A 57671-nucleotide genomic window follows, 5' to 3' on the forward strand; every position below is an offset into this window, starting at 1 on the left:
TCTCTTTTTTTGCTTTAACGATTCAACACTTAGTCTTTATAAACCAGTTATGCCAGGCTGCTGTGGCGAATAGCAAAATGTTCCATGTGCCCTAATCATTTAAAAGGATCATCTCAATGTCCAATCAAGACCAACAATCGCTAGTGCTCTGGTATAACCAGCTTGGCATGCATGATGTTGATCGGGTGGGAGGCAAAAATGCCTCTCTTGGAGAAATGATTACCAATTTGTCGTCGCTGGGCGTATCCGTCCCGAACGGCTTTGCCACGACGTCTGACGCGTTTAATCAGTTTCTCGACCAAAGCGGACTGAACCAGCGCATTTATGCACTACTGGATATCACGGATATTGATGACGTGGCGGCGCTGGCCCAGGCGGGCAAGCAGATCCGCCAGTGGGTCGTGGACACGCCGTTTCAGCCGGCGCTGGAAGCGGCTATTCGTACTGCTTATGAGCAGCTTTCTGCTGATGATGCCGACGCCTCTTTTGCCGTCCGCTCATCCGCGACTGCCGAGGATATGCCTGACGCCTCATTCGCCGGGCAGCAGGAGACCTTCCTCAACGTACAGGGGTTTGATGCCGTGCTGGTGGCGGTTAAGCACGTATACGCCTCGCTGTTTAACGATCGGGCTATCTCATACCGCGTGCATCAGGGCTACGATCATCGCGGCGTGGCGCTCTCGGCCGGGGTGCAGCGTATGGTTCGCTCCGATCTTGCCGCCTCTGGCGTGATGTTTACCATTGATACTGAGTCAGGTTTTGATCAGGTCGTCTTTATCACTTCAGCCTGGGGGCTGGGTGAGATGGTGGTACAGGGTGCGGTCAACCCGGATGAGTTTTACGTGCATAAACCGACGCTGGCGGCAAACCGCCCGGCTATTGTCAGGCGGACGATGGGGTCTAAAAAAATCCGCATGGTGTATGCCGATTCTCAGACGCATGGCGAGCAGGTGCGCATTGAGGATGTAGAGCAGGCAACGCGCGATCGTTTCAGCCTGACCGACGACGAAGTACAGGCGCTGGCACGCCAGGCGGTGCTGATTGAACAGCACTACAAGCGCCCGATGGACATCGAGTGGGCAAAAGACGGGCATACCGGCAAGCTCTATATCGTACAGGCGCGACCGGAAACCGTACGCTCGAATGGTCAGGTGATGGAGCGCTACAGCCTGCAGGGCACGGGCCAGGTGCTGGTTGAAGGACGCGCCATCGGTCACCGTATCGGTGCGGGTGAAGTCAAGGTGATCCACGATATCAGCGAAATGCACCGCATTGAGAAGGGCGACGTGCTGGTCACCGATATGACGGACCCGGACTGGGAACCTATCATGAAAAAAGCGTCGGCTATCGTGACCAACCGCGGCGGACGCACCTGCCATGCGGCGATCATTGCACGTGAGCTGGGGATCCCGGCGGTGGTGGGATGTGGTGATGCCACCGATCACCTGCGTGACGGGCATAAAGTGACGGTTTCCTGCGCCGAAGGCGATACCGGCTACGTCTACAATGACCTGCTCGATTTTGAGATCGCCAGCTCTCAGGTCGACTCGATGCCCGATCTGCCGCTTAAGATCATGATGAACGTCGGTAATCCCGATCGCGCGTTTGACTTCGCCTGTCTGCCCAATGAGGGTGTCGGCCTGGCGCGGCTGGAGTTTATTATCAACCGCATGATCGGCGTGCATCCTAAAGCGCTGCTGGAGTTTGATCAGCAGACGCCGGAGCTACAGCAGCAGATCCGCCAGATGATGAAAGGCTTTGACGATCCGGTTGAGTTCTATATCGCGCGCCTGACGGAGGGGATTGCTACCCTGGGCGCCGCCTTTGCGCCGAAGCGCGTGATTGTGCGCCTGTCCGATTTTAAATCGAACGAGTACGCCAATCTGGTCGGCGGAGAGCGCTACGAGCCGGAAGAGGAGAACCCGATGCTTGGTTTCCGGGGGGCCGGGCGCTACGTTGCTGACAGCTTCCGCGACTGTTTTGCGCTGGAGTGCGAAGCCGTGAAGCGGGTGCGCAATGAGATGGGGCTGAGTAACGTTGAAATCATGGTGCCTTTTGTGCGCACCGTTGACCAGGCGGAAGCGGTCGTGGCTGAACTGGCGAAGCACGGGCTGAAGCGCGGTGAAGCGGGTCTGAAGGTGATTATGATGTGTGAAATCCCGTCAAACGCGCTGCTGGCAGAACAGTTTTTGCAGCACTTCGACGGTTTCTCCATCGGTTCCAACGATATGACGCAGCTGGCACTGGGGCTGGATCGCGATTCTGGCGTGGTGTCTGCTCTGTTTGATGAGCGCAATGAAGCGGTGAAAGCGCTGCTTTCGATGGCGATTCAGGCCGCAAAAAAACAGGGCAAATATGTCGGTATCTGCGGACAGGGTCCTTCAGATCATCAGGATTTTGCCGCGTGGCTGATGGAGCAGGGCATTGACAGCCTGTCGCTTAATCCGGATACGGTGGTGGAAACCTGGCTGAGCCTGGCTGAGATTGACTCTGCTCAGCGCGCTTAACCTCTGAACATGACGCGTAAGGTTATACCGTACGCGTCATGATTCATGCAGGCTTAAGCTGCGGATGAGCCACTGTTTCAGCATAATAACCCTGAGTTTTAGCTGCTAAGCATCCCGCCTGTTCAGATAGCACGCAGTGCTACAGCGGGCGCTGAATGCAGGCCAAAAAAAGCCCATCACAGGTGATGGGCAAAGACTACACACAGCAATTCTTTTACGTTACTCAGGGGAAAAAGGTTGTTTAAAAATCAGTAGGTTGATTTCCAACATGAGAAACATATTATTTATTGCGCCTGCTATAGTCTTTAAGAATCCTCTTATTAGTTTAAAGCTGATAATCTTTTATCGCCTTTTTTGCCCGCTGCATCGGGCGATTCAGTATGAAAAATAATCATTCCAGCCAGCGAAACGTCGTTAAGCGCTAAAAATCGCGTTTTTTCTTAAAAACCGTTTATGAAAAACAGCGTGCCTGAAAAATGCCCGGGCATGAATGTTCAGGCCGCTGCGACCATCAGAGGTATCAGGGCAGCTCTTCATGCTCTGTCAGCGCTTCAATTGCCGTTTCCACATCATCATCCGGCGCCGGAGCCTCGTGCATCCAGACTGAAACCAGGCGATAAGAGACCGCCAGCACGACCGGGCCGATAAACAGGCCAATCATGCCAAAGGCGATCAGGCCGCCGATAACACCTGAGAGGATCAGAATCATGGGTAAATCGGCACCCATGCGAATCAGCACCGGACGTAACACGTTGTCGAGCGTGCCGACAATACAGCTCCAGACCAGCAGCACCGTGCCCCACGTCGTATCACCGCTCCAGTAGAGCCAGATAATCGCGGGTACCAGAACAATCAGCGGACCCAGCTGGACCAGGCAGGTCAGGATCATCAGCACCGTCAGCAGCGTGGCATAAGGTATGCCCGAGATCGCCAGTCCGATCCCGCCTAATACCCCCTGCACCAGCGCCGTGACGACAACACCCAGCGCAACGGCCCGTATTGCCTGTCCGGCCAGCAGCACCGCAGCATCGCCACGGGGCCCCCCCATACGGTAGGCGAAGTGGCGGATACCCTGTCCCACCTGCTCACCGCGCCAGTAAAGCAGCACGCTGAATAACAGCATCAGCGCCAGATGCAGCATAAAGCGGCCAAAATGTCCCGCCTGTGCGACAAAGAAGCCCGTGGTGCGACCAATATAGGGCTGCACCTGACGCATGATCGCTGAACCGCCGCCATCCACCAGCTTATGGTAACTGACATAGAGCTTGTTGCCGGCATACGGGATCTCCCGCAGCCAGGCGAATTCCGGCATCAGCAGATGGCGCTGAGTAGCCCAGGCGATAACCGGGGCGCTGTTGTCAATCAGGCTGCTGACCAGCAGCGCAATCGGAATGATAAACAGCAGCAGCAGCAGAATCGTCATGGCGATAACGGCCAGGGAGCGGCGTCCCCACAGCAGATGCTGCAGGCGAATCATGAGTGGCCAGGTTGCGATAACAACCATGCTTGCCCAGGCAAAGCCCAGAATAAAAGGCTGTACCACCCAGAGACAGGCGATAATCATCAGCAAAATAAACATCAGTGAGAACAGCAGTTGCGGCAGATCCACACCGCGTTGCAGGCTTTTCATAACAGCGATTTAACCTCAGTTAATCCTTCAGGAAGGGCCCCTGGCCCGGGATCATCATGCGCTATTTCCTGAAAATTAAACAGGAAAAGCAGGGCCACAGAAGCGGGGAAGGGAAATGCCAGCAGACAGGAAAAAAATGTGATACAACCAGACGTTAAAAAATTACTACGCAAACGTTTACAACATCCCGGTCACGACACCATGATCCCACAAATTCCGCAGGCTCCTGGCCTGGTTCAGCAAGTTCTCGCCTTTTTGCAGGCGCTCAAAGAGCAGGGTTTTACCGGCGATACCGCTACCAGCTATGCCGACCGTCTCTCACTCTCTACGGATAACAGCATCTATCAGCTTCTGCCGGATGCGGCACTGTTTCCGCGTTCGACCGCAGATATCGCTCTGATTGCGCGGCTCGCCGGTGAGGACGCTTTTGCCAGCCTGACGTTTACGCCACGCGGCGGCGGCACCGGCACTAACGGACAGTCGCTGAATCAGGGCATTGTGGTTGATATGTCGCGCTACATGAACCGCATTCTGGAGATCAACACCGAACAGGGCTGGGTGCGGGTTGAGGCGGGAGTAGTGAAAGATCAGCTCAACGCCTGGCTCCGGCCATACGGTTTCTTCTTTTCCCCGGAGCTCTCTACCAGTAACCGCGCCACGCTGGGCGGCATGATCAACACCGATGCCTCAGGTCAGGGATCGCTGGTATATGGTAAAACTTCCGATCATGTCGAGGGGTTACGCGCGGTGCTGCTGGGCGGCGATATCCTTGATACGCGCGCCATACCGGTGGCGCTGGCGGAGCAGCTCGCCGCAACGCCGACGCCTGAGGGCCGCATCTACCAGACGGTGCTGCAAAGCTGTCGTGAGCAGCGCGCGCTGATCCTTGAAAAATTTCCAAAGCTTAACCGCTTCCTGACCGGTTACGATTTACGCCACGTCTTCAGTGATGACATGCAGCAGGTCGATCTCACGCGGCTGTTGTGCGGTGCCGAGGGCACGCTGGCGTTTATTACGGAAGCGCGTCTTGATATCACGCCAATCCCCAAAGTCCGTCGTCTGGTTAACGTTAAATATGATTCTTTCGACTCCGCGCTGCGCAACGCTTCATTTATGGTAAAAGCGCAGGCGCTGTCAGTGGAGACGGTGGATTCAAAAGTACTGAATCTGGCGCGGGAAGATATTGTCTGGCACTCCGTTAAAGAACTGATCACCGATATCCCGGATAAAACGATGCTGGGACTGAATATCGTGGAGTTTGCCGGCGATGATGGCGCACTTATCGAACAGCAAATCGCCCGTCTCTGCGACCGGCTGGATACGCTGATGACTGAGCGGCAGGGTGGCGTCATAGGTTATCAGATCTGTAATGAACTGGCTGAGGTCGAGCGTATTTACGCGATGCGTAAGAAGGCGGTTGGCCTGCTGGGCAATGCAAAGGGGCGCGCCAAGCCGATTCCGTTTGTGGAAGATACGGCGGTGCCGCCGGAGCAGCTGGCCGATTATATTGGTGAGTTTCGCGCGCTGCTGGATAGCCACGGCCTGAGCTACGGTATGTTTGGCCATGTTGATGCGGGCGTGCTGCACGTGCGTCCGGCACTGGATATGTGCGATCCGCAGCAGGTGCTGCTGATGAAGCAGATTTCAGATGAAGTGGTCGCGCTGACGGCCCGTTACGGCGGGTTACTGTGGGGGGAGCATGGCAAAGGTTTCCGCGCGCAGTATAGTCCGGCCTTTTTCGGTGAAACGCTGTTTACCGAGCTGCGTCGTATCAAACGCGCGTTCGATCCCGATAACCGGCTAAATCCGGGTAAAATCTGCACGCCGCTGGAGAGCGATGCGCCGATGATGCAGGTGAATGGCGCGATGCGCGGCGATCTGGATCGTCAGATCCCGCTGACGGTACGCACCAGCTGGCGCGGCGCGATGGAGTGCAACGGCAACGGCCTCTGCTTCAATTTTGATGTGCGCAGCCCGATGTGCCCGTCGATGAAAATCACCCGCAATCGTATTCACTCGCCGAAAGGACGCGCGACGCTGACGCGTGAATGGCTGCGCCTGCTGTCGGAGCAGGGCGTTGATCCTGACCAGCTTGAGCAGGCGCTGCCGCAGCAGGGAGCCAGCCTGCGTATGCTGATCCAGCGTACACGTAACAGCTGGCACGCTAACCGCGGAGAGTACGATTTTTCCCATGAGGTAAAAGAGGCGATGTCGGGCTGTCTGGCCTGTAAAGCCTGTTCGACCCAGTGCCCGATTAAAATCGATGTGCCCGATTTCCGCGCGCGCTTTTTACAACTTTACCATACGCGCTATCTGCGACCGGTCAGCGATCACCTGGTGGCCAGCGTAGAGAGCTATGCGCCGCTGATGGCGAAAGCGCCAAAGGTGTTCAATTTCTTCCTGCAGCAGCCGTGGATGCGCGAATTCAGCAAAACGCATATCGGTATGGTGGATTTGCCTCAGCTCTCCGCACCTAACCTTAAACAGCGTCTGAGCGGGCATCCGGCAATGAACCTGACGCTGGAGCAGCTGGAAGCGATGGATAGCGCAGCGCGGCAGCAGTGCGTGCTGGTGGTGCAGGACCCGTTTACCAGCTACTACGAAGCGCAGCTGGTGACCGACTTTATTTCACTGATTGAAAAGCTGGGTTACCGTCCGGTGCTGCTGCCTTTCTCTCCCAACGGCAAAGCGCAGCATGTTAAGGGGTTTCTGCAGCGTTTCGCCCGTACCGCAGCGAAAACTGCTGAACTGCTCAATCGGGTGGCAAAACTGGGGATCCCGATGGTCGGGGTCGACCCGGCCACTGTGCTCTGCTATCGCGATGAGTATCAGCAGGTACTGAAAAGCAAGCGCGGTGATTTCAGCGTGCTGCTGGTGCATGAGTGGCTGCAGCAGGCGCTGGCTGATGGCGTAAATCAGCCGGTCAGCGGCGAGCCCTGGTATCTGTTTGCGCACTGTACGGAAGTGACCGCGCTGCCCGCTACGCCGGATCAATGGCAGAAGATATTTGCCCGCTTCGGTGCCCGGCTGGAAAATATCAATACCGGCTGCTGCGGCATGGCGGGGACGTATGGCCACGAGGCGCAGCATCTGGAGAACTCGCTCGGCATCTATGCGCTCTCCTGGCATCCGCAGCTGCAGCGGCTGCCGCGCCAGCGCTGTCTGGCGACCGGCTTTTCCTGTCGCAGCCAGGTAAAACGTGCCGAAGGCAACGGCATGCGTCATCCTTTACAGGCGCTGCTGGAATTGATGTAAACAAAATGTAGGAGCCGTCACAAAGCTGGATTAGAATATCCAGCCAGCGTGGCGGACAAAATCACGCTGCAGGCCCGTTATCTGGTCCCAGTCGCCGCTTTGTGCAAGCTTTTGGCATAAATGCGTCAGCGACTGGCGGGCGAACTGATACGCCTGCAGGCGAAACAGCCGGTCACGGTCATCGTTGCCCATCTCCTGAATCAGGCGATGGTGCAGCTTGCCTAAGGCGTGCAGATAGCTGCGATCGTCGCCGTTGATATCGCAGATTTCCGCCATATCCAGGCAGGTATCGTTAAACCGGCGCAGCTGCTCCAGTGAGCACTCTGGCCGGTTGAGTCTGGCTTCGGCCAGATAAAAATCTACGGTGATGTCGCGCACGGCAAATCGGTAGTCGCTGATTTTGTGTTGTAACCAGGCTGAAACGGTACGTGTCATAGCGCCGCCTAAATAGTTAATGATAATCATTATCATATTAAACTGCGTCAGGAATGCAATTCCCGCTAAAGAAATATATTGATGTCTGTAACCTGTTACTAAAATCGGCAATAACAATCTCTTTACATTCGGTAAAGGCGTAACCTGTATACAGGTTAATTGCTTTAGGGCCGGTTTTTATAAAATGTTACGATATCAATAGGTTGTAATATTTGTCCCGAATAAAAACTGTCTGTTACAGGCCGTACTAAAGGGACTATGCTTAATAATTAAGCAGAAAAAACAGCACGAGATGATTATCCCTGCAAAACAAGAGGTTGAAGTGATAGGCGATATCACTACCATAGGGGGATAGCCTGAGAAGGTCCAGACTTGCGAGGTACAACGATGTCATCAGTAAACGCCGCGTCCTTTTCGCCTGACGATTTTGTCTGGAAAGGACTTACGCTGACCGAGTCGGCAGCGAAACAGATCCTGACTCTGGTTGAACAGGACCCGGAAGTAAAGGGTCTGAAACTGAGCGTGAAACAATCTGGCTGTGCCGGTTTTGGTTATGTCATGGATCTGGTAAAAAAGCCAGCCGATGACGATCTGCAGTTTGAGCAGTTTGGCGCAAAACTCTTTGTGCCGCTTCAGGCAATGCCGTTTGTCGACGGCACCGAGCTGGACTACGTCCGTGAAGGCCTGAACCAGATCTTTAAATTCAATAACCCTAAAGCTCAGCACGCCTGCGGGTGCGGTGAAAGCTTTGGCGTCGAGTAAGTGAAATATGTCACGACATAGCGAAGCATCTGATGATGTACAGACCTGGGAAGGCAAGCTCAACTACAAAGAGGGCTTCTTTACCCGGTTACAAACCGACGAACTGGCACACGGCATTAATGAAGATGTCGTGCGTGCGATCTCGGCTAAACGTAACGAACCCGAATGGATGCTTGAGTTCCGGCTCAAGGCTTTCCGTGCCTGGCTTGAAATGGAAGAGCCGCACTGGTTAAAAGCGCACTATGACAAGCTCGACTATCAGGATTACAGCTACTTTTCTGCGCCATCATGCGGGAACTGTGACGACAGCTGCGCATCTGAGCCGGGTGCAACCCAGGCGTCGGGCAGCGTGGCCTCCAGTGACTACCTGACTCAGGAAGTGGAAGACGCGTTTAATCAGCTGGGTGTTCCGGTACGTGAAGGTAAAGAGGTCGCTGTCGATGCGATTTTCGATTCCGTGTCGGTCTCAACCACCTACCGTGACAAGCTGGCCAAACAGGGCATTATCTTCTGCTCATTTGGTGAAGCGATCCATGACCATCCGGAACTGGTACAGAAGTATCTGGGTACCGTCGTGCCACACAACGATAACTTCTTTGCTGCGCTTAACTCAGCGGTAGCCTCCGATGGCACCTTTGTTTATATCCCGAAAGGGGTACGCTGCCCGATGGAGCTGTCGACCTATTTCCGCATCAACGCGGCGAAAACAGGTCAGTTTGAGCGCACCATTCTGATTGCAGATGAAGACAGCTATGTCAGCTATATCGAGGGCTGCTCGGCGCCGGTACGTGACACTTATCAGCTGCACGCAGCGGTCGTTGAAGTCATCATCCATAAAAATGCTGAAGTGAAATATTCCACGGTACAGAACTGGTTCCCTGGCGGTGAAGGTGAGGGCGGTATCCTCAACTTCGTTACCAAGCGCGCCCTGTGCGAAGGCGATCACAGCAAGATGTCCTGGACGCAGTCTGAGACCGGCTCTGCGATTACCTGGAAATATCCAAGCTGTATCCTGCGCGGTGACTACTCCGTAGGTGAGTTCTACTCGGTTGCCCTGACCAGCGGTCGCCAGCAGGCGGATACCGGTACTAAGATGATCCATATCGGTAAAAACACCAAATCGACCATTATCTCTAAAGGGATATCGGCGGGTAAAAGCCAGAATACCTACCGCGGTCTGGTGAAAATCATGCCGACGGCAACCAATGCGCGTAACTTTACGCAGTGTGACTCGATGCTGATTGGTCCCGATTGCGGTGCGCATACTTTCCCGTATGTAGAAACGCGCAACAACACAGCGCAGCTTGAGCATGAAGCCACTACGTCACGTATTGGCGAAGATCAGATGTTCTACTGCCTGCAGCGCGGCATCAGCGAAGAAGATGCGATCTCTATGATCGTCAACGGCTTCTGTAAAGATGTTTTCTCCGAGCTGCCACTGGAATTTGCCGTGGAAGCACAAAAACTGTTAGCGATCAGCCTTGAGCACAGTGTCGGCTGATGCCACACGCGTTGCCGGAAGCAATGTGAAGGAATAAGTATGTTAAGTATTAAAGATTTACAGGTTAGCGTTGAAGATAAAGAGATTTTGCGCGGTCTGAACCTGGAAGTTAAACCAGGTGAAGTCCACGCCATTATGGGCCCGAATGGCTCAGGTAAAAGTACGCTTTCAGCAACGCTGGCGGGTCGCGAAGATTACGAGATCACCGGTGGCACCGTCACCTTTAAAGAGAAAGATCTGCTGGCGCTGGAACCTGAAGAGCGTGCCGGAGAAGGCATCTTTATGGCGTTCCAGTACCCGGTAGAGATCCCGGGTGTCAGCAACCAGTTTTTCCTGCAGACCTCTGTTAATGCAGTACGCAAATATCGCGAGCAGGAAGAGCTGGATCGCTTCGACTTCCAGGATTTTATCGAAGATAAGATCAAGCTGCTGAAAATGCCGGAAGATTTGCTGACGCGTTCAGTTAACGTCGGCTTCTCCGGTGGTGAGAAGAAGCGCAATGATATTCTGCAGATGGCGGCGCTGGAGCCGGAACTCTGCATTCTCGATGAGACCGATTCGGGTCTGGATATTGATGCCCTGAAAATCGTGTCTGAGGGCGTTAACAGCCTGCGCGACGGTAAGCGCTCTTTCATCATCGTAACGCACTATCAGCGTATCCTGGATTACATTAAGCCGGATCACGTGCACGTTCTTTATCAGGGTAAAATCGTTAAGTCTGGCGACTTTTCACTGGTGAAACAGCTGGAGGAGCAAGGCTATGGCTGGCTTACCGACGAAGAGTGATAATGCCCTGCAGCAGTGGCACCATCTGTTTGAGTCTCGCGGCGAGCAGCGCTCGCTGCAGGCGCAGCAGCACTGGCAGCAGCTGATGCGTGAAGGCTTGCCCACCCGCAAGCATGAAAACTGGAAATATACGTCGCTGGAGAGCCTGCTGGGACAGCACTTTGTGCTGCCTTCCGCGCAGAGTCTCAGCCGTGAGCAGGCGGATGCGCTGGCGCTGCCGCTGGACGCGGTACGACTGGTATTTGTTGATGGCCGCTTCCAGCCTGCGCTGAGCAGCACGGAAACCGATTTGTTTGAGATCCAGCACGTTCAGGCAGCTGAGCGTCGCGATTTACCGGCGCCGGTACAGCCGGAGATCTTCCTGCATCTGACAGAGAGCCTGGCAGAAGAGGTGACGACGATTCGTCTGGCGCGCGGCAAAGCGGCTACCCGCCCACTCTACCTGCTGCATATCACCAGCGGTCAGGCAGATGCGCTCAATACCGTGCACCATCGTCATCATGTAGAGCTGGAGCAGAGTGCGGTAGCGGAAATCGTTGAGCACTATGTCACGCTGAATGACGCGGCGCACTTTACCGGCGCGCGGATCACCTTTGCCGTAGCAGATAATGCGCAGCTGAAACATACCAAGCTCGCCTTTGAAACCAGCAGCAGCTATCACTTTGCGCATAATGACATTGTGATGGGTCAGGATGCGCGCGTCAGCAGCACCAGCTTCCTGCTGGGCGCCGGCCTGTCACGTCATAACACCAGCACGCAGCTGAATGGCGAAAACAGCGAGCTGGCAATGAACAGCCTGGTCCTGCCGGTGGGCAGCGAAATCGCAGATACCCGCAGCTATCTGGAGCACAACAAAGGCCACTGCCTGAGTCGTCAGCTGCATAAAACCATTTCGCGCGAAAAAGGCCGTGCCGTCTTCAATGGTCACATCAAAGTGGCACAGCACGCGCTGAAAACCGATGGCCAGATGACCAACAATAATCTGCTGCTGGGCCGGCTGGCGGAAGTCGATACCAAGCCACAGCTGGAGATCTACGCCGATGACGTAAAATGCAGCCATGGTGCCACCATCGGCCGCATTGATGATGAGCAGATGTTTTATCTGCGCTCGCGCGGTATCGCTGAAGAAGCGGCGCAGCAGATGATCATCCACGCTTTTGCCGCCGAACTGACCGAAACGCTGGATGATGACATTCTGCGTCAGGCGGTGCTGGCACGCATCTCACAGCGTTTCCCTGGAGTACATTCATGAGTTTCGATTCCGAACGAGTCAGAGCGGAGTTTCCGATCCTGAGTCGTGAGGTCAACGGACACCCGCTGGCCTACCTTGACAGCGCGGCCAGCGCGCAGCGTCCGCTCGCGGTAATCAACGCGGAAAGTCATTTTTACCAGCACGGCTACGCCGCCGTGCATCGCGGCATCCATTCGCTTAGCGCGCAGGCCACCAGCGATATGGAAGCGGTACGCGCGCAGGCTGCGGCCTTTCTGAATGCGGCTTCGCATGAAGAGATTATCTTTGTTAAAGGCACAACCGAAGGCATTAATCTGGTAGCCAATAGTTGGGGCGGCAGTCAGCTGCAGCCCGGTGACAATCTCATCATTACCGAGATGGAGCATCACGCTAACATTGTGCCGTGGCAGATGGTGGCACAGCGCACCGGTGCTGAGATCCGCGTCCTGCCGCTCAGCGATAGCGGTGAACTGGCTACAGAGCAGCTTGCTTCGCTTATCGACAGCCGTACCCGGCTGCTGGCGGTCACGCACGTCTCTAACGTGCTGGGCACCGTTAACCCGGTTAAGGCGCTGGTCGCTCAGGCGAAAGCAGCCGGCCTGGTCACACTGATTGATGGCGCGCAGGCGGTGATGCATCACGCCGTTGACGTGCAGGATATCGACTGTGATTTCTACGTTTTCTCCGGACATAAGATTTACGGTCCGACCGGTATCGGCGTACTCTATGCGCGTAAAGCGCTGCAGGAGCAGATGCCGCCGTGGGAAGGCGGGGGGGCCATGATTGACCAGGTCATGCTGCCGGTGGGAACCACCTGGAACAGCGCGCCGTGGCGCTTTGAAGCGGGTACGCCTAATACCGGCGGTATCATCGGTCTGGGTGCTGCACTGAATTGGGTAAGTGAACTGGGTCTTGACGCTATTCATGCACGCGAAAGCGCGCTGATGCGTTACGCGCTGGACAAACTCGCTTCAGTACCGGACATCGTGCTTTATGGTCCAGCGCAGCGCAGCGGGGTAATCGCCTTTAACCTGGGTAAACATCACGCCTTTGACGTTGGCAGCTTCCTCGATCAGTATGGTATTGCCATTCGCACCGGTCACCACTGTGCGATGCCGCTGATGCGCCACTATGCCGTACCGGCGATGTGTCGCGCCTCCTTCGCGCTCTATAATACCGAATATGAGGCAGATCGGCTGGCCGCTGGCCTGACGCGTATCCATCGCCTGCTGGGCTAAGCAGATTTCAGGAGTAACAGATGGCGAACCTGCCGGAAAAAGAGAAGCTGGTGCGCAACTTTAATCGTTGCGCTAACTGGGAAGAGAAGTACCTTTACATCATTGAGCTGGGTGCAAAATTACCAGAATCCTCTGAAAGCCTGCATCAGCCTGAGTATGTCATTTCAGGCTGTCAGAGCCAGGTCTGGATCCGCATGACGCCGCAGGCGGACGGATCGATGGCGTTTGAAGGGGATAGCGACGCAGCTATTGTTAAGGGATTGATTGCAGTAGTATTTAGCCTCTATCAGGGGCTGAAGCCGCAGGAGATCCTCGAGCTGGATGTGCGCCACTGGTTTGCGGAACTGGCGCTGACTCAGCACCTGACGCCAACGCGTTCTCAGGGGCTGGAAGCGATGATCCGCGCTATCCGGCATAACGCTCAGCAGCTCTGCTAAGGTACACTCTTCAGACCCCGGTTTAGCCGGGGTCTTTTCCATCCAGAAAGAGAAACCTGCATGAAACCTGCGTTACGTTTAGCTGGTGCACTGCTGCTGTCCTGCTTTGGACTCTCTGCACCTTCAATGGCTACTGAATATCCTCTCCCTGCCGACGACAGCCGCCTGATCGGCGAAAACGTTCTGACCACTATCTCTGATAACAAACAGCCGCTGGAGAGCGTGGCAGCGCGCTACAGCACAGGACTGCTCGGCCTGCTGGAAGCAAACCCCGGCGTTGATCCCTGGCTGCCGGCGGCAGGTACGCAGATCACCGTGCCGCTGCAGATGCTGTTGCCGGATGCGCCGCGCAAAGGGATTGTGGTTAATCTGGCTGAGCTGCGCCTCTACTACTATCCGCCGGGAGAAAACCGCGTGGTGGTCTATCCGATCGGCATTGGCCAGTTAGGCGCTGCAACGCCCGACATGGTAACGCGTATCAGCCAGAAAATTCCCAACCCGACCTGGACACCGACGCCAAATATTCGCAAGCGCTATGCGAAAGAGGGCGTGACGCTGCCGGTGACGGTTCCGGCCGGCCCTGACAATCCGATGGGGCTATTCGCCCTGCGTCTGGCGTATGGCAAGGGACACTACCTGATTCACGGCACTAACGCTGACTTTGGCATCGGCATGCGCGTCAGCTCCGGCTGTATTCGCCTGCGTCCCGCTGATATTGAAGCGCTGTTCAACAGCGTCCCGGCAGGCACGCGCGTTCAGATTGTTAATCAGCCGGTGAAGTACGCCATCGAACCAGACGGTAAACGCTATATTGAGGTTCATCAGCCGCTGTCGCGCAGTGAAAAAGATGATCCGCAGACGCAGCCGCTGGTGCGCAGCACCGCTCTGAAAGCCTTTAGCCGCAGTGCGAAAAGCGACAGTGCGCTGATTGAGGAAGCGATGACGCGCCGTTCAGGTATGCCGGTGCTGGTCAGCAGCGGCGAGCCGGTTGCCGCAGAGACGGCAGAGCAGGTTGCAGCAGAGCCGCAGGGCTGAAGTCAGCCGGTCAGACAGCGCCACCGGGCGCTGGAATCAGCACAAAAAAAATGGTGCCACCAGGGCACCATTTTTCAAACCAGAACTCTTACTTACGGTAAGAGTGAGCCTGGTTGTCCAGACGCTGGTTAGCGCGAGCTGCGTCATCTTTAGCAGCCTGAACGTCAGAACGCACTGCGTTCACGTCGTTGCTCAGCTGGTCAACTTTAGCGTTCAGAGTCTGAACGTCTGAAGACAGCTGGTCGATTTTAGCGTTGCTTGAGCAACCAGCCAGCAGAGTTGAACCCAGGATTACCGCGCCCAGTACCAGTTTAGTACGTTTCATTTTATACCCTCTAGATTAAGTTAATCTCCATGTAGCGTTACAAGTATTGCACAAAGCTTTTTAAGTTGAGAATAAATTTTTGATGAGAACATGCTTAAATTTGATCGTTCGCTCAAAGAAGCAGCATCTGGCAGAATATGATGAAAATATTTAGCGAAAACAGAGGGATTTAATCGGATTAACCTTAATTCCACAACATATTGAATAGTTATTTTCGATTTGAATTTTTCTGATTATAGATTAGCGATGGAATAAAAAAAGCGCCGGTTAAGGCGCTTGTTTAAATAAAGTGTGACGTTAAATCAAATCACGTGCACGGAAGCGGTGTTAGTAGTTCCGCTTGGCACCAGGGCACCTGAAACCATCACGACCACATCACCTTTCTGCGCGTAGCCGCTTTCCAGCGCCAGCTCTTTACCAATGCGATAGAAATCATCGGTTGATTCAATGCGGGCAACCAGGCGAGTCTCGATACCTTTGCTCAGGATCAGCTGACGGGCAGTGGTCTGGTTGGTCGTCAGGGCGAGAATGGTTGCATCCGGGAAGTACTTACGTACTGATTTTGCTGATTTACCGCCCTCGGTGGCTACAACAATCAGTGGTGCTTCCAGTTTCTCTGCGGTCTCAACGGCACCACGGCAGACAGCTTCCGTAATACGCAGCTTGCGGGAATCTTTCAGCTCGTCGATGCGTGACTTCATCACGCGATCGGTACGCTCACAGATGGTGGCCATGATCGTGACCGACTCCAGCGGATAGCGGCCTTTGGCGCTCTCACCAGACAGCATCACGGCGTCAGTACCGTCAAGAATGGCGTTAGCCACGTCGCCCGCTTCAGCACGAGTAGGGCGCGGGTTTTTGATCATGGAGTCGAGCATCTGCGTAGCAGTGATGACCACTTTGCGGGCTTTGTTGCACTTTTTGATCATCATCTTCTGCGCGAAGATAACCTCTTCAACCGGGATCTCTACGCCCAGATCGCCACGCGCAACCATGATGCCGTCAGACGCTTCGAGAATTTCATCGAAGTTGTTAAGGCCTTCCTGGTTTTCGATTTTAGAGATGATCTGAATATTTTCGCCGCCATGCGCTTTCAGATGCTCGCGGATCTCCAGCACGTCAGAGCGTTTACGAATAAACGACGCGGCGACAAAGTCCACTCCCTGCTCGCAGCCAAAAATCAGATCGCGCTTATCTTTTTCTGCCAGTGCAGGCAGCTGGATAGAGACGCCAGGCAGGTTAACGCCTTTGTTTTCGCCGAGGTCGCCGTTATTCAGCACTTCACACACTACGCTGTTTTCCGTGACTTCAGTAACGGTCATGCCAATCAGGCCATCGTCGACCAGAACCGTGTTGCCAATTTTCAGATCTTCAGTAAAACCGGCATAGGTAACAGCGACGCGTTCATGATTACCAATCACAGACTGATCGGTGGTAAAGGTAAAGGTCTGGCCCGCCTTGAGTGAAACGTCGTTGCCACCCTCCAGCTTCATGGTGCGGATTTCCGGTCCTTTGGTGTCCAGCAGAATCGCGGCCTGATGCCCCGTTTTTTCCATGACGGCACGCATATTTGCGATGCGCTGACCATGTTCGGCGTAATCACCGTGCGAGAAGTTGAGACGCATAACGTTCATGCCTGCTTCCAGCAGCTGGGTCAGCATCTCTTCTGATTCGGTTTTCGGCCCGATAGTACAAACAATCTTGGTCTTTTTCATGTCAGATATCTGTATGTTGTGATGGATGATAAAGGTCGGTATCCGATGCGCGGAGCACCGAAGTGAAAATGTGACGATTGTGGCTACGGATAATACAGAAGTAAGAATAGGTGACAGGAACTGAGCGTGCAGGGAAGTTATGCGTTGCAGAAGCAGGCCGGCAGGGCGGCGTTGCGCAAATCAGAGACATTGATGGCATAGGCACGTCAGCGCTGAAACCTTTCAGGTGAAACAACGAGCCATAGTATAATCGCTAAGTATCCGAAAACCAATATAAAAGCAGCAGGGGATATCGACCTGAATCAAGGAAAGCGACGTTGCCCAAGAAGAGGATACAGCGAAGTGGTGCGCTCTAATGGACTCGAACCATCGACCCCCACCATGTCAAGGTGGTGCTCTAACCAACTGAGCTAAGAGCGCGCAATACAGCAAACTGGTGCGTCCGAGTGGACTCGAACCACCGACCCCCACCATGTCAAGGTGGTGCTCTAACCAACTGAGCTACGGACGCACTTGGTGCGCTCTAATGGACTCGAACCATCGACCCCCACCATGTCAAGGTGGTGCTCTAACCAACTGAGCTAAGAGCGCAACACGCTGTCAGGGCGACAGCGGGGACGAATATTAACGGTACGCCGGAAACCTGGCAAGGGAAAAAAACAGAAAATCGGGACGACTGACCAGCATCTGTGCGAAGCGTCGCTTTTTTCAGCATTGCGGGCCAGATAAACGCCCGCTCAGCCACTTAGCGCGCCGCCCGCGCCAGGATAACCTCTGCAGGCAGACGCTGCATACGGCGAATACGCCAGATCATCATCGCGGCGGCAGAGGTCAGGCCCACAATAAACCCGCACCAGAATCCGGCCGGACCCAGCGCCGGAACAATCCAGTCAGTCAGCGCCAGGATATAGCCTGCCGGCAGTCCCAATACCCAGTAAGCGATCAGCGTAATGAAAAAGATCGAGCGGGTATCTTTATAACCGCGCAGGATCCCGCTGCCGATAACCTGAATCGAATCGGAGAACTGATAGATCGCAGCCAGCAGCATCAGCTGGGCAGCCAGCGTAATGACCGCAGGGTTCGCCGTATAGAGCGCGGCGATATCGTGACGGAACGTGACGGTAAACAGGGCAGTGCAGGCCGCCATGGCGATGCCCACGCCCTGACCGGTCCAGGCGGCGGTGCGTGCACCTTCCGCCGAGCCTTCACCCAGCCGGTAACCCACGCGAATCGTGGTGGCTACCCCCAGCGACAGTGGCAGGACAAACATCAGTGAGCTGAAGTTGAGCGCGATCTGGTGTCCTGCGACATTCACAATGCCCAGTGGTGAAACCAGCAGCGCCACTACGGCAAACAGCGTAACTTCAAAGAACAGCGCCAGCGCTACCGGTAACCCCAGCGAAAAGAGCCGCGTGAGAATAGCGCGCGAGGGCGCTGACCAGCGTGAGGCCATGCGAATATCGCGCATCGCCGGCATACGCCGGAGCCAGAAGCGCATAACCAGAAACATCACCCAGTAGACGGAGGCGGTTGCCACGCCGCACCCCACGCCGCCGAGACGCGGCATACCAAAGTGGCCATAAATGAAGATGTAGTTCAGCGGAATGTTGGTCAGCAGTCCGAGAAAGCCCAGCAGCATGGCGGGTTTGGTTTTAGACAGACCGTCGCACTGGTTACGCGCCACCTGGAAAAAAAGATAGCCCGGTGCGCCCCAGAGCAGCGCATGCAGGTAACCTTCCGCTTTAATGGCCAGATCGGCGTCAATGTCATGCATTGCGCGGATAAGATAGCCCGCGTTCCATAACACAACCATAATGACAAGCGAAACGACCAGTGCCAGCCAGTACCCCTGGCGCACCTGCTCGGCAATGCGTTCACGTCGTCCGGACCCGTTGAGTTGCGCAACGGCTGGCGTCAGTGCCAGTAGCAGACCGTGACCAAAAAGAATGGCGGGAAGCCAGATAGAGGTGCCAACAGCAACGGCGGCCATATCCGTGGCGCTTACCGCACCGGCCATAACGGTATCTACAAATCCCATCGCAGTCTGGGCTACCTGAGCGAGGATCACCGGGATTGCGAGGGCCAGCAGCTGACGCGCTTCTGTTAAATACTTCTGCACGTATCACCTGTTTGATTAAGAGAAAGAGAGACTATTCCCGGCGAATGCGCGCTCAATGCAGCCAGAGCCCGCACGCGGAACAAATAATGATAACAAATTTATTTGCCTTTTATGCAACCATTGCGCATGCGCAAATTAAGTTGTGCTGGCAGGCTGTGATAAGCTAAGACAAACGCGTTGAGAGGATAGTTATGTTTACGGGTATTGTGCAGGGCGTGGCGGAAATTGTCGCCATTGAAGAGAAAGAGCTGTTTCGCACTCATACTGTACGTCTTGATGCAGCCCTGCTGCCAGGGCTGGAGCTGGGGGCGTCTGTAGCGCACAACGGCTGCTGCCTGACCGTAACGGCCATCGAAGAGGATCGGGTCAGCTTTGACCTGATTAAAGAGACGCTGCGCATTACCAATCTGGGTGCGCTGCAGGTGGGTGACAGAGTCAATATTGAGCGTGCGGCTAAATTCAGCGATGAAATTGGCGGACACCTGATGTCGGGTCATATTATGACCACCGCTGAAATCTGCAAAATTATTCAGTCGGAAAATAACCGCGAAGTCTGGTTCAGACTGCAGGATGCAGAACAGATAAAATATATTCTGCGCAAAGGCTATATCGGTATTGATGGCATCAGCCTGACGGTCGGCGATGTGACCAAAACCAAATTCTGCGTCCACCTGATCCCGGAAACGCTGGAGCGCACCACGCTGGGAAGCAAAAAGCTGGGGCATAAGGTCAATATCGAAATCGATCCGCAAACGCAGGCGATTGTGGATACCGTTGAGCGCGTTATGGCGCAGCGTGAAGCCGCCCTGATTGCCGCAGCAACAGCGCCGGCCGGACCGGCAGAATAAACTTCAGTAAAGGCGCGCAGCGCGCCTTTTTAACCTAGCGCGCAACGCGCAGCCCGCCTTCATAGCCGCGACTGAACATCACCTGCCACAGCTGAATATCCCGGGCGCGAAAGGCACCTGCACACGCATTGAGATAGTAGCTGAACATACGCTTAAAACGCTCATCATAGCGGGCAGAGAGCTGCGGCCACGCCGCCAGGAAACGCGTATGCCACGCCATAAGCGTGGTGTCATAATCGGTCCCGAAGTTGTGCCAGTCTTCCATAATAAAATAAGGCTCGCTGGCGTCCGCTATCTGTCGCACAGAGGGCAGGCAGCCGTTCGGGAAAATATATTTATCGATCCACGGATCTACCCGCATATCGGTTCTTACCGCCCCGATGGTGTGCAGCAGAAAGAGGCCGCCGGGTTTCAGGTTGCGGTTAACCACCCTGAAGTAGGTCGCATAATTTTTCGGGCCAACGTGCTCAAACATCCCGACGGAAACGATGCGGTCAAACTGCTGCTCAAGGTCGCGATAATCCTGCAGCAGTATCGTGACGTCCAGTCCGGCGCAGCGCTGCTGTGCCATCTTTTGCTGCTCCTGGGAGATAGTGACGCCATATACGCTGACACCGTAGCGGCGGGCAGCAAACTCCGCCAGCCCGCCCCAGCCGCAGCCGATATCCAGCAGAGACATGCCGGGTTCAAGCTGCAGTTTGCGGCAGATCAGATCCAGCTTGGCTTCCTGCGCCGCTTCCAGCGTTTGCGCATGAGGCCAGTAGCCGCAGGAGTACTGCATAAACGGGTCCAGCATCAGGCTGAACAGGTCATTACCCAAATCGTAGTGCGCTCTGCCGACCTGCCAGGCGCGCTTTTTTGATTGCAGATTGGTCAGCCGGGCAGCGGCGATACGCAGCGTATCCTTAAAGTGGTGCGGCAGCTGATGATCGAGATGATGTCTGAGCGCGCGATGAAAAAACATATCCAGTCGTTCACACGTCCACCACCCATCCATGTAACTTTCGCCCAGACCCAGTGAGCCTTCCTGCATCACGCGCTTAAAAAAGTCAGCATGATGAACCTGAATATCCCACGGTCGTGAACCATTAACGCGAATATCTGCCTGTTCAAGTAACTCCCGGGCAATACGAAACCACGGATTCTCTTCGGGAGTGACTGCTTCTGCACATGATGAACTCATAGCTTCTCCATCACCTTGTAAATATGACCTGGGAAACAGAAGGATCTGCATCAGGTCTGTGAAAGAACGCAGGGTGGTGCCGTGCGCAGCTAAACCACATTAACAGAGGTATGAATAGTCCGGACTCACGCAATGCGCAGCGGCCTGGCCGCACGCAGATGCTGTCCCGGAAAGACCGGGAGCGCTGTTATTGTTATGAATGTCAGAAGAGATAGCGACCCGCGGCGCGAATGCGGGCGGATCGCTCTCTGGCAAAATAGCACCAGACCGGCTTATGCGTTGTCTTCGCAGGGATGGGCGATATCGGCTGATTTAGCCGTTGCGCGCTGCCAGACGAAGCCCATCCAGGCGAGCACCACCGTACTTACCATTACCAGCGTAGTGTGATAAAGCGCCTGCTGCAAACCAGCCGAGACAATCAGGCTGGCAAGGAAGCATAAGCCAAGCTGCAGCAGATTCTGTAAACCTGCAGCTTTACCGCTGGCGTGCGGGAACGGCGCCAGCGCGCTGGCAACCACAATCGGATAGATAGCGCCGTTTGCCAGCGCCATACCGCAGAAAGGCAGCAGCAGGCCAAAAAGCGACGGCGCGGGAAGCAGCGCAACGGCAAAGAGGCTCATAATGCTCAGACTGTAAATCAGCAGCAGCCAGGGCAGCAGCTGCGCGCCCTGAAAGCGATTAAGCAGCGCACGACAGCCAAAACCGCCAATAAGGAAGGCAATCGTCTGCGGCACATAGCTGAGCCCGATATCGGCCGGGGTTAAGCCCGCGGCCGCCAGAATAAAGGGTGAACCCGTCAGCCAGGCAAAGAAGCTGGCAGAGCAGGCGGAGTAAATCAGCACGTTGCCGCTGTAGGCGCGGGTAGCGAGCAGCGTCAGCCAGCCAGGCTGATCGCCGCGCGCCGCCTGAGAGATACGCGGCGAGCGAAGTCTGAGGGTACCTGCCAGCAGCACCAGGGTAATCAGCGTCAGCACCAGGAAAATAGTGCGCCAGTGAAAATGACTCATCAGCCAGGCACCCAGCAGCGGAGCCAGAGCAGGAGAGAGCGCCACCAGCGGCATGATAGTGGCAAACACTTTATTGGCCTGCGCTTTAGGGTAGCGATCGATAACCAGCGCCTGCCAGCTCACGGCGGCGGCACAGACGCCCACAGCCTGAATAAAGCGCAGCGCCAGCATCAGCCAGACGTTGTCGGCCCATAGCATGGCCAGACAGCTCAGGGCAAAGATTGAGAGGCCCGCCAGTAAAACCGGTTTGCGGCCAATGCGGTCAGAGAGAAGTCCCCAGCCCACCTGCGCACAGGCAAAGCCCGCCAGAAACAGGCTCAGGCTGGCGCTGATAACACCCGGAGCGGTGGCAAAATCACGCTGCATGTCGCTGAATGCGGGCAGATACATATCCGTGGCGAGAAAGCCGAGCATGCTCAGCAGCGCCAGATAGGGCAGAAATCCTTTAGATGACATCACTATTTTTCTCATTCGGCAGGGAAACGCGAAGGAGTGTAAAAGGGTGCAGTCAGCTTTGTGAAACGCTAATATTTGCAGAGTGCTGTTAAATTTTTTGAAGGCAAAAATATGTGGTCTGAATATGCACTTGAGGTGGCGGATGCCGTCGCCCGCACCGGCAGTTTCAGCGCGGCAGCGCAGGAGCTGCACCGCGTGCCTTCTGCTATCAGCTATACCATCAGGCAGCTGGAGAGCTGGCTTGCCGTGGAGCTGTTTGAACGCCAGCATCGGGAGGTGGTCCTGACGCCGGCCGGCGAGCATTTTGTGCGAGAAGGCCGCTCTGTTATCAAAAAAATGCTGGCAACGCGACGCCAGTGTCAGCAGCTGGCCAACGGCTGGCGCGGCCAGCTCACTATTGCCGTTGATTGTATCGTCAAGCCGCAGCGCACGCGCCAGCTGGTGAAAGATTTCTATCGCCACTTTCCCGATATGGAGCTGATCATCAGCTATGAAGTGTTTAACGGCGTATGGGATGCGCTGGCCGATGGCCGGGTTGACGTAGCCATCGGCGCCACGCAGGCGATCCCGGTTGGCGGACGCTTTGCTTTTCAGGATATGGGCGCCCTTAACTGGCGCTGCGTGGTCAGTCCGGATCATCCACTGGCGCAGAGCGCGCATCCTGACGAAGAGGCGCTGCGCGCCTGGCCGTCGCTGGTGCTGGAAGATACGTCGCGCGCGCTGCCGCGCCGTATGACCTGGACGCTGGATAATCAGCGCCGGCTGGTGGTGCCGGAGTGGGAAACCGGAATCGACTGCCTGCAGGCTGGCCTGTGCGTGGGGATGATCCCGGGACATCTGGCGCGGCCGCTACTGGATAGCGGCGCGCTAGTGGAGCTGATATTACCGCAGCCCTTTCCGGAGAGTCCCTGCTGCGTCAGCTGGGCCGAGCAGCGGGCGTCGCCAGCGCTGACCTGGCTGCTGGAATACCTGGGGGATGCTGAGACGCTAAACCATGAGTGGCTCAGCGAGCGCCGCGCTTAGCGGCGATAGTCGCGAAACGGACCATCCCCGACGGAGCGACGCTCAATCAGACTGGGCTGAACTTCAATTGTTTGCGGCTCTTCACGTTTACTGGTAATGCGGTCCAGCAGCATCTCCAGCGCTTTCTCACCCAGCTGAGCTTTGGGCTGATGCACCGTCGTCAGCGCCGGCGTAAAGTAGCGGGCGTTGCGCACATTATCATAGCCGATCACCGAAATATCCTGCGGTACGCGCAGGCCCATCTCATCAGCAGCGCAGATGGCGCCCATTGCCATAATATCGCCGCCGCAGAACACAGCGGTAGGCCGCTGCTTCTGGCTCAGGATCTGCTGCATCGCCTGATAACCCGACTCCGGCTCAAAATCGCCCTGTACGATCCACTCCGCACGCACCGCGATCCCCGCTTCCTGCATCGCCTGCAGGAAGCCGGCGTGCCGTCCGCCGCCGGTATTGCGCTCCAGCTGGCCCGGAATAGCGCCAATATCGCGATGACCCCGCTCGATCAGGTAACGGCCGGCCAGATAGCCGCCCTGAAAGGCGTTATCCTGCACGGTATCGGTAAAATCACCGCGGGAAGCGCCCCAGTCCATGACCACCATCGGAATATTGCGATTCTCTTCCAGCATCTGAAGCAGATCGTCCGGATACTCAGAGCACATCACCAGCAGGCCATCTACCCGCTTTTGCGCCATCATCGACAGATAGGCGCGCTGTTTTTGCAGGTCATTGTGCGCATTGCCCAGAATCAGCGTATAGCCCTGAGCGAAGCAGTGGTTTTCAATCGCTTCAATGATTTCAGCAAAGTAGGGGGCTTCGCTGGATGTCGCCAGCAGACCCAATGTTTTCGTGTGATTAACTTTCAGGCTGCGCGCCACGGCGCTGGGAGAGTAGTGCAGCGCTTTAATCGCCTCCCACACGGCATTACGCGTCTCTTCAGCGACAAAGCGCGTTTTATTGATGACGTGCGAAACCGTGGTCGTTGATACGCCAGCGCGTTTTGCCACATCTTTAATTGTTGCCATGAAAATGGACCTCTTAAACCTATCGCAACTTTATGATAAGTATAGTGTTAAACGTTTGCGTCTGCGCAGGGTTTTCTGCCCGGTTTCAGCATAAAAATGGCTGATTTAAGGCGAGTAATTAACCGTAACAGATAATGACAGCAGCGTGCGCAAAAGGTGTTGCGCAACGAAAGGCGGCGATTCTAGCAAGGTGAGGGGCATAAAACGAGATTTTTACCTGAGGTCAGGCGAAAATATTTAGATTACGGCAGCCGGTATGTGTTCAGGCCAAAACGCGCGCGGCGTGTTGCGCAACTGCTAACGAATGGTTTTAGGTGTCATCATGCGGCGTGCGCCAACATAGTGCTTCTGCCAGTAATCTTCACCCAGCGCGCTGATCTGAATATCCTTGCCGGTACGTGGTGACTGAATAAATTTGCCGTTACCCAGATAAACGCCAACATGATCGGCTGTACCGCGATTATTGATGCGGAAAAACACCAGATCCCCTTTCTCCAGCATTTCGCGCTTGATAGGAGCGGCATCGCGCAGATGATACATTTCGTTGGCCGTGCGCGGCAGTTTGAAACGGACCAGATCTTTGTAGGCGTACCAGACCAGGCCACTGCAATCGAATCCGGTAAGCGGAGAGGTGCCACCCCACTGATAAGGTTTGCCCAGCTGGCCCATAAGTTTAGTCATGGCGGTTTCACGCGCCTTCTGGTAGCGCAGACGGTGGGATTTGCTGAGCCTGATACCGGTCAGCGCATCGGTACTCTCTTCCGCGGCCGCTATTTTCCGGCTGGTACGCTGATGACCATATTTTTTGCTGGCGGAGAGGGCGGGCGCTTTTTTACGGGCGGTACGGGAAGTCGCAGGCGGTTCTGCGTGCAGGCTTTTTTTCGATTTAACTTTTTGTACGGGCGTGACGCGTGTTTTTTTAGCCGAGGTTTTAACCGGACGTCGTTTGCGGCGCTCATCGTCGCGCGCACTCTTTTTCTCCGCTTTCTGCAGGCTGGCGTTAACCGGCTTGTGCGGTGAAGCAGCGGCCACGTTAAAAAACAGCTGAGCAAAAGCCAGTATGAAAAGCGTAATCAGTAAACGCATAGTCCGGTTACAGGTTCGGCAGGCTGCAGAAGCAGACCGCGGCAATATTAGAAAATTCTGATCAGCGATCAGCGCCGGATTGATTCTAATCCACTTTTTTTACAAAAGGTAAGGTCTTTTTTATTAAATCCATCAACACAAGGGCTGTGCAGCAAAAATGAGCGGTTTCAGGCGGTTAACGCAGCATATTTATTGCTAATCGTGTATTAATACACACTTCGTCATACGCCCGTGGCGGCAAACTTAACAAACATGGCGATTCATGCCGCAGCGAGGCAAATTCCCGATTTCAGTCGCGGGATGAAGTCGCTACAATAAACAAACACGAAGTGAAGAATTAAGGAAGGCAAAAATGAGTACTGTTGAAAAAATTCAGCGCCAGATCGCAGAAAACCCGATCCTGCTGTATATGAAAGGATCGCCAAAACTGCCAAGCTGCGGCTTCTCAGCTCAGGCTGTTCAGGCGCTCTCTGCCTGTGGCGAACGCTTCGCGTATGTTGATATCCTGCAGAATCCTGATATCCGTGCTGAACTGCCAAAATACGCTAACTGGCCAACCTTCCCGCAGCTGTGGGTGGATGGGGAGCTGGTCGGCGGCTGCGACATCATCGTTGAGATGTTCCAGCGCGGTGAACTTCAGCCGCTGATTAAAGAAACCGCTGAGAAACACAAAGAAGCGGAATAAATTAAAAGGCCGGCGCTGTGCCGGCCTTTTTCATTCTCTTACTCTGCCGCGATTTCGCCTGACGCTTCGCTCTCTGCCTCAGCGTCATTTAGCGCCAGCGGCCAGCCACCTAAACGTTTCCAGCGGTTTACCAGCTCGCAAAACAGCATTGCCGTCTGTTCTGTATCATAAAGCGCCGAGTGCGCCTGCGTGCTGTCAAAATCGATACCTGCCGCCTTGCACGCTTTTGCCAGCACCGTCTGTCCCAGCACCAGCCCGCTCAGCGCCGCCGTATCAAAGGTGGCAAACGGATGAAAGGGGTTGCGTTTCAGGCTGGCGCGCTCAGCCGCCGCCGTAACGAAGCTGTGATCAAAGTTGGCATTATGCGCCACAATAATCGCCCGGTTGCAGCCGCTCTCTTTAAGCCCTTTGCGCACCTGTTTAAAGATGGCGTGCAGCGCTTCATATTCGCTCACTGCGCCGCGCAGCGGGTTCGCAGGATCGATACCGGTAAACGCCAGCGCTTCAGGATGAAGAAGGGCACCTGCAAAGGGTTCAATGTGAAAATGCTGGGTTTCGTCACGCTGCAGCCAGCCATCCTCATCCATTTTCAGGGTCGTGGCGGCAATCTCCAGCAGCGCATCAGTCTGCGCATTAAAACCGGCGGTTTCGACATCGATAACTACCGGATAAAAGCCGCGAAAGCGTTGGTTAAGGGCGTTCTGGGCGTTCGATTCAGACATCAGGATCTCATAGCAGTGAAAAGGGCAGCGCGCATTATGGCAAAAAAGGCGGGAGGGTGCAGCAGATGAGAAAAACCAGCCCGCAAATTTGCGGGCTGGCGTCAGGCATCAGTTACCAAGGCCATTACCGGCATGCTTGTTTTCAATCAGCTCAATTTTATAGCCATCGGGATCTTCAACAAACGCAATAATCGTGCTGCCACCTTTAACCGGGCCCGCCTCACGGGTTACGTTGCCGCCCGCGCTACGGATGCGCTCGCAGGTTGCGGCGACATCGTCTACGCCCAGCGCGATGTGACCATAGGCGTTCCCAAGGTCATATTTTTCCGTACCCCAGTTATAGGTCAGCTCAATGACCGCACCTTCGCTCTCTTCGGTGTAGCCAACAAATGCCAGAGTATATTTATATTCTGCATTTTCACTCTGACGCAGCACGCGCATACCCAGCACGCGGGTATAGAAGTCAATTGAGCGTTGCAGATCGCCAACGCGTAACATGGTGTGAAGTAAACGCATAACATCCTCTTTTTTAACATGGTCAGATTTTGACGCAGAAACAGTACAAGTATAGCGGGTGACGGGGCTGCCGCATCGTTATGCGGCAGCTACCGGTTATAGCGTCGGGTAGTCGATGTAACCTTCCGCACCGCCGCCGTAGAAACTCTCCGGGCGCTGCGGGTTAAGCGGAGCATCCTGCTGCAGGCGGGCAACCAGGTCCGGGTTGGCAATAAAGTCGCGGCCAAACGCCACGGCATCAATCAGGCCGCGCGCGATCAAATCATCCGCTTTTTCCACGCTGTAGGCGCCGGCACCGATGATCACACCGGGGAAAGCCGCGCGGACTTTTTCGCGGAACGCATCAGTGTAAGGTTGGCCACCCGCCCAGTCTGGCTCAGAAAGGTGCAGATAGGCCAGGCCGCGTTTGCCCAGTTCACTGATATACCAGAGCGCAGCTTCCTCTTCGTCCGGGCCATTTTCCAGGTTCTGGAACGCCCCGACAGGTGAAACGCGGATCCCGACGCGATCGGCAGACCAGTTGGCGATCGCTGCATCCACAACTTCCAGCGCAAAGCGGCCGCGCTTTTCAATCGAGCCGCCATACTCGTCGTCGCGCTTGTTTGAGTCAGGCGACAGGAACTGGTGCATCAGATAGCCGTGCGCTGAGTGCAGCTCAAGCAGGTCAAAGCCAGCCTCGCGGGCATTGGCTGCAGCCTGGCCGAAATCCTGCACAATCTGCTTAATTTCATCGACGGTCAGTTCGCGCGGCACGGAGGTCTCTTCGCGATACACGCTGCCGTCAGCGGCGCGCAGCGAGGTACGGGTACCGGCTGGCAGGGCAGAAGGCGCAACCGGTGCATTGCCTTCTGGCTGCACGCTGTAATGTGAAATGCGGCCGGTATGCCACAGCTGGACCGCAACGTGGCCCTGAGCAGCGTGAATGCCTTCGTTGATCATCTTCCATGCATCAATCTGCTGCTGCGTATGCAGGCCTGGTGCGCCCGCATAGCCTTTAGCCTGAAAAGAGACCTGCGTCGCTTCAGTAATAATCAGGCCCGCTCCGGCACGCTGCTGGTAGTACTCAGCCATCATCGGCGTGGGAACATCACCCGGCTCAATGCTGCGCAGCCGCGTCAGCGGTGCCATGAATACGCGGTTAGGAACGGTAACTGCACCCACTTTCAGCGGGGAAAATAGCTGTTTGCTCGCCATAGTAATTCCTCTATTAGACCGGTCGTCTATAAACATCTGTTTTAAAAATGCGGGCCGTTAAGCCACTGTTCGATAGTGCTGAGTGCCAGATTAATCGGATCTGGTTCGCGGGAAATTTTGCTCTGCAGACTGGCGCCCAGCCAGAGCAGATAGCAACGCTGCGCAAGCTGCACCGGAGTCTGATTAAATAGCAGCGGCTGTTCAGCCGCAGCCTCGGTCAGGCAGTGTGCGTAAGCGGCAATAATGGCGCTGGCGCCGCGCTGCAGCGCATCGCGCATCGGCTCTGAGAGATCGCATACCTCAGCCGACAGCTTGACGCCCAGGCAGCCCATAATAAGCCCCTGCTCAGCAAACAGCTGCCGGCCTGAACGAAAATGCGCCAGCAGCCGCTGACGCGCAGGCAGGGATGGCAGCGTCAGCTGCTGATTGATCTGCTGCAGATAATTGACGAAATAGCGCTCCAGCAGCGCAACGCCAAACGCCTCTTTAGAGCGGAAATAGTAATAGAAGGACCCTTTCGGCACGGCCGCCAGCGTGAGTACTTCGTTGAGTCCCATTCCGGTAAAGCCGCGCTGCAGACAAACCTGCTCGCCGGTAGCGAGCAGGTGTTCACGGGTTTCATTACGTTGCACACTTTTATTCATGAGCAAAAGCCTAGTAGACCAGTCGGTCTAATGCAAGCGTCAGCTTTTCTGCTGGCACGATTTGATCATATCCAGCTGCGGCTGATAAACCTGCGTCCGGATGTCAAACAGGCCCAGCAGCGTATGAAACAGGTTATCCTGGGAGACCGGCTGCGTTGCGGCCTGCCGCCGCAGACAGCTTTCATCCAGATGAAACGCGCTGGCATAGCCGGGTGAGAACCACATCAGCAGCGGAATGTGCGTCTGCTGTGACGGGGCAAGCATCCAGGGCGCGCCGTGCAGGTACATACCGTGTTCGCCCAGCGACTCACCATGATCCGAAAGATAAACCAGCGCCACGTTAAAGCGGTCGCTCAGCGCTTTTAGCTTGTCGATAGTCTGGCTAAGCATGCTGTCGGTATAAAGCAGGGTATTGTCATAGGTGTTGACCAGCGCCTGCGGATCGCAATCCTGAATCTGATTACTGTCGCAGGTGGGTGTAAAACGACGAAATGCAGCCGGATAGCGCAGATAGTAGGCCGGGCCGTGGCTTCCCATCTGATGCAGCACGATCACGCTGTCGTTATGTAAACTGTCAACGTAGTTATCGAAGCGGTGCAGCAGCACGTCATCGAGGCAGAATCCGCTATGGCAGTATTGCGGTAACGACCACTGCGTCATGTCAGTGTGCGGCACGCGGTCGCAGGCGCCTTTACAGCCACCATCATTCTCGCGCCACAATACGCTGACTCCGGCGTGCGCCAGCACATCCAGTACGCCCTCCTGGTGATGTGCCAGGTCAGCATCGTAATGCTCGCGCGGCATCACCGAGAACATGCAGGGTACAGAAACCGCCGTCTCGGTACCGCAGGAGGTCGCATGCGGATAGTAAATCACCTGCTGCTTCTGCAGCTCCGGATTGGTCTGGCGCGCATAGCCGCCCAGCGAAAAGTTCTCCGCGCGTGCCGTTTCTCCCACAACCAGCACCACCAGGGTTTTTTTAGCTGCCTGCGCGATCAGCGGGCCTTTGCGGGCATCCTGCCCGATTTTAATCAGCGTCTGGCTGCCCTGCAGATAGCGCTTATCGACATAATGGCCAGCACCGCTAATCACATTGGCTGGCGTGATCATTTTTACCAGCCCTTTGTTGTTACGGATCAGCGACGCATAATCTTTGTAGAACAGGGCAGCCATCAGCAGGATCACCAGCAGCGCCCCCAGCGCTCCCGCCAGCCGCTGCAGGATGCTCCACCACCAGCGCTGACTGCGCCTGACGCGCACGAAGGCGATAAGCAGCACCGGCAGCAACCCCATCAGCAGCATCCAGACCAGCCAGCGCGGGCTTACCAGCGCACCCGCCTCTTGCACGCTGGATTCAAAGACGTTGGCCACCATATTGGTGTCGATTACCGTCCCAAAGCTGAACATAAAGTAGCTGGCTGCTGCACTGATCAGTACCAGTACGATCAGCAGTGGCTTGCGAACCCATGGCCAGGCAAACAGGCAAAACAGAAGATAAAATGCGGCCGTCAGCACGACCGGCATGCTGGCAGCAAAAAGGTAGTCGTGCAGACGGGTATAGGTGATGATTTTCCACGCCTGTTGCAGAAACAGCGCGTTCAGAATCAGCGCGAACAGCAGGGCAGCCAGCAGATTAAACCGGTTTTCGTGACACTGTAACTTAATGGCAGGTTTCATTGAGGTTCATTATCAAGTCAGAATGGACGCACAGTAGAGAAGAAATCTGAGGATAACCTTAAACGCACTTCAGATGACGTTATTGTTAAAGTTAAATAACACTTATTGATTAGATCAGAGAGCCGGGCAGGTACGCTTTCTTTTAGCACCGCAGCTTGCAGTTCACGCGGAAACTGTTATCACTATGTTATCCAGTAGCGAATCAGAGGCAGATGTGGCTGAACAACTCGAGTTTTTCCCGGTACCCAGCCCCTGTCGCGGCATCTGTCAGACCGATGCGCGCGGCTATTGTCGCGGCTGCCTGCGAAGTCGTGAAGAGCGTTTTAACTGGATGCGCTTCAGCGATGCGCAGAAGCGTGAAGTGCTAAGGCTGTGCCGGCAGCGCTATCTGCGCCTGCAGCGTCAGCAAAAACCGGATGCGGATCAGGATCCGCAGCAGCCCTCGCTGTTTTAAACGCCGCTTCTGTCCTGATTTCGTTATACTCCCTTTTTTAACATTCAATGCAGGGAGTTTTGTTATGTTACAACCACAGGCTATCTCCCCTCAGGGGCCGGCTTTCTCTCCTCTGGTGGTCGGCTACTGGCGGTTAATGGAGTGGGGGATGACACCACAGCAGCTGGTCTCATTCATTGAGTATCATCTCTCCCTCGGGCTGACCACGGTCGATCATGCGGATATCTACGGTGACTATCAGTGCGAGGCGGCGTTTGGCGCTGCGCTGCGCCTGGCGCCACAGCTGCGCGAACAGCTGCAGATTGTGACTAAGTGCGGCATCGCAACGCGGGCCAAACCTGAGCATCAGATCGGACACTACATCACCGATGCCAGCCACATTCTTCGCAGTGCGGAAAACTCGCTCACGCATTTTGCGACTGACTACCTCGACCTGCTGCTGATCCATCGTCCCGATCCGCTAATGGATGCCGATGAAGTGGCCGAAGCGTTTATGCAGCTGCACCAGAGCGGTAAAGTGCGTCATTTTGGCGTCTCAAATTTTACCCCGGCGCAGTTTTCGCTGCTGCAGTCGCGCCTGCCGTTTACGCTGGTGACCAACCAGCTGGAGATCTCGCCGCTGGAGCAGACCGCGCTGCTGGATGGCACGCTCGATCAGTGTCAGCAGGCGCGGATGCGTCCTATGGCGTGGTCCTGCCTCGGCGGCGGCCGTCTGTTCAGCGATCCACACTACCAGCCGCTGCGCGACGAGCTGAGCCAGGTTCAGCAGGAGATCGGTGCGGCCACGATTGAGCAGGTGGTCTATGCCTGGATTATGATGCTGCCATCCCGGCCACTGCCGATCATCGGCTCCGGTAAAACCGGCCGCATCGGTCAGGCGGCAGAGGCGGCTGCGCTGACGCTTAATCGCCAGCAGTGGTTCCGTATCCGTAAAGCCGCGCTCGGCTACGATGTGCCCTGAAGCGTAAAGCTTCGTCAAACTGCAGCAGCGCGGGCAAAAAGCGTCCAGACTTATCGGGTCTATCAACCGTAAGGAGACGTTATGAAAAGAACGCTTATTGCTCTTATTACGCTGGCCTGTTCGGCCGGTGCCAGCGCTGCTTCTCAGGAGGTCACGCTGCATCAGGTTTCCGCCCAGGGCGTCGGCGAGGCCGTGGGTAAAGTGACCATTACGGAAACGGACTACGGTTTGCAATTTACCCCGGCGTTATCCGGTATGAAACCGGGCATCCATGGTTTCCATGTGCATGCTAAAGGCAGCTGTGAACCTGGCGAGTCGCAGGGGAAAACCGTGGCAGCCGGCGCTGCGGGTGGCCATCTTGATCCGCAGAACAGCGGCAAACATCTCGGTCCTTATGCCGACGGGCACCTCGGCGATCTGCCGGCCCTCTATGTTACAGATGACGGCAAAGCCAGCTATCCGGTGGTTGCGCCGCGTCTGAAATCGCTCAGTGATATTAAAGGTAAGGCGCTGATGGTTCACGTGGGCGGTGATAACCATGCCGATCATCCTGAACCGCTGGGAGGCGGGGGAGCGCGTCTTGCCTGTGGCGTAATCTGATCAACCGCGGGTAGTGCAGCAAGGGCTGCCCGCTGCAATAAAATTCTGACACCGTTTAATGCTACTCAGGACGATTATTCCGCTCTATCATAGCGATACAGTCAGGGAACCACTCAGGGGCAGGAATGAAAAGCTTAGGGATAGTGCTGCTGGCACTGTTACTTGCAGGGTGCGATCGGCCCAGGGATACGCAGCTGCGTCTCGACGCCAGCCGTCAGCTGCAGCGCAATATAGATACCAGTCCGCTGCGCGCCAGCTGCGAGCATATCGCCCGCGGCCGGGAGTGGCTGACGCCGCACAGCGTGCAGCAGCTGGAAAAGCACCATTGCCAGAACGTGCTGCGTAGCGCCAGCGAAACCAATTTCCTCAATACGGCGATCTATACGCAGACTATCCCGGTGGTCTGCGGCTCAATTCAGGGGCGCAGCTTTACCGGAACCACGCTGACCCGCCGCTTTATCTACTCTTATGATGAAAAAGCGCTGGTGATCAGGCCGGAGAGCGAACAGGATAAAAGCCGGTTTGAAGATCGTAAAACGCTGGCGCAGCTGCAAACCGATTTTCAGAATCAGTGGGCAAAATATTGCCGGTAATTACTCCGGCAGCGCCTGCTGCAGCTGAGCCAGCGCACAGCGAAGCTGCCATAACATGCCTGCCAGCGTATTCGCTTCACCGCTGACCTCTGAACCGGGCCGGAATATCTGTTTATCAAGCGCCTGCAGCGTCTGCTCCAGGGCGCGATGCTGCACGCCGCGCCGGCTCATGATCGGGTGCAGATCCTGAATACTCTGGTCGCGCAGCTGCGCCAGCGCGCTATCCGCAGGCTGCCACTGGCGCAGCTGCCAGACAATATGCGAGCAGTTCAGCAGAACAACGCCCCAGCGCAGCAGCCAGAGACGGGCCTGCGCATCGCGGCTCTGCGTCAGCTGGCCGATATGGTGATAGATATGTGATTCAAAACGATATTCGCTCAGGCGTGGTCGTCTGCGCAGCTGGTCGAGAAAAGCGTAACGAATAGCGTGGATATAACGGCGGCTGCGGCGCATATCAGAACCCGGCCGCAGCAGCTGAAAGGCCATCCACGCCAGCAACACGCCGCACACCTTTGCCAGGTTGTCATTAATGAAACGCTGAAAATCCCACTCAGGCGGATTGGTGACGGCGATAAACGATCCCATGAACACAATGAACTGCCCCCACAGCGCCGCCCGTTTTTTCTGCTGTAACCTGAAGAGCTGCAGCGTCAGCAGTAGCGGAAAAAGCACGGCTAAAAACCCGCCCAGCGCATTGATCTGCACCATCAATCCATACTGAAACAGAAAACTGAACAGCGACAGCCAGAGCAGAGTACGCAGCAGCAGCAGAACGCTGCCGCCGGGCGAAGGGGCTGAGGCGTAAAGTACGCTGGCGATAGCCGTCAGCGTCAGCGCTGCGGCACCCGATTCCCAGCGGGTAACAATCCAGAAAGCACAGCCCAGCATAATAACGGTAAACGTGCGCAGGGCGCTCCAGGCCGCCTCAACGCTGTCAGCTTCACGCGACAGTGCCGGAACGCGCGGTGGCTGAAAACGGACGCCGGTTTCGGGGTGCTGCAGCAGACGGATCCAGCGCTGCACGTCCAGCCAGAGGCGGCAGAAGGTATGCAGACGCGTGACAAAAGCGCGCTGACGAAAATCACCGCTGTCAGGCGGCGTCACGCGGCTCAGGATGCGCGCGATGCAATATTTATCGCACTGCGGCCGGGTAAGCTGCTCCAGCACCTGCGCTAACGCCTCCTGCACGTCGTCCGGTGCATCGGGCCAGTTGAGCAGCATACGGCGCAGGCCTGAGAGCATGCTGGTCAGCCGCAGCTGCTGGTGGAGCACATAGTTCAGCACGCTATTCTGCCGGCGGTAGCGGTAATGGCTCCAGAATGCCTGAATGCGCAGCAGATTCATGGTCAGAATTTCACTGATAACCTGCTCATGAGCAAGATGGGCTGTTTCGCCGCGCTCCTGCAGCAGCAAACGTGCGTGCTGCAGCAGACGCTGATGCATCTGCTGCAGCGAGCGCATCAGATGGCTGCCATCTGAGGTAGCGGGCAGCAGCATCAGCATTATGCCCGCACAGAGAATACCGGTGATGACTTCACAGACGCGCGCCTGGGTAATCGTCCAGAGCTCAGCCGTGTCGCTGACGTTAACGCTGCTGAACGCGATGATAGCGGCGGTGTAGCCAGCGAGGGAAAAAGCGTAAGCGACATTGTTTTGATAATGGCTGGCGATCCAGGTGCAGAGCGCCAGCCAGCTGGCCATAAAAAAAGCAAACAGCCATGGCTCATTTAGCGTGTGACCGGCAATCAGCAGCGCGGCGAGCGCGCCGGTAAGGCTGCCGGCAATCCGCCCCAGGCTTTTACTGATTGCACCCCCCAGTCCGGGAAAGCTCACGACCGCCGCCGACGTCATCGCCCAGTAGGGCTCATCCAGCTGCAGCAGATACGCCATAGTCAGGGCCAGGCACATCGCCAGGCTAATGCGCAGGGCGCTCCGCCACTCACCGCGTGTGGCTCTGATCCAGGGCAGGTTATGCCACGCCAGCCAGTGCAGTTTCATGCTCGCCTCAGTGCGCAACAGAGATGGTACAGGTGGTGCCCGCAACCAGCCGGACATTAGCGGGCAGCTGCGTCAGCCGGATACGTACCGGTACCCGCTGCGCCAGCCGCACCCAGGGAACATTGGGTTTGATATCCGGCACCAGGCCGCTGTCGGTCGCTACGCTCTGGTCGTAGATAGCGCTGCCGATGCTTTCTACTTCTCCCTGCAGCCGGGTGCCATCGCTATAGAGCGCAATTCGCGCTGCGGCACCAGGCTGGATATGGCGCAGTTTAGTCTCTTCAAAATAGCCACGACATACCATGAATGACTGTCAACCAGTGCAAACAGCGGTGTTCCCGCCGTCGCATAGTTGCCAGGACGCAGCGTCAGATTGGTTATCCAGCCATCGGTGGGAGCCGTCAGTGTGGTCTGCTGCAGATTCCAGCGCGCCTGATCCAGCGTCGCCTGCGCCGCTTTCTCCGTAGCGGCAGCCGCTTCAGCGGTTAGCTGAGCGATATCCCGATCTTCTGCTGAAATAACATTACGCGGCAGTTCTGCCCGCCGCCGCGCTTCATGCTGCGCTTTTGCCAGATCGCTCTGTGCTTTCGCCAGCTGTGCTTCAGCGCTCGCTACCGCGATTTGCCACGGTTTTGCATCAAGCTCAAGCAGCACGTCGCCTTTGTGTACGCGCTGATTGTCCCGCACCCGCAGCTGAGTAATGCGGCCGGAGATCTCAGGCGTCACATCAACCAGTTCAGCGCGCACTTTGCCGTCGCGTGTCCAGGGCGCCTGCATGTAGGTATTCCACATCCACCAGGCGGCCAGCAGCGCCAGCGCAAAAACAATCAGGGTCGAGAAATATTTCAGGGGATTAAAGGTCATGGTCGGTTATCCATATTGCACCAGCCACAGCGCGGCTGACACGCAAAGCACAAACAGTGAGAGATCCAGCAGAGTGGGGTGCCAGATATCACCGGCATAGAGCCGGTCGCGCAGCAGAGGATGGATCAGCAGCCAGAAAAAAAAGCCGAGCAGCACGGCCTTAAACAGCGGCGGAAACAGCAGTGAGGCACCAAAGACCAGATCGGTCAGGGGCGCTGCTGCAGGAAAATCAGGGGTGGGCATGTGTCATCATCCTTTGTTGACTCAGGCAATGTCATGATAAGCGTAGCGATATCCACTACGTCTGGCCTGCTATTTGTATTTTGTCCTGTAAACTCGCAAAATAGTGTAAAATCTGGCTTGATAGCTAGCAAGCTAATTATAAGGAGATGAAATGGATACGCCACTTGGAACCGACCTGTCGCGCCTGGTGCGCATCTGGCGCGCGTTAATCGATCAGCGCCTGAAGCCGCTGGAGCTGACACAAACGCACTGGGTGACTTTGCATAATATTCATCAACTTCCGCCAGAACAGTCGCAGATCCAGCTGGCTAAAGCGATCGGTATTGAGCAGCCTTCGCTGGTGCGCACGCTGGATCAGCTGGAAGAGAAGGGACTGATCACCCGCTCCACCTGCGCAAACGATCGGCGGGCGAAACGCATCAGGCTGACCAAAGAAGCCGCACCGATTATCGGGCAGGTAGAGCACGTTATTGATGCAACCCGCGACGATATCCTGGCTGGCATCAGCGCCGAAGAGATCAATCAGATGGTCACGCTGATTGCGCGGCTTGAGAAAAATATTCTCGAATTACAGCATCGCGAAAAATAAAAAACCGACGCCAGGCGTCGGTTTTTTTGCGCGTCAGAGTTAGCGCGGAGAGACTGTGACCTGGCTGCCGTTAGAGGCCAGTACCACGCGCTGGCCTGGTGAGTAGCGGCTCGCATCCTGCTTCTGCACGACCATGATGGTATTACCATCATCTTTGCGGATTTCCAGCTCAACGCCGTTAGATTTGTTAACGGCACCCTGTACGCCCTGGCCCGCAACGCCGCCCAGTACCGCACCGCCCGCCGTCGCCAGGCTGCGACCTGCACCACCACCGATGGTGTTACCCAGGAAACCACCCAGCACCGCACCGCCAATTGCACCAATGACATTGCTGTCATCGCCACCCTGAATCTTAACCGGGCGCACTGACACCAGCGTGCCGTATGACACATTTTGGACCTGCTTGGCTTCACTGGCGCTGTAAACATCGCCTGAGAGGGTGTCATTGCTGACACAGCCTGCCAGCGTTACACCAGCGAGGGCCACGGCTATGAAACGCTTAATCATCAGAAAGCTCCTTTATAAAAAAACGCCATGTTCTCATCCTGCTCTGCACAGAGTATAAGACAGAAAGCGACGCATGGATGCCATGCCGCACAATCAGTACCAGAGTCGCAGCATAGAGTATGCCTCATCAACAAAAATTCAATCCGCCGGTAAAAATATTTCTGCTCTGCTGCACTGCGCATGGCAGAGTGAAAAGCAGAAAGTTATCATCATATTAGAAAGGCGGCATCAGCAGAGTGCCGGCGCCGGCGCCCGCCGGATAACGAGGAGCTATCGTGATAAAGTCAGGACGCTATATAGGAGTGATGTCAGGCACCAGTCTGGATGGCGTGGACGTGGTGCTGGCGGCGATCGACCGTCACATGGTGGCGCAGCAGGCGAGCTACTGTCACCCGTTTCCGCCCGCACTGCGGCAGCGGGTACTGGCTATATGCCAGGGACAGCCGCTGACGCTGTCGCAGCTCGGGCAGCTGGACACCGAGCTGGGTAAGCTGTTTGCTGAAGCGGTGGTCACCCTGATGCGTCAGCAGGCGCTGGAAGCCGATGACATTGTGGCCATCGGCTGCCACGGTCAGACCGTCTGGCATGAACCCGGCAGCTTCGCCCCTAATACGCTGCAGATTGGCGATAATAACCAGATTGCCGCCGCCACCGGCGTGACCGTAGTCGGCGATTTTCGCCGGCGCGATATGGCGCTGGGCGGGCAGGGTGCGCCGCTGGTGCCTGCGTTTCATCAGGCGCTGCTCATGGACAGCAGTGAACGCCGCATGGTGCTGAATATTGGCGGCATCGCTAACCTGTCGCTGCTGATCCCGGGGCAGCCGGTGCGGGGCTTTGATACCGGACCCGGCAATATGCTGATTGATGCCTGGATCTGGCGTCATCAGGGGGTAAGCTACGATCATAACGGGACCTGGGCCGCCAGCGGGCAGGTGGTACCCGCGCTGCTGGAGCAGATGCTGAACGATCCCTGGTTTGCGCTGCCGCCGCCGAAAAGCACCGGGCGTGAGTACTTTAATCCTGACTGGATAGAGCGTCAGCTACAGGCTTTTCCTGCGCTGGCACCGGAGGATGTGCAGGCTACGCTAAGCGAACTGACGGCGCTGACAATTGCACAGCAGATCCAGCTCAGTAACGGCTGTGACCGTCTGCTGGTGTGCGGCGGAGGTGGCCGCAATCCGCTGCTCATGGCGCGGCTCGCGGCGCATCTTCCCGGCACCGAGGTGACCACTACCGATGCCGCGGGCGTCAGCGGCGATGATATGGAAGCGCTGGCCTTTGCCTGGCTGGCGTTCCGGACCCTCTCTGGCCTGCCAGGCAATCTGCCTGCGGTCACCGGGGCGCGTGAAATGAGCGTGCTGGGTGCTATCTATCCGGCAAATAGCCGGCCGACACGATAAGGAGAAGTAATGAAGAGATATATGCTGGCAGCGGGCTGCCTGGCACTGAGCGGCTGCGGTATGCTGCAGAAGCCGGCCCCGCAGCCCGAAACGCTGCACTACCAGTGCGGCACGCTGCCGCTGACGGTTACGCTGGATAACAGCAAAGAAGAGGTCAGCTTTATTCTTGATGGCAAGCCGCTGACGCTGAAACAGACCGTCTCCGCGTCGGGCGCGCGCTACAGTGACGACCACTACGTTTTCTGGTCGAAAGGCAACAGCGCTTTTGTTGAGCGCAATGACAGAATCATTATCAACGACTGCGAACTGCAGGACGCGGCGAACACCAACCGGTCTTAATACGATTAAGAGAGACGCTATGAGCGACAGCGACAGCCTGCAACAGATTGCCCATCTGCGCCGGGAATATACCCGCGGCGGCTTGCGGCGCAAAGATTTGCCGGACGATCCTCTGGTCCTGTTTGAACAGTGGCTGCAGCAGGCGTGTGCCGCGCAGCTGCCCGATCCCACCGCCATGACGGTGGCGACGGTAGACAGCAGCGGTCAGCCTTATCAGCGCATTGTGCTGCTCAAGCACTACGATGCTGCAGGCTTTGTCTTTTATACCAACCTTGGCAGCCGTAAAGCGCTGCAGCTGGCAGAAAACCCGCGCATCTCGCTGCATCTCCCGTGGCACTTTCTGGAGCGTCAGGTGATGGTGCTGGGCGAGGCGGAGAAGCTCTCGCCGCTGGAGGTCATAAAATATTTCCATAGCCGCCCCCGCGACAGCCAGATTGGTGCCTGGGTTTCTAAACAGTCGAGCCGTATCTCTGCGCGCAGCGTACTGGAGAGCAAGTTTCTGGAACTTACGCAGAAATTTCAGCAGGGCGACGTCCCGCTGCCCTCGTTCTGGGGCGGATACCGCGTGCGGTTTTCTGCCATTGAGTTCTGGCAGGGCGGCGAACACCGGCTGCACGATCGTTTTCTCTATCAGCGCAGTGAGAATGGCTGGACGATTGACCGGTTAGCACCGTAAAACCCGCTTTTCCCCGTTTCAGCGCTGGCGCCGTGAGCGTCAGCGCTTTATGCTATAGCCCTCTTTTTTTTCGTCTCCGCATCGTAGCGGAAAGCTGTGTACCAGCCCAGGTGCAGCCCGATCAATTTGGAGTCAGTGATGACCAGCAGTAACCTGATACAACAATTGCAGGAACGTGGCCTTGTGGCCCAGGTAACGGATGAAGAAGCGTTAGCAGAGCGACTGGCGCAAGGGCCAATTGCCCTCTATTGCGGCTTTGACCCTACCGCTGACAGCTTGCATTTGGGCCATCTGGTGCCGCTGCTCTGCCTGAAGCGTTTTCAGGATGCCGGCCACAAGCCGGTTGCGCTGGTGGGTGGAGCCACCGGTCTGATTGGCGATCCCAGCTTTAAAGCCGCGGAACGTAAACTCAATACCAGTGAAACCGTAGGCGAGTGGGTAGAGAAGATCCGCAACCAGGTTGCCCCGTTCCTTAGCTTTGACTGCGGCGATAACAGCGCTATCGCAGCTAACAACTACGACTGGTTTGGTGGCATGAACGTGCTGACTTTCCTGCGCGATATCGGCAAGCACTTCTCTGTTAATCAGATGATCAACCGGGAAGCGGTTAAACAGCGTCTGAATCGTGAGGATCAGGGGATCTCCTACACGGAGTTCTCTTACAACCTGCTGCAGGGCTACGATTTTGCCGAGCTTTACAAGCGTTATGGCGTGGTGCTGCAGATTGGCGGCTCCGATCAGTGGGGAAATATCACCTCCGGTATCGACCTGACCCGTCGTCTGCATCAGCAGCAGGCCTTTGGCCTGACCGTGCCGCTTATTACAAAATCAGATGGCACCAAGTTCGGTAAAACAGAAGGCGGCGCGGTCTGGCTGGATGCGAAAAAAACCAGTCCTTACAAGTTTTACCAGTTCTGGATCAACACCGCTGACGCAGATGTCTACCGCTTCCTGAAGTTCTTTACCTTTATGAGCCTGGATGAGATTAACGCGCTCGAAGAAGAGGACAAAAACAGCGGCAAAGCGCCACGCGCCCAGTACGTGCTGGCCGAGCAGGTTACGCGCCTGGTGCACGGTGATGCAGGACTGGCTGCGGCCAGAAGGATCACCGAGAGCCTGTTCTCAGGCAGCCTGAGCGACATGACCGAAGCAGACTTTGAGCAGCTGGCACAGGACGCATGCCGGTTATCACGCTCAGCGCGGAAGACGATCTGCAGCAGGCGCTGGTTGCCGCAGAGCTGGTGCCGTCGCGCGGCCAGGCCCGGACGATGATCGGCTCTAATGCGGTCTCTGTGAACGGAGAAAAACAGGCGGATGCCGAGTATCGTTTCAGCGACAGCGACAAGCTGTTTGGCCGCTTTACGCTGCTGCGTCGCGGCAAAAAACACTACTGCCTGATAAACTGGCAGTAAGGTGTCAGGGCCGGTTTCCGGCCCTTTTTCATGGCAAGGCAGTACAGGGTTATAATGAAAAATATTCTCGCAATTCAGTCTCACGTGGTGTTTGGCCACGCCGGTAATAGCGCGGCAGAGTTCCCGATGCGCCGCATGGGCGCAAACGTTTGGCCGCTCAATACTGTTCAGTTTTCTAATCACACGCAGTATGGTCACTGGACCGGTACGGTGATGCCGGCCAGCCATCTGACCGATATCGTCAAAGGTATCGCCGCCATCGATCGCCTTAAAACCTGTGATGCCGTACTCAGCGGTTACCTGGGTTCAGCCGAACAGGGCGAGCAGATTCTGGCGATTGTGCGTGAAGTCAAAGCCGCCAACCCGGACGCCTGGTTTTTCTGCGATCCGGTGATGGGGCATCCTGAGAAAGGCTGTATTGTGGCACCGGGCGTAGCGGAGTTTCACTGCAAACAGGCGCTGCCCGCCAGCGATCTGATTGCACCTAACCTGCTTGAACTGGAGATGCTGAGCGGACAGACGGTGGCTGACGTTGAGCAGGCGGTGGATGCGGCGCGTCTGCTGATTGCGCAGGGACCGAAAGTGGTGCTGGTTAAACATCTGGCCCGTGCCGGCCGGCGCAGCGACCGCTTTGAGATGCTGCTGGTTACCGCTGATGAGTGCTGGCATATCAGCCGTCCGCTGGTGGACTTTGGCGTGCGTCAGCCGGTAGGCGTAGGCGATCTGACCAGCGGTCTGCTGCTGGTGGATCTGCTGCACGGCAAATCGCTGCAGCAGGCGCTGGAGCATGTTACTGCAGCGGTATATGAAGTGATGCTGAAAACCCATGAAATGGGAGAGTATGAGCTGCAGCTGGTCGCGGCACAGGACGCTATCGCGCAGCCGCAGCAGCATTTCGCGGCAGAAAAACTCTGACTGCACGGCAGGCCGGTTTCAGCGCCGGCCTGTCGCACTGTTTACGCCAGCCCCTCTGCCTGCAGCGCCGCCTGAACCGCCGGACGCTCACCCACGCGGGCAAACCACGCGTCCAGCGCCGGCATCTCATCCAGCTGCAGCTTCACCGCTTTCGCCCAGCGCGTCACCACATACAGATAGATATCGGCGACGGTATAGCGCGTGCCCAGCAGCCACTGCTTGTCTTCCAGCGCCGCATTGACCAGCTGAAACTTCTTCTCCAGCTGGGCACGCAGCTGCGGTTTGTACGCGTCTGGCGTATCGGGGCGGAACAGCGGCGAAAACCCTTTATGCAGCTCGCTGCTGATAAAGCTCAGCCACTCCAGCGTATGGTAGCGCGTCAGGCTGCCGGTCGGAGCCAGCAGATGGTAATCAGGTTTGAGATCCGCCAGATACTGCACAATCGCCACGCCTTCAGTCAGTATCGTCCCGTCATCAAACTGCAGCGCCGGAACCTGACCTTTAGGGTTAATCTGCCAGTAATCCTCACCCTGTTCCGTCAGTTTCTTCTGCAGATCAACATTAACCTGCGTAAAGTCGAGGCCGCATTCGCGGGCGACGATATGGGGGGAGAGGGAACAGCGCCGGGCTTGCAATAGAGTTTCATTGTTGCATCTCCTCAACAAATGATATGAGTGACGTGACAAACATGGCACGCCGGATAGCGGACTCTGAGTAAACTACAAGGGAAAAAGAGAGATGGGAAGGGACTTATCAGCTGAAAAACGGCTCCGGTGCGCAGTAACAGGCGTGCGCAGCGCGGAGCCGGATGCGGTTATTCGCTGGCGCCGGCGCGCTTCAGCGCACCCTCAGCGGTATCCTGCGTCATGCGGTTGAGCAGCGGGGCGGTAACCAGCATCAGCAGGGCAATCACACCGGTGGCAATACCAATCTGCTGGAATACCTGGCTGTAGACCGCCAGGGAAGTGTGCGGATCGGTGACATCCTGCGGCACCGCCATCAGGTTGGCCACCTTACCGGCGATCATCGCTGCGCCTGCGGTAGTCAGGAACCATGAGCCCATGATAAAGCCCATCAGACGCTGTGGCACCAGCTGCGCGACCATGGCCAGACCCAGGCCGGAGATCATCAGCTCACCGATACTCTGCAGGGCATAGCTCAGGATCAGCCAGTTAACGGAGACAATACCTGCCTGATTTGCAAAGCCGGCGCCGAGCGGCAGCACCAGAAACGCGCCGGAGCAGAGCACCATGCCAATGGCAAATTTGTGCGGCATCGGCAGCTTATCGCCCAGCTTGTTATAGACTGCGGCCAGCAGCGGGCTGGCGACCATGATCCAGAACGGATTCAGCGCCTGGAACTGCTCCGGCTCAAACGCGATGCCGAAAATGGCGTGTTCAACGTTGCGGATCGCAAAGAAGTTGAGCGAAGTCGGCATCTGCATATAGAGCACAAAGAAGACAATCGCTTCCACCATCAGCAGAAACGCCACAATCATTTTACGGCGCGCGGCACCCTGCAGCGTGAACGCTTCTTTGGCAAAGATCAGAACAATGCCCAGTGCGACAACGCCGAGCGTTATGCGCGCAATGCTTTGATGATGCAGCAGCCAGGTGGCGAGTGCGATCAGCACCGCAACGCCCACGATGGTCAGCAGCAGTTTACCCACCTGCAGCGGAGCAAAATCGGGCTTTGACCCATACTCTTTCACCAGCCGCTTGAAGAACAGGAAGTTAAGCAGCGTGATCACCAGCCCCACGACGGAGAGAGAGAAAGCGGCACCCCAACCATATTTTGCTGCCAGCCACGGCGTCAGCATCATTGAGAACAGCGAGCCAATGTTGATCGACATATAGAACATGGTAAATGCGCCGTCGATGCGCGGATCGTCTTTGGCGTAGCAGGTGGAGAGCAGCGAAGAGGGGTTCGCTTTGAACAGGCCGCTGCCCACAGCAATGGTCGCCATGCCGACATAAACCAGCGTGGTGTCATGCCCGGAAAATGCGATCAGCGCATAGCCGAGTGCCAGCACCATGACGCCCAGCACAATGACGCGCTTGGTGCCGAGTACTTTGTCACCCAGCCAGCCGCCGATAGCCACCAGACCGTAAACCAGGGCGCTAAAGGAGGTAAACAGCGTAATGGAGTCCGCTTCAGACATCCCCAGCTGTTTGACCAGATAGACGGCCATAATGGCCTGTAAGCCGTAGTAGCCGAAACGCTCCCACAGCTCGATAGAGAAGATCAGATAAAATGCTTTAGGTTGCCGGAAGGCGTTGAGGCTTACTGCCTCGTCAGTGTGTTTGTTTGCAGTTGACACGTATACCTCAGTTTATATATCGCCTGTTTTGTAACAGGAATTAAGTCTGCGTCGGTCTGGGTCATCCCGCGCAACATTGTTATTAGAAAGGAAAAACGGCGCCTAATTTGGCTGAATCGGGGCCACAGGGCAAGCATTTTTTACACGCTGGCGTAGCGAATGCCGGCAGGGCAATCTCTGCGGCTAAGCGCAATGATTTAGTGTTTAATAGGGTGTAAAACGATTGTAACAGAATAAACACGCAGCGCATAAGTTTGGTAAACCCCTTTACTGAAACAAACCGCCTGAGAGGCATAAAGCGGAATAACAGACTGTTGCTGAATATTTATACGATATATGCTGCTGTTTTCGCGTGAATTATGAGCATAATAGGTTGATTATTGAGCTAAAAGAGCAGGGCGGGGTTTCCGGAAAGCTAATTAGTTGATCCAGCGCACAAATTCTCCAATTAATTAGCCGCATGAAAAAAGAAATGGCGCGCTGTTCGTGCAGCAAATCTCTTTTTATTGTGGGAACGAACGAAAACGCTGATGCCAGCCAGCGCTGAACGCTGTTCACGGCTTAACTGAAACATCAACTCATCCTTTCAGACGAATAAACAGCCGTGGGCAGACGCGGTTTATCATAAATTTCATATACTCATGTCAGTACAATTCCGGGGGCCGGCGTGAAACCGGCCAGATGTTCAGCGTACTGGCGGTGCAGTGCCGTCAGTAAACCATGAGGGAAGATGATGCCGTTGATACTGGGTGAGTTATCTGGTGCTCCGCAATGGGTGCCTGCTGTATTACTCGTCACACTGTCGCTCGCAATGGGCTTTCTGGCGCGATATATCCTTCTCAGCCTGATTCGTTACTGGCAGGGACGGGATAAAAAACTGTTTAAATCTCTCGAAAAACATCTGCGCGGCTCGATGTTTCTTATTTTACCGCTGTTATTCATCAGCGCCGGCGTAGATTATGTGAATATTCAGCCGGAGTCGCTGGGCTTTATTAATGCCGCTCTGCACATCTTTATTATATTATCCTTCTGCTCGCTGATGATCAGGATGATCAATGTCGCGCAGGACATGCTCTTTATCCGTTATGACATTAATATCTCAAATAACCTGCGCGCCCGAAAAATCCGCACGCAGATCATGTATGTAAAAAAAGTTGTGATTGTTGTGCTGGTAACGCTCTGTTTGTCGTTGATTTTGCTTAGCTTTCCGGGTGTGCGTAAGTTTGGCACGACGATTCTCGCCGGGGCAGGCGTTGCCGGTATTATTATTGGCTTTGCATTACAGAAATCGCTGGTCAATCTGTTTGCCGGTATTCAGATTGCATTTACGCAGCCGATAAAAATTGATGATGCGGTGGTGGTAGAAAAAGAGTGGGGCTGGATTGAAGAAATTAATCTGACCTATGTTGTGGTGCGTCTCTGGGATCTGCGCCGGCTGGTATTGCCGATAACCTACTTTACAGAAAATCCGTTCCAGAACTGGACGCGTAATAACGCACAGATTTTAGGTTCCGTCTTTCTTTATCTTGATTACTCTATGCCGCTGGAACCGCTGCGCGAGCATTTTGAGAAGGTGCTCAATGAAACCCGGCTCTGGGATCGGGAAACGCAGGTGCTGCAGGTAACGGAAACAACCGAAAAAACCATGACGATCAGGCTGCTGATGACGGCACATAACTCGCCTACCGCGTTTGACTTACGCTGCTACGTGCGGGAAAAGATGATTGAGTTTATTCAGCAGCACTATCCGCAGTGTTTGCCGCATGTGCGGGCTACGCTGAGCCATCCGGAAGCGTAACCAGACAGGAGAATGCGGTGCCGCTGACCCCGGCACCGCGCTCAGATCTCCGTCTTATCACGGTATTCGCACAGGTCTTCGATCAGGCAGGCGCCGCAGCGCGGCTTGCGTGCTATGCAGGTATAACGCCCGTGCAGAATCAGCCAGTGATGGCAGTCGACCTTAAACGCGGCAGGCACCACTTTAAGCAGTTTATCTTCAACCTCTTCCACATTTTTACCCGGCGCAAAACGCGTGCGGTTACTGACGCGAAAGATATGCGTGTCGACGGCGATGGTGGGCCAGCCAAAGGCGGTGTTCAGCACCACGTTAGCGGTTTTACGCCCGACACCCGGCAGCGCCTCAAGTGCGGCCCGATCTTCCGGCACCGCGCCGCCATGCTGTTCCAGCAATATGCGGCAGGTTTTAATCACGTTTTCCGCTTTGCTGTTAAACAGCCCGATTGTCTTGATGTACTCTTTGACGCCGTCGACGCCAAGCGCCAGCATGGCCGCCGGGGTGTTCGCGACCGGATAGAGCCGGGCCGTGGCTTTGTTCACGCTGACATCGGTCGCCTGAGCCGAAAGCAGTACCGCAATCAGCAGTTCAAATGGCGAGCTGAACTGCAGCTCAGTGGTCGGATGCGGGTTGTTATCGCGCAGACGGGTCAGGATCTGCAGGCGCTTCTCTTTATTCACACCGCTTTCCCGATTTCGCCTGGCGCAGCCACTGTTTTAGCTTCCGCTTCAGCGCGCAGCGCGGCGCGCTGTTTCATTTTCTGATCGATAAGATACTTTCCTGCCAGCAGCATACCCAGACCGATGAAGGCGCCGGGTGGCAGCATAGCCAGCAGCATCGGTGAATCAAAGTGCACGACTTCGATGCGCAGTGAGGTTGCCCACGGGCCGAGCAGCTGATCGGCACCGTTGAACAGCGTACCGCTGCCAATCAGTTCGCGAATGGATCCCAGCGTGACCATGGCGCAGGTCGCTCCCATACCGATAGCGAACCCATCCAGCGCGGATAGCGGGATACTGCTTTTTGACGCTACCGCTTCAGCACGGCCCACGACAATACAGTTAGTGACGATTAGCGGAATAAAGATCCCCAGCGACTGATAAAGACCGTAGGCGTAAGCGTTGATCAGCATCTGAACGCAGCTGACAACCGAGGCGATAATCATCACATAAATCGGGATACGGATATCTGCCGGTACCCAGCGGCGTGAGGCGGAGATTGCACTGTTGGTAATGGTCAGCACCAGCGTCGTGGCCAGCCCCAGCCCCAGCGCATTGGTTGCGGTGGAGGTCACCGCCAGCAGCGGACAGAGTCCCAGCAGCTGTACCAGCGCAGAGTTATTTTTCCATAAACCGCCAATCAGCAGATTTTTCGCTTCACTCATGGTGTTTCTCCACATTCCGGCAGCGAACGCAACGTCGCTGGCAGCGTTTCAATATAGAGCGCCGTGCGTTTAGTGGCGTTAACCACCGCGCGCGGCGTAATGGTCGCACCGGTAAACTGATCGAAATCGCCGCCATCTTTCTTCACGGCAAAATGCGGGTCATCGGCCCCTTTAATCTGTTTTCCATTAAAGCTGTTGATCCAGTCAGAGATGCGCAGCTCAATTTTATCACCCAGCCCGGGCGTTTCATGGTGTTCAATGACGCGCACGCCCAGCACGGTACCGCTGAAGTCAGCGCCTACCAGGAGCTGAATGGCGCCGGAGTAGCCATCGGGGGCGGTACTTTCCAGCGCTGCGGCCACCGGCTTGTCGCCTTTACGGGCAATATAGAGGTGATGCGGCTGCTCATTACCCAGCGCCGCATTGTGCACCAGATAACACTCCTGCTGAATAGCATTATCGTACAGCGCGGTCGGTACCACCTGATCCAGCAGGTTTTTCTGCTGCAGCGCAGTCTGATGCTCAACGGTGGGTTTGGTCACATAGTTCACCACGGCGGTTACGCCGGTCGTCACCACTGCAAACATCCCCAGCGTTACCGCGTTTTTGCGAATAGCGTCGATCATACCTTAATCCTTCCGGTGACCATAAACGCGCGGCTGAGTGTAGTAGTCAATCAGCGGCACGCAGATATTTGCCAGCAGCACGGCGAACGCCACGCCATCCGGATAGCCGCCAAAGCTGCGGATCAGCCAGACCAGCAGACCGATCAGCGCACCGTAGATCAGACGCCCCCGGTTAGTGGTGGAGGCGGTAACCGGATCGGTAGCGATAAAGAATGCGCCCAGCATGGTCGCACCCGAAAAGAGGTGGGTGAGCGGTGTATTAAGCGTCTCAGGCGAGAAGATCCAGCCGAGCGTGGCGCATACCGCCAGCGAGGCGAGCATGCTGGCCGGGATATGCCAGCGAATCGCATTTTTTGCCAGCAGCAGCATGCCGCCCAGCAGGTAACCCAGGTTGACCCACTGCCAGCCCAGTCCCGCCAGTACCCCGGCGTAGATTGGCTGAGCGTGAAGCTCTTCGGCGCTGTGGCCGGCGCGCAGTCCGGTTTTAAACGTATCGAGCGGCGTGGCCTGACTGATGCCATCCACCCCGAGCTGCAGCTGCTGCATGGTATCGCCGGCCAGCGTATGGCCGCGAAACACCATACTGAGTGAATCCATCAGATCCGGTTTTATCGCCTGCAGCGCATCGGGCGGCAGCCAGCTGGTCATCTGCACCGGAAAAGAGATCAGCAGCACAACGTAGCCGACCATTGCCGGGTTGAACGGATTCTGGCCCAGGCCGCCATAGAGTTGTTTGGCAATCAGAATCGCAAACAGGGTGCCCAGAACAATCAGCCACCAGGGGGCAAGCGGCGGCAGGCTGATCCCGAGCAGCAGCGCCGTCAGCAGGGCTGAGTTATCTGCCAGCACCGGCTTTACGGCGCTGTGGCGCAACCGCAGTATCGCCGCTTCGGTCAGCAGCGCCGTCGCAATAGCCAGCACAACCTGGATAAGAAAACCGCTGCCAAAGAAATACCACTGCGCCGCCATGCCAGGCAGGGCCGCCAGTACCACCAGTAGCATAATGTTACCGGTGCTGCGCCGGTTATGAGTATAGGGAGAGCTTGCGATACGAAAGGCCATTTATTCCTCAGTGGTCGAAGGCTGCTGCTGCGCTTTACGCGCTTTAGCACGGGCGACCGCCGCAGCGATGGCCGCTTTGCGTGGGTCTTCAGGTTCAGGTTCAGCGGATACCGCCGGCGGCAGCGAGCTTTCCGACTGCGCGGCCGCTTTTTTCGCTTTGGCACGGGCAATGGCGGCGGCGACGGCGGCTTTGCGCGGATCGTCTTCCGTTACCGGCTCAGGTGCCTCTGCTGCGGGCATCGCAGCAGGAGTGGCCTCAGGACGCTCGGTTGCCGCCTTTTTCGCTTTTGCCCGCGCAATCGCGGCTTCCACTGCCGCTTTACGCGGGTCGCTCTCTGCCGCAGCCTCGCTCTCTGGCTGAGCCGCTTTTTTCGCTTTTGCCCGGGCAATCGCGGCTTCCACCGCCGCTTTACGCGGGTCACCTGTCTGACGGGTAACCGGCTGCGTCTCTGCCTGGGTTGCTGCCTGCTGCGCCAGCGCCTGTGCGTGACGCGCTTCGCGTTCGGCCAGTTCCTGCTCTGGCGTTTTCGCCTGACGCGCCTTAATACGTGCAGCAGCGGCGTCGCGTTCACCGTTATCGCTGCGTGCAACGCGCTGCTTCGCCTCTTCATGACGCGCCTCGCGCGCCAGTTTCTCACGTTCTAACCGCGCCTGACGCGCCTCAAAGCGTGCCTTAGCCTCCGCCGTGCGCTTCGCTTCAAGATCGATGGCGCGCAGCTCAGCTTTTTCCTGCCGGTAATACTGAACCAGCGGAATATTACTCGGGCAAACGTAAGCGCAGGCCCCGCATTCAATACAGTCATCGATATTATGCGCGCGCGCTTTTTCATGATCGCCGCCCTGGCTATACCAGTAGAGCTGCTGCGGCAGCAGCTTCGCCGGACAGGCGTCGGCGCAGGCGCTGCAGCGAATGCAGGATTGCTCTTCCTGCGGCGCAGCCATTTCGCTGGCGGCAGGCGCCAGAATACAGTTGGTGATTTTCACAACCGGCACGTCGAGGGAAGGCAGGGTAAAGCCCATCAGCGGCCCGCCCATGATCACCATCTGACGCGGCCCCGGCTGAAAACCGACCTGACGCAGCAGATGACTCACCGGGGTGCCAAGACGCCCCCAGACGTTGCGCGGTTGCGCAATCGCGTCGCCGGTCAGCGTGACCACGCGCTCGGTGATGGGTTCACCATCAACGATCGCACGCTTAACCGCCCAGGCGGTGCCGACGTTCTGCATCAGCACACCAATATCGGTTGAGCGTCCGCCGTGCGGCACTTCCCGCCCGGTCAGGATTTTGGTCAGCTGTTTGGCCCCGCCAGAGGGATATTTTGTCGGGATAACCCGGATCTCAATATCGCGCTCGCCGCGCAGCGCCTGTTTCAGGGCAGCTATCGCTTCAGGTTTGTTATCTTCAATACCCACCAGAACGCGTTCCGCCTGCAGTACCCAGGCAAGGATCCGGCAGCCTTCCAGCACTTCGGCGGCGTAATCCTGCATCAGCCGGTCATCAGCGGTGATGTAAGGCTCGCACTCTGCGGCATTGATGATTAACGTTTTGACACCCTGCAGGCCGCCACGCAGTTTAGTGGCGGTAGGGAACCCGGCGCCACCCAGGCCCGCTACGCCGGCGCTGTGAATGCGTCGGATAACCTCTTCCCGGCTCAGCGCACGGTAGTCGGGCTGCGCATCACGTTCAATCCAGCGATCTTCACCGTCAGCGCGCAGGAAAATGCACAGCTCTGAGAGCCCGGACGGGTGCGCCGTCATATGTGGCGCGATAGCCTCTATAGTGCCTGAGGTTGGCGCGTGTACCGGCAGCATGCGTCCGCTGCCAAAGGTGAGCGGCTGGCCGCGCAGCACGCGATCGCCTGGCGAGACGCAGATCTCACCTTCATGGCCAATATGCTGTTTCAGGGGAATAACAAACTGTTCAGGCAGCGGCAGCGTGCTCAGCGGCGTACCGTTAGACTGTGTTTTCATTTCCGGCGGATGAATACCGCCCTGAAAATCCCACAGCTTCTCTTTGCGAAACAGATTTAACAGATTAAGCATGATGTTCTGCCGGGATCACTTTTACAGGAATGGTGTTGAGATCCCACTTCCAGCTTGCTGGAGTGGCGGCGACCGGGCGCATTTCAATGCAGTCAGTCGGGCAGGGAGCCACACACAGGTCGCAGCCCGTGCAGACGTCGCTGAGCACGGTATGCATGGCGCGCGTGGCGCCGACGATCGCATCCACCGGACACGCCTGAATGCACTTGGTGCAGCCGATACAGTTCTCTTCGTCGATCCACGCCACGGTGCGTACCGGCGTAAGGATTTCGGCACCGCCATCGAGCGGCTGCGGCTCAACGTTCAGCAGCTCCGCCAGCCTGAGCATGGTCTGCTCGCCACCCGGAGCGCACTTGTTAATCGCTTCCCCGTTGTTGCCGACGGCATCCGCATAGGGACGACATCCGGGGTAGCCGCACTGACCGCACTGGCTTTGTGGCAGTACGGCATCAATCTGTTCGACAATAGGGTCTTCTTCAACTTCAAAACGGCGCGAAGCGTAGCCGAGCAGGCCGCCAAAAATCAGCCCCAGCGCGCTGAGTACAGCGATTGCTATCCAGATAGCGGTCATATCAGAATTTCACCAGACCGGTAAAGCCCATAAATGCCAGCGCCATCAGGCCGGCGGTGATCAGGGCGATAGAGTTACCTTTAAACGGTGCCGGCACGTTAGCCAGCACCAGACGTTCACGCATGCCGGCAAACAGCACCATCACCAGTGAAAAGCCCAGCGAGGCGCTAAAGCCATAGAGCGCAGCCTGCAGAAACGTATGGTTGAGATTAACGCTCAGTAATGGCACACCCAGTACCGCACAGTTGGTGGTGATCAGCGGCAGGAAGATCCCCAGCAGCCGGTAGAGTGACGGACTGGTTTTCCGCACCACCATTTCTGTGAACTGCACCACTACGGCAATTACCAGGATGTAGGACATCGTACGCAGATAAACCAGATCCAGCGGGATCAGAATCAGATGGTTAACCAGCCACGCACACACCGAAGCGAGCGTGATAACAAACGTAGTGGCAAGCCCCATGCCAATGGCCGTTTCCAGTTTTTTTGACACGCCCATGAACGGGCAAAGGCCGAGGAATTTGACCAACACGAAGTTGTTCACCAGCACTGTGCCAACAAAGAGAAGCAAGTAATCGGTCATGGTTTAACCCGGGAAGCCTAAAGGCGTTTATTATCCGGAAATGAGAGCTACATCTCAACCTTTACCCCGGCGAGAGCAGCTCTGAGAGCACGCAGAATTAAATTCCTGACGAATAACGCATCATTACAGAGCGGTGAAGGTCTGTTTAACCCGTCGGGAGCGCTTAAAGTAGGGCACAAACAGGGCCGCGGCCAGCAGCGTCAGAAGCAGGGTCTGCAGCGCTTTGCCGTCTGCAACCGGCGTGAACGCAAAGGTTTTCAGCGCCAGCACGACGGTCATCAGCAGCCAGATGGTGTAGTGCCGTGGCAGGCGTCGCGAACGTCTGCAGAATATCCAGCATACCCAGATGCTGTAGAGCCAGACCGCAGCGGCCGTCAGCAGGGAGACCAGCCACTGTGATAACAGCAGATTAGCGTGTGAAAACAGCGTGGTACGCAGCTCGCTGTCAAACAGGGGGCGCAGATAAAGCGCGACAACCAGCGCGCTGGTTAGCATGGTCATAATCAGCCAGGCCAGCGGCAGTAACAGCCAGCCCCCGATGCGCGGTGAGTGAACAGATTCAGACATAATTAAACCACATAGCGCCACACTGATTTAGGCACGCAGCCCAGATCGTATAATCGGCCACCAGAGACCAGTTCAGCGCGGCGATGATCGGCAGCACGATACATATTGATGATGTCATTATCATCAGTCAGCGAATAGTTGAGATGATCGTAGAGTTTTTCCAGACTCTCAAGATTATTCACTTTGCGAAATTTTAGCAGGTAATCCAGCGCAGTCATGATTGCCATTGAACAGAAAGAACGAAAGAAGGCTCAAGTATAGGGAGCGCGCTGCTGCTGTCTATATATCGGTGTTAAAAAAATTTAAAATTCAGAACAGGTGGAGTAATTACTTCATCAGCAGCGATTTTTTGAGGGATGTTTCGGGGTATAACAGCCAAACATCTATTTCACAGACACCTTATTTCCGATGCTGTGAGAAAATCTAACAGGTGATAACGGCAACATTTATTGCGTTTATTTTTCGCCGGTAATTAAGTCTTAACTGCAATATAAGATAATTAAGCCAGCGTAGCCGCTGGTGGAGTGTGCGGGTTATCACAAAATTGCTTATTGCTTTATGAACAACAGCATAACCATTCTTTACGCAGCGGTTGTAATCGCTTCCAGCCCGTTCAAATCTAACCAGTTCTGTTTATTACACTTATTTGCCCCTTCGGATATTAAAACTCAGCTGTTTTATCCATAAACCTGTCGCGAGCTGATGATGCTATTTAGGCGTAACCCCTTTAAATCATTCTGTTTTGTGAGTTATGTCGCGCTAGTTTTACCTGAATTACGTCAGGCTTAATCTGCGTTTGTACCCCGACTACACACTCCCTTCAGAGGAATGAAAACTATGTGGAAACGTTTACTCCTGACCGCCATGGTGAGCGCCGCGCTCAGCACGCCGGTGCTGGCCGCTGATATGACAGTGGGATTCTCGCAGGTTGGTTCAGAATCGGGCTGGCGTGCTGCTGAAACCAGCGTCGCAAAAAGCGAGGCTAAAAAGCGCGGCATTACGCTGAAAATTGCTGATGGTCAGCAGAAGCAGGAAAACCAGATTAAAGCAGTACGTTCGTTTATTGCTCAGGGGGTGGACGCCATCTTCATCGCGCCGGTGGTGCAGACCGGCTGGGAACCGGTACTTGAAGAAGCAAAAGATGCCAAAATTCCGGTTTTCCTGCTGGATCGCGCCATTGTTGTTAAGGACAAATCTCTCTATATGGCTGTGGTGACGGCGGACAACGTGCTGGAAGGCAAGCTGATTGGCGACTGGCTGGTGAAAACCGTGGGCGACAAGCAGTGTAACGTCGTAGAGCTGCAGGGAACGGTCGGCGCCAGTGTGGCCATCGATCGTAAAAAAGGGTTTGCCGAAGCGATAGCCGGACATAACAACATTAAGGTGATCCGTTCCCAGTCCGGTGACTTTACCCGCAGTAAAGGTAAAGAGGTGATGGAGAGCTTTATTAAAGCTGAAAATAACGGCAAAAACATCTGCATGGTCTATGCCCACAATGATGATATGGCAATCGGTGCCATTCAGGCGATAAAAGAAGCGGGCCTGAAGCCGGGCAAAGATATTCTGACTGGTTCAATCGATGGCGTACCGGATATCTATAAAGCGATGCTGGCCGGTGAGGCAAATGCCAACGTCGAGCTGACGCCGGATATGGCTGGCCCGGCGTTTGATGCGCTGGAGAAGTTTAAGAAAGATGGCACCATGCCGCCTAAAATCATTAAAACGGAGTCGAAGCTCTTCCTGCCGGCGGATGCCCAGACAGAACTCGATAAAAAGAAAAACATGGGTTACTGATCCCCGCAGCCGCCCTGCGGGGCGGCTCTGCTGACATCAGCGAGGTAGAGCCTGATGAGCACCATTGATGATACACCGCTGCTCACGCTGAGCGGCATCAGTAAAGGATTTCCCGGCGTAAAAGCGCTGGATAATGTGTCATTCACTATCCGCAAAGGCGAGATTATGGCGCTGCTGGGTGAAAACGGCGCCGGCAAATCAACGCTGATTAAAGTGCTGACCGGCGTCTATTCACGCGATGCCGGTAGCATCACCCTTAACGGAGAAGCAATCACGCCCCACAGTACGGCGGATGCGCAGCGCGCCGGGATCGGTACGGTCTATCAGGAAGTTAACCTTCTGCCAAATATGTCGGTAGCAGATAACCTCTATATCGGCCGTGAGCCAAAGCGCTTTGGCATGGTCGATCGCCGGAAAATGAACCGTGATGCGGATACGCTGATGCGCAATTACGGCTTTGCGCTGGATGTGACGCGCCCGCTCGGACATTACTCTGTCGCCATGCAGCAGATTATCGCTATCTGCCGCGCGGTCGATTTGTCGGCACAGATACTGATTCTGGATGAGCCTACGGCCAGTCTGGACGCCAGTGAAGTAGAGATGCTGTTTACGCTCATGGCGCAACTGCGTGCCAGAGGCATGAGTCTGATCTTTGTAACCCACTTTCTTGACCAGGTGTACCGTATTACCGACCGCATTACCGTATTACGCAACGGCCAGTTTATCGCCACGCGTGATACCGCTTCGCTACCACAGATAGAGCTGATTAAACTGATGCTGGGGCGCGAGCTGCTGGAGACCGCGCTGCAGCGACAGGGCAGCACCCTGCGCAGCGATCAGCCGGTAGTAGCGTTTGAGGATTATGGCAGGAAAGGCACCATTGAGCCTTTCAGCCTGCAGGTCAGGCCAGGCGAGGTGGTGGGTCTGGCGGGTCTGCTGGGTTCAGGCCGTACTGAAACCGCAGAGGTGCTGTTTGGCATCCGGCGTGCCGATCGCGGCACCGCGCGTATTAAAGGCAAGCTGCAGACTATTCGCACGCCGGCGCAGGCATCCCGCCTGGGTATGGGATTCTGTCCTGAAGATCGCAAAACGGATGGCATTATTGGTGCGGCTTCCGTGCGTGAGAATATTATTCTGGCGCTGCAGGCGCAGCGCGGCTGGCTGCGTCCGATTAAGCGTCGCGAGCAGCAGGCGATTGCCGAACGTTTCATTAAAAGCCTCGGCATCCGTACGCCGCATGCCGACCAGCCGATCGAGTTGCTGTCAGGCGGCAATCAGCAGAAGGTGCTGCTGTCGCGCTGGCTGGTGACCAAACCGCAGTTTCTGATCCTGGATGAGCCAACGCGCGGCATCGATGTCGGTGCGCACGCTGAGATTATTCGTTTGATCGAGTCGCTCTGCGCGGATGGTCTGGCGCTGCTGGTCATCTCTTCTGAACTGGAAGAGCTGGTTGGTTACGCCGATCGCGTCCTGATTATGCGCGATCTGAAGCAGGTGGCTGAAATCCCACTCGAGCAGCTCTCCGTGGCGTCCATTGTGAACGCGATCGCCGAGGGAGGTGCACAACATGCCTGAATCGTCTATGACACAGTCAAAACCTGAAAGACGTAAGCTGAAGCTGCCTCCGGGTATGCCACAGCTTGTTGCACTGATTCTGGTGCTGCTGATTGACAGCCTGGTAGCGAATAACTTTTTTGCCATTCATATTCAGGATGGTCGTCTGTTTGGCAGCCCGATCGATATTCTGAACCGCGCCGCGCCGGTAGCGCTGCTCGCCGTGGGCATGACGCTGGTCATCGCTACCGGCGGGATCGATCTCTCTGTGGGCGCGGTAATGGCTATTGCGGGCGCAACCGCAGCCACGCTGACCGTTGCCGGACATAGCCTGGGCGTGATTGTGCTGGCAACGCTCGGCACCGGTCTGCTATGTGGTCTGTGGAATGGGGTGCTGGTGGCGCTGCTGAAAATCCAGCCGTTTGTGGCCACGCTTATTCTGATGGTAGCGGGGCGGGGCGTAGCGCAGCTGATTACGCAGGGGCAGATCGTGACGTTTAACAGCGAAAGCCTGGCGTGGTTTGGCAGCGGTTCGCTGCTCTGGTTGCCGGTGCCGGTGTGGATCACGCTGCTGGTGGCGCTGGCTGTCTGGCTGCTGACGCGCAAAACAGCGCTGGGCCTGTTTATCGAAGCGGTAGGTATCAACCTGCGCGCGGCGCGTAACGCAGGCGTTAACGGCTGGCTGGTGGTGATGTCGACCTATGTGATTAGCGGCTTATGTGCAGCGGTGGCCGGGCTGATTGTCGCGGCTGATATCCGGGGTGCTGACGCCAATAACGCCG

At 56.0% G+C, this 57671-nt stretch carries 51 protein-coding genes, 3 tRNA genes, 1 other RNA gene and 4 pseudogenes (1 of these 59 running past the window's edge); 26 read left to right on the forward strand and 33 right to left on the reverse strand.

Going from position 1 to position 57671, the window contains the following annotated elements:
* The first annotated feature begins 116 nt into the window (after positions 1 to 116).
* Positions 117 to 2507: a phosphoenolpyruvate synthase gene (gene ppsA, locus HA43_RS06490; RefSeq protein WP_071668771.1), complete on the forward strand. Its 2391-nt coding sequence runs from the start codon at positions 117 to 119 to the stop codon at positions 2505 to 2507.
* Between the two features lie 161 nt (positions 2508 to 2668).
* On the opposite strand, the gene rprA is transcribed toward ppsA, so the two are convergent.
* Together rprA and ydiK are read right to left on the reverse strand one after the other, a co-directional pair.
* Positions 2669 to 2777: antisense sRNA RprA (gene rprA / locus HA43_RS06495), an RNA gene on the reverse strand.
* 250 nt (positions 2778 to 3027) lie between these two features.
* Positions 3028 to 4137 (reverse strand): AI-2E family transporter YdiK, encoded by a 1110-nt coding sequence (gene ydiK / locus HA43_RS06500; RefSeq protein WP_039384098.1) that lies wholly within the window; start codon positions 4135 to 4137, stop codon positions 3028 to 3030.
* A 201-nt stretch (positions 4138 to 4338) separates the two neighbouring features.
* Between ydiK and ydiJ the strand changes: the two genes are divergently transcribed.
* Positions 4339 to 7392, forward strand: coding sequence for a D-2-hydroxyglutarate dehydrogenase YdiJ (gene ydiJ, locus HA43_RS06505; RefSeq protein ID WP_094111254.1), 3054 nt, complete (start codon positions 4339 to 4341; stop codon positions 7390 to 7392).
* A 30-nt stretch (positions 7393 to 7422) separates the two neighbouring features.
* On the opposite strand, the gene HA43_RS06510 is transcribed toward ydiJ, so the two are convergent.
* Entirely contained in the window at positions 7423 to 7827 is a 405-nt protein-coding gene (locus tag HA43_RS06510) for a hypothetical protein (RefSeq protein WP_039385821.1), read from the reverse strand.
* A gap of 387 nt (positions 7828 to 8214) precedes the next feature.
* On the opposite strand from HA43_RS06510, the gene sufA reads away from it, so the two are divergent.
* From sufA to HA43_RS06545, 7 genes are read left to right on the forward strand one after another with little or no spacing between them, the layout of a single operon-like run.
* Positions 8215 to 8589 carry a Fe-S cluster assembly scaffold SufA gene (gene sufA, locus HA43_RS06515; RefSeq protein ID WP_094111255.1) on the forward strand — a complete coding sequence of 125 codons (375 nt, stop codon included), beginning with the start codon at positions 8215 to 8217 and terminating at the stop codon, positions 8587 to 8589.
* A gap of 7 nt (positions 8590 to 8596) precedes the next feature.
* Entirely contained in the window at positions 8597 to 10090 is a 1494-nt protein-coding gene (gene sufB, locus HA43_RS06520; protein WP_039384104.1) for a Fe-S cluster assembly protein SufB, read from the forward strand.
* Positions 10091 to 10129: 39 nt separating this feature from the next.
* On the forward strand, positions 10130 to 10876 hold the full coding sequence (gene sufC, locus HA43_RS06525) for a Fe-S cluster assembly ATPase SufC (protein ID WP_094111256.1): 747 nt from the start codon (positions 10130 to 10132) through the stop codon (positions 10874 to 10876).
* Positions 10851 to 12128, forward strand: coding sequence for a Fe-S cluster assembly protein SufD (gene sufD, locus HA43_RS06530; RefSeq protein ID WP_039384107.1), 1278 nt, complete (start codon positions 10851 to 10853; stop codon positions 12126 to 12128). Before sufC ends, sufD begins: the two co-directional genes overlap by 26 nt.
* On the forward strand, positions 12125 to 13345 hold the full coding sequence (sufS, locus tag HA43_RS06535) for a cysteine desulfurase SufS (protein ID WP_094111257.1): 1221 nt from the start codon (positions 12125 to 12127) through the stop codon (positions 13343 to 13345). The genes sufD and sufS overlap by 4 nt, the downstream gene beginning before the upstream one ends.
* Positions 13346 to 13365: 20 nt before the next feature.
* Complete coding sequence (gene sufE, locus HA43_RS06540; protein ID WP_071668772.1) at positions 13366 to 13782, forward strand: cysteine desulfuration protein SufE; 417 nt, start codon at positions 13366 to 13368, stop codon at positions 13780 to 13782.
* Between the two features lie 60 nt (positions 13783 to 13842).
* Entirely contained in the window at positions 13843 to 14817 is a 975-nt protein-coding gene (locus tag HA43_RS06545; protein ID WP_039384113.1) for a L,D-transpeptidase family protein, read from the forward strand.
* An 88-nt stretch (positions 14818 to 14905) separates the two neighbouring features.
* On the opposite strand, the gene HA43_RS06550 is transcribed toward HA43_RS06545, so the two are convergent.
* The 6 genes from HA43_RS06550 to HA43_RS06575 form a co-directional block, all read right to left on the reverse strand.
* Positions 14906 to 15142, reverse strand: coding sequence for a major outer membrane lipoprotein (locus HA43_RS06550; RefSeq protein ID WP_039384115.1), 237 nt, complete (start codon positions 15140 to 15142; stop codon positions 14906 to 14908).
* Between the two features lie 302 nt (positions 15143 to 15444).
* Positions 15445 to 16857 (reverse strand): pyruvate kinase PykF, encoded by a 1413-nt coding sequence (gene pykF, locus HA43_RS06555; RefSeq protein ID WP_039384119.1) that lies wholly within the window; start codon positions 16855 to 16857, stop codon positions 15445 to 15447.
* A 343-nt stretch (positions 16858 to 17200) separates the two neighbouring features.
* Positions 17201 to 17277, reverse strand: a tRNA-Val gene (locus HA43_RS06560).
* A gap of 14 nt (positions 17278 to 17291) precedes the next feature.
* Positions 17292 to 17368: transfer RNA gene (locus tag HA43_RS06565), tRNA-Val, on the reverse strand.
* A 3-nt stretch (positions 17369 to 17371) separates the two neighbouring features.
* Positions 17372 to 17448 (reverse strand) — tRNA-Val (locus HA43_RS06570).
* 154 nt (positions 17449 to 17602) lie between these two features.
* Positions 17603 to 18976, reverse strand: coding sequence for an MATE family efflux transporter (locus HA43_RS06575; RefSeq protein ID WP_094111258.1), 1374 nt, complete (start codon positions 18974 to 18976; stop codon positions 17603 to 17605).
* A 191-nt stretch (positions 18977 to 19167) separates the two neighbouring features.
* On the opposite strand from HA43_RS06575, the gene HA43_RS06580 reads away from it, so the two are divergent.
* The gene (locus tag HA43_RS06580) at positions 19168 to 19824 is read left to right on the forward strand and encodes a riboflavin synthase (protein ID WP_039384122.1); all 657 of its coding nucleotides are present in this window, start codon (positions 19168 to 19170) and stop codon (positions 19822 to 19824) included.
* A 34-nt stretch (positions 19825 to 19858) separates the two neighbouring features.
* Here the strand turns inward: HA43_RS06580 and cfa are convergent, their stop codons facing one another.
* The gene (gene cfa / locus HA43_RS06585; RefSeq protein ID WP_071668774.1) at positions 19859 to 21007 is read right to left on the reverse strand and encodes a cyclopropane fatty acyl phospholipid synthase; all 1149 of its coding nucleotides are present in this window, start codon (positions 21005 to 21007) and stop codon (positions 19859 to 19861) included.
* 272 nt (positions 21008 to 21279) lie between these two features.
* A complete protein-coding gene (gene punC / locus HA43_RS06590) occupies positions 21280 to 22473 on the reverse strand; it encodes a purine nucleoside transporter PunC (RefSeq protein WP_039384127.1) in 1194 nt (397 codons plus the stop codon).
* 108 nt (positions 22474 to 22581) lie between these two features.
* Between punC and punR the strand changes: the two genes are divergently transcribed.
* Entirely contained in the window at positions 22582 to 23493 is a 912-nt protein-coding gene (gene punR / locus HA43_RS06595; RefSeq protein ID WP_094111259.1) for a DNA-binding transcriptional activator PunR, read from the forward strand.
* On the opposite strand, the gene purR is transcribed toward punR, so the two are convergent.
* Positions 23490 to 24515, reverse strand: a complete 1026-nt coding sequence (gene purR / locus HA43_RS06600) for an HTH-type transcriptional repressor PurR (protein WP_039384130.1) — start codon at positions 24513 to 24515, stop codon at positions 23490 to 23492. The two genes, punR and purR, sit on opposite strands and share 4 nt — an antisense overlap.
* A gap of 297 nt (positions 24516 to 24812) precedes the next feature.
* On the reverse strand, positions 24813 to 25601 hold the full coding sequence (locus HA43_RS06605) for a C40 family peptidase (protein WP_039384133.1): 789 nt from the start codon (positions 25599 to 25601) through the stop codon (positions 24813 to 24815).
* Between the two features lie 352 nt (positions 25602 to 25953).
* On the opposite strand from HA43_RS06605, the gene HA43_RS06610 reads away from it, so the two are divergent.
* Positions 25954 to 26286, forward strand: a complete 333-nt coding sequence (locus HA43_RS06610) for a Grx4 family monothiol glutaredoxin (protein WP_021506217.1) — start codon at positions 25954 to 25956, stop codon at positions 26284 to 26286.
* Positions 26287 to 26324: 38 nt separating this feature from the next.
* Here HA43_RS06610 and rnt read toward each other — a convergent pair whose 3' ends face one another.
* The 5 genes from rnt to eptA form a co-directional block, all read right to left on the reverse strand.
* Entirely contained in the window at positions 26325 to 27008 is a 684-nt protein-coding gene (rnt, locus tag HA43_RS06615; protein ID WP_094111260.1) for a ribonuclease T, read from the reverse strand.
* Between the two features lie 108 nt (positions 27009 to 27116).
* Complete coding sequence (gloA, locus tag HA43_RS06620; protein WP_039384137.1) at positions 27117 to 27524, reverse strand: lactoylglutathione lyase; 408 nt, start codon at positions 27522 to 27524, stop codon at positions 27117 to 27119.
* Positions 27525 to 27620: 96 nt separating this feature from the next.
* The gene (gene nemA / locus HA43_RS06625; protein WP_094111261.1) at positions 27621 to 28718 is read right to left on the reverse strand and encodes an alkene reductase; all 1098 of its coding nucleotides are present in this window, start codon (positions 28716 to 28718) and stop codon (positions 27621 to 27623) included.
* Positions 28719 to 28759: 41 nt separating this feature from the next.
* Positions 28760 to 29362 carry a TetR/AcrR family transcriptional regulator gene (locus tag HA43_RS06630; protein WP_039384141.1) on the reverse strand — a complete coding sequence of 201 codons (603 nt, stop codon included), beginning with the start codon at positions 29360 to 29362 and terminating at the stop codon, positions 28760 to 28762.
* A 39-nt stretch (positions 29363 to 29401) separates the two neighbouring features.
* Positions 29402 to 31039, reverse strand: a complete 1638-nt coding sequence (gene eptA, locus HA43_RS06635; RefSeq protein WP_094111262.1) for a phosphoethanolamine transferase EptA — start codon at positions 31037 to 31039, stop codon at positions 29402 to 29404.
* A 184-nt stretch (positions 31040 to 31223) separates the two neighbouring features.
* Here eptA and HA43_RS06640 point away from each other — a divergent pair, with 184 nt between their 5' ends.
* The 4 genes from HA43_RS06640 (at position 31224) to HA43_RS06655 (ending at position 33647) form a co-directional block, all read left to right on the forward strand.
* On the forward strand, positions 31224 to 31493 hold the full coding sequence (locus tag HA43_RS06640) for a DUF1289 domain-containing protein (protein ID WP_162287178.1): 270 nt from the start codon (positions 31224 to 31226) through the stop codon (positions 31491 to 31493).
* 64 nt (positions 31494 to 31557) lie between these two features.
* Complete coding sequence (locus HA43_RS06645) at positions 31558 to 32454, forward strand: aldo/keto reductase (RefSeq protein ID WP_094111263.1); 897 nt, start codon at positions 31558 to 31560, stop codon at positions 32452 to 32454.
* Positions 32455 to 32535: 81 nt separating this feature from the next.
* On the forward strand, positions 32536 to 33054 hold the full coding sequence (gene sodC / locus HA43_RS06650) for a superoxide dismutase family protein (RefSeq protein WP_094111264.1): 519 nt from the start codon (positions 32536 to 32538) through the stop codon (positions 33052 to 33054).
* 125 nt (positions 33055 to 33179) lie between these two features.
* Entirely contained in the window at positions 33180 to 33647 is a 468-nt protein-coding gene (locus tag HA43_RS06655; RefSeq protein ID WP_039384148.1) for a hypothetical protein, read from the forward strand.
* Here HA43_RS06655 and HA43_RS06660 read toward each other — a convergent pair whose 3' ends face one another.
* The 3 genes and pseudogenes from HA43_RS06660 to HA43_RS06670 form a co-directional block, all read right to left on the reverse strand.
* Positions 33648 to 35645 carry an FUSC family protein gene (locus HA43_RS06660; RefSeq protein WP_094111265.1) on the reverse strand — a complete coding sequence of 666 codons (1998 nt, stop codon included), beginning with the start codon at positions 35643 to 35645 and terminating at the stop codon, positions 33648 to 33650.
* A 7-nt stretch (positions 35646 to 35652) separates the two neighbouring features.
* Positions 35653 to 36509, reverse strand: a pseudogene (locus HA43_RS06665) (efflux RND transporter periplasmic adaptor subunit).
* A 6-nt stretch (positions 36510 to 36515) separates the two neighbouring features.
* Entirely contained in the window at positions 36516 to 36752 is a 237-nt protein-coding gene (locus HA43_RS06670) for a DUF1656 domain-containing protein (protein WP_039384154.1), read from the reverse strand.
* A 151-nt stretch (positions 36753 to 36903) separates the two neighbouring features.
* Here HA43_RS06670 and slyA point away from each other — a divergent pair, with 151 nt between their 5' ends.
* Positions 36904 to 37341: a transcriptional regulator SlyA gene (slyA, locus tag HA43_RS06675; protein ID WP_039384157.1), complete on the forward strand. Its 438-nt coding sequence runs from the start codon at positions 36904 to 36906 to the stop codon at positions 37339 to 37341.
* 39 nt (positions 37342 to 37380) lie between these two features.
* Here slyA and slyB read toward each other — a convergent pair whose 3' ends face one another.
* The gene (slyB, locus tag HA43_RS06680; protein ID WP_039384159.1) at positions 37381 to 37848 is read right to left on the reverse strand and encodes an outer membrane lipoprotein SlyB; all 468 of its coding nucleotides are present in this window, start codon (positions 37846 to 37848) and stop codon (positions 37381 to 37383) included.
* A gap of 278 nt (positions 37849 to 38126) precedes the next feature.
* Between slyB and anmK the strand changes: the two genes are divergently transcribed.
* From anmK to pdxY, 5 genes and pseudogenes are all read left to right on the forward strand, one after another.
* Positions 38127 to 39248, forward strand: coding sequence for an anhydro-N-acetylmuramic acid kinase (anmK, locus tag HA43_RS06685; RefSeq protein ID WP_039385830.1), 1122 nt, complete (start codon positions 38127 to 38129; stop codon positions 39246 to 39248).
* 9 nt (positions 39249 to 39257) lie between these two features.
* Positions 39258 to 39587, forward strand: a complete 330-nt coding sequence (locus HA43_RS06690) for an MliC family protein (RefSeq protein WP_039384161.1) — start codon at positions 39258 to 39260, stop codon at positions 39585 to 39587.
* A 19-nt stretch (positions 39588 to 39606) separates the two neighbouring features.
* Positions 39607 to 40263, forward strand: coding sequence for a pyridoxamine 5'-phosphate oxidase (gene pdxH / locus HA43_RS06695; protein ID WP_071668777.1), 657 nt, complete (start codon positions 39607 to 39609; stop codon positions 40261 to 40263).
* A 138-nt stretch (positions 40264 to 40401) separates the two neighbouring features.
* A pseudogene (gene tyrS / locus HA43_RS06700) lies at positions 40402 to 41675 on the forward strand (tyrosine--tRNA ligase).
* 54 nt (positions 41676 to 41729) lie between these two features.
* A complete protein-coding gene (gene pdxY / locus HA43_RS06705; RefSeq protein WP_039384169.1) occupies positions 41730 to 42590 on the forward strand; it encodes a pyridoxal kinase PdxY in 861 nt (286 codons plus the stop codon).
* A 41-nt stretch (positions 42591 to 42631) separates the two neighbouring features.
* On the opposite strand, the pseudogene gstA reads toward pdxY, so the two are convergent.
* A pseudogene (gene gstA / locus HA43_RS06710) lies at positions 42632 to 43236 on the reverse strand (glutathione transferase GstA).
* Between the two features lie 168 nt (positions 43237 to 43404).
* Positions 43405 to 44910: a dipeptide/tripeptide permease DtpA gene (dtpA, locus tag HA43_RS06715; protein WP_039384176.1), complete on the reverse strand. Its 1506-nt coding sequence runs from the start codon at positions 44908 to 44910 to the stop codon at positions 43405 to 43407.
* A gap of 733 nt (positions 44911 to 45643) precedes the next feature.
* Here dtpA and HA43_RS06720 point away from each other — a divergent pair.
* On the forward strand, positions 45644 to 46708 hold the full coding sequence (locus HA43_RS06720; RefSeq protein WP_039385834.1) for a mechanosensitive ion channel family protein: 1065 nt from the start codon (positions 45644 to 45646) through the stop codon (positions 46706 to 46708).
* Positions 46709 to 46749: 41 nt separating this feature from the next.
* Here HA43_RS06720 and nth read toward each other — a convergent pair whose 3' ends face one another.
* The 9 genes and pseudogenes from nth to ydgT all read right to left on the reverse strand — a co-directional run bounded on the left by nth (position 46750) and on the right by ydgT (position 53759).
* Positions 46750 to 47385: an endonuclease III gene (nth, locus tag HA43_RS06725; protein ID WP_094111266.1), complete on the reverse strand. Its 636-nt coding sequence runs from the start codon at positions 47383 to 47385 to the stop codon at positions 46750 to 46752.
* On the reverse strand, positions 47382 to 48089 hold the full coding sequence (locus HA43_RS06730) for an electron transport complex subunit E (RefSeq protein WP_039384182.1): 708 nt from the start codon (positions 48087 to 48089) through the stop codon (positions 47382 to 47384). The genes nth and HA43_RS06730 overlap by 4 nt, the downstream gene beginning before the upstream one ends.
* A complete protein-coding gene (gene rsxG / locus HA43_RS06735) occupies positions 48086 to 48715 on the reverse strand; it encodes an electron transport complex subunit RsxG (protein WP_039384184.1) in 630 nt (209 codons plus the stop codon). The genes HA43_RS06730 and rsxG overlap by 4 nt, the downstream gene beginning before the upstream one ends.
* 3 nt (positions 48716 to 48718) lie before the next feature.
* Complete coding sequence (rsxD, locus tag HA43_RS06740; protein WP_094111267.1) at positions 48719 to 49777, reverse strand: electron transport complex subunit RsxD; 1059 nt, start codon at positions 49775 to 49777, stop codon at positions 48719 to 48721.
* Positions 49778 to 49801: 24 nt separating this feature from the next.
* Positions 49802 to 51820, reverse strand: a pseudogene (rsxC, locus tag HA43_RS06745) (electron transport complex subunit RsxC); the annotation flags it as partial.
* On the reverse strand, positions 51813 to 52391 hold the full coding sequence (gene rsxB / locus HA43_RS06750; protein WP_094111269.1) for an electron transport complex subunit RsxB: 579 nt from the start codon (positions 52389 to 52391) through the stop codon (positions 51813 to 51815). The gene rsxB and the pseudogene rsxC, both read right to left, overlap by 8 nt.
* Before the next feature lies 1 nt (position 52392).
* Positions 52393 to 52974 carry an electron transport complex subunit RsxA gene (gene rsxA, locus HA43_RS06755; protein ID WP_094111270.1) on the reverse strand — a complete coding sequence of 194 codons (582 nt, stop codon included), beginning with the start codon at positions 52972 to 52974 and terminating at the stop codon, positions 52393 to 52395.
* A 123-nt stretch (positions 52975 to 53097) separates the two neighbouring features.
* A complete protein-coding gene (locus HA43_RS06760) occupies positions 53098 to 53541 on the reverse strand; it encodes a DUF2569 domain-containing protein (protein WP_039384199.1) in 444 nt (147 codons plus the stop codon).
* 2 nt (positions 53542 to 53543) lie between these two features.
* On the reverse strand, positions 53544 to 53759 hold the full coding sequence (gene ydgT, locus HA43_RS06765; protein WP_039384201.1) for a transcription modulator YdgT: 216 nt from the start codon (positions 53757 to 53759) through the stop codon (positions 53544 to 53546).
* A 619-nt stretch (positions 53760 to 54378) separates the two neighbouring features.
* Between ydgT and ytfQ the strand changes: the two genes are divergently transcribed.
* The 3 genes in view from ytfQ to ytfT are tightly spaced (at most 54 nt apart) and all read left to right on the forward strand, a layout consistent with a single transcriptional unit that may run on beyond the window.
* Positions 54379 to 55335 (forward strand): galactofuranose ABC transporter, galactofuranose-binding protein YtfQ, encoded by a 957-nt coding sequence (gene ytfQ / locus HA43_RS06770; RefSeq protein ID WP_071668782.1) that lies wholly within the window; start codon positions 54379 to 54381, stop codon positions 55333 to 55335.
* 54 nt (positions 55336 to 55389) lie between these two features.
* Positions 55390 to 56910, forward strand: a complete 1521-nt coding sequence (locus HA43_RS06775; RefSeq protein ID WP_071668783.1) for a sugar ABC transporter ATP-binding protein — start codon at positions 55390 to 55392, stop codon at positions 56908 to 56910.
* On the forward strand, positions 56903 to 57671 hold the 5' portion of the coding sequence (gene ytfT / locus HA43_RS06780) for a galactofuranose ABC transporter, ATP-binding protein YtfT (RefSeq protein WP_039384208.1). It continues 248 nt past the right edge of the window; 769 of the gene's 1017 nt are visible here — the first part of the coding sequence; it begins with the start codon at positions 56903 to 56905; its stop codon lies beyond the right edge, outside the window. The genes HA43_RS06775 and ytfT overlap by 8 nt, the downstream gene beginning before the upstream one ends.

It is taken from the genome of Pantoea eucrina (assembly GCF_002095385.1).
GTDB lineage: Bacteria > Pseudomonadota > Gammaproteobacteria > Enterobacterales > Enterobacteriaceae > Pantoea > Pantoea eucrina.

Coding starts and splice junctions, on each gene's coding strand:
- ppsA (WP_071668771.1), top strand. CDS start 117: ATGTCCAATCAAGACCAACAATCGCTAGTGCTCTGGTATAACCAGCTT.
- ydiK (WP_039384098.1), bottom strand. CDS start 4,137: ATGAAAAGCCTGCAACGCGGTGTGGATCTGCCGCAACTGCTGTTCTCA.
- ydiJ (WP_094111254.1), top strand. CDS start 4,339: ATGATCCCACAAATTCCGCAGGCTCCTGGCCTGGTTCAGCAAGTTCTC.
- HA43_RS06510 (WP_039385821.1), bottom strand. CDS start 7,827: ATGACACGTACCGTTTCAGCCTGGTTACAACACAAAATCAGCGACTAC.
- sufA (WP_094111255.1), top strand. CDS start 8,215: ATGTCATCAGTAAACGCCGCGTCCTTTTCGCCTGACGATTTTGTCTGG.
- sufB (WP_039384104.1), top strand. CDS start 8,597: ATGTCACGACATAGCGAAGCATCTGATGATGTACAGACCTGGGAAGGC.
- sufC (WP_094111256.1), top strand. CDS start 10,130: ATGTTAAGTATTAAAGATTTACAGGTTAGCGTTGAAGATAAAGAGATT.
- sufD (WP_039384107.1), top strand. CDS start 10,851: ATGGCTGGCTTACCGACGAAGAGTGATAATGCCCTGCAGCAGTGGCAC.
- sufS (WP_094111257.1), top strand. CDS start 12,125: ATGAGTTTCGATTCCGAACGAGTCAGAGCGGAGTTTCCGATCCTGAGT.
- sufE (WP_071668772.1), top strand. CDS start 13,366: ATGGCGAACCTGCCGGAAAAAGAGAAGCTGGTGCGCAACTTTAATCGT.
- HA43_RS06545 (WP_039384113.1), top strand. CDS start 13,843: ATGAAACCTGCGTTACGTTTAGCTGGTGCACTGCTGCTGTCCTGCTTT.
- HA43_RS06550 (WP_039384115.1), bottom strand. CDS start 15,142: ATGAAACGTACTAAACTGGTACTGGGCGCGGTAATCCTGGGTTCAACT.
- pykF (WP_039384119.1), bottom strand. CDS start 16,857: ATGAAAAAGACCAAGATTGTTTGTACTATCGGGCCGAAAACCGAATCA.
- HA43_RS06580 (WP_039384122.1), top strand. CDS start 19,168: ATGTTTACGGGTATTGTGCAGGGCGTGGCGGAAATTGTCGCCATTGAA.
- cfa (WP_071668774.1), bottom strand. CDS start 21,007: ATGAGTTCATCATGTGCAGAAGCAGTCACTCCCGAAGAGAATCCGTGG.
- punR (WP_094111259.1), top strand. CDS start 22,582: ATGTGGTCTGAATATGCACTTGAGGTGGCGGATGCCGTCGCCCGCACC.
- purR (WP_039384130.1), bottom strand. CDS start 24,515: ATGGCAACAATTAAAGATGTGGCAAAACGCGCTGGCGTATCAACGACC.
- HA43_RS06605 (WP_039384133.1), bottom strand. CDS start 25,601: ATGCGTTTACTGATTACGCTTTTCATACTGGCTTTTGCTCAGCTGTTT.
- HA43_RS06610 (WP_021506217.1), top strand. CDS start 25,954: ATGAGTACTGTTGAAAAAATTCAGCGCCAGATCGCAGAAAACCCGATC.
- rnt (WP_094111260.1), bottom strand. CDS start 27,008: ATGTCTGAATCGAACGCCCAGAACGCCCTTAACCAACGCTTTCGCGGC.
- gloA (WP_039384137.1), bottom strand. CDS start 27,524: ATGCGTTTACTTCACACCATGTTACGCGTTGGCGATCTGCAACGCTCA.
- nemA (WP_094111261.1), bottom strand. CDS start 28,718: ATGGCGAGCAAACAGCTATTTTCCCCGCTGAAAGTGGGTGCAGTTACC.
- HA43_RS06630 (WP_039384141.1), bottom strand. CDS start 29,362: ATGAATAAAAGTGTGCAACGTAATGAAACCCGTGAACACCTGCTCGCT.
- eptA (WP_094111262.1), bottom strand. CDS start 31,039: ATGAAACCTGCCATTAAGTTACAGTGTCACGAAAACCGGTTTAATCTG.
- HA43_RS06640 (WP_162287178.1), top strand. CDS start 31,224: ATGTTATCCAGTAGCGAATCAGAGGCAGATGTGGCTGAACAACTCGAG.
- HA43_RS06645 (WP_094111263.1), top strand. CDS start 31,558: ATGTTACAACCACAGGCTATCTCCCCTCAGGGGCCGGCTTTCTCTCCT.
- sodC (WP_094111264.1), top strand. CDS start 32,536: ATGAAAAGAACGCTTATTGCTCTTATTACGCTGGCCTGTTCGGCCGGT.
- HA43_RS06655 (WP_039384148.1), top strand. CDS start 33,180: ATGAAAAGCTTAGGGATAGTGCTGCTGGCACTGTTACTTGCAGGGTGC.
- HA43_RS06660 (WP_094111265.1), bottom strand. CDS start 35,645: ATGAAACTGCACTGGCTGGCGTGGCATAACCTGCCCTGGATCAGAGCC.
- HA43_RS06670 (WP_039384154.1), bottom strand. CDS start 36,752: ATGCCCACCCCTGATTTTCCTGCAGCAGCGCCCCTGACCGATCTGGTC.
- slyA (WP_039384157.1), top strand. CDS start 36,904: ATGGATACGCCACTTGGAACCGACCTGTCGCGCCTGGTGCGCATCTGG.
- slyB (WP_039384159.1), bottom strand. CDS start 37,848: ATGATTAAGCGTTTCATAGCCGTGGCCCTCGCTGGTGTAACGCTGGCA.
- HA43_RS06690 (WP_039384161.1), top strand. CDS start 39,258: ATGAAGAGATATATGCTGGCAGCGGGCTGCCTGGCACTGAGCGGCTGC.
- pdxH (WP_071668777.1), top strand. CDS start 39,607: ATGAGCGACAGCGACAGCCTGCAACAGATTGCCCATCTGCGCCGGGAA.
- pdxY (WP_039384169.1), top strand. CDS start 41,730: ATGAAAAATATTCTCGCAATTCAGTCTCACGTGGTGTTTGGCCACGCC.
- HA43_RS06720 (WP_039385834.1), top strand. CDS start 45,644: ATGCCGTTGATACTGGGTGAGTTATCTGGTGCTCCGCAATGGGTGCCT.
- HA43_RS06730 (WP_039384182.1), bottom strand. CDS start 48,089: ATGAGTGAAGCGAAAAATCTGCTGATTGGCGGTTTATGGAAAAATAAC.
- rsxG (WP_039384184.1), bottom strand. CDS start 48,715: ATGATCGACGCTATTCGCAAAAACGCGGTAACGCTGGGGATGTTTGCA.
- rsxD (WP_094111267.1), bottom strand. CDS start 49,777: ATGGCCTTTCGTATCGCAAGCTCTCCCTATACTCATAACCGGCGCAGC.
- rsxB (WP_094111269.1), bottom strand. CDS start 52,391: ATGACCGCTATCTGGATAGCAATCGCTGTACTCAGCGCGCTGGGGCTG.
- rsxA (WP_094111270.1), bottom strand. CDS start 52,974: ATGACCGATTACTTGCTTCTCTTTGTTGGCACAGTGCTGGTGAACAAC.
- HA43_RS06760 (WP_039384199.1), bottom strand. CDS start 53,541: ATGTCTGAATCTGTTCACTCACCGCGCATCGGGGGCTGGCTGTTACTG.
- ydgT (WP_039384201.1), bottom strand. CDS start 53,759: ATGACTGCGCTGGATTACCTGCTAAAATTTCGCAAAGTGAATAATCTT.
- ytfQ (WP_071668782.1), top strand. CDS start 54,379: ATGTGGAAACGTTTACTCCTGACCGCCATGGTGAGCGCCGCGCTCAGC.
- HA43_RS06775 (WP_071668783.1), top strand. CDS start 55,390: ATGAGCACCATTGATGATACACCGCTGCTCACGCTGAGCGGCATCAGT.